At 43.3% G+C, this 56,624-nt stretch carries 61 protein-coding genes and 1 pseudogene (2 of these 62 only partly in view); 47 read left to right on the plus strand and 15 right to left on the minus strand.

The window, feature by feature from the left end:
* A protein-coding gene (locus tag OP489_RS02500; RefSeq protein WP_266162802.1) for a sporulation protein crosses the window boundary here: on the minus strand, window positions 1-497 show its 5' end (the start). 550 nt of this gene lie to the left of the window's left edge; only the first 497 of its 1,047 coding nucleotides appear in the window; its start codon is at window positions 495-497; its stop codon lies off the left edge, out of view.
* 95 nt (window positions 498-592) lie between these two features.
* Here OP489_RS02500 and OP489_RS02505 point away from each other — a divergent pair, with 95 nt between their 5' ends.
* The 20 genes from OP489_RS02505 (at window position 593) to OP489_RS02600 (ending at window position 16,427) form a co-directional block, all read left to right on the plus strand.
* Window positions 593-859, plus strand: a complete 267-nt coding sequence (locus OP489_RS02505) for a YabP/YqfC family sporulation protein (RefSeq protein WP_266162803.1) — start codon at window positions 593-595, stop codon at window positions 857-859.
* A gap of 12 nt (window positions 860-871) precedes the next feature.
* Complete coding sequence (locus OP489_RS02510) at window positions 872-2,047, plus strand: sporulation protein YqfD (RefSeq protein ID WP_266162804.1); 1,176 nt, start codon at window positions 872-874, stop codon at window positions 2,045-2,047.
* A 92-nt stretch (window positions 2,048-2,139) separates the two neighbouring features.
* A complete protein-coding gene (locus OP489_RS02515) occupies window positions 2,140-3,108 on the plus strand; it encodes a PhoH family protein (protein WP_266162805.1) in 969 nt (322 codons plus the stop codon).
* A 2-nt stretch (window positions 3,109-3,110) separates the two neighbouring features.
* On the plus strand, window positions 3,111-3,620 hold the full coding sequence (gene ybeY, locus OP489_RS02520; protein WP_180341288.1) for an rRNA maturation RNase YbeY: 510 nt from the start codon (window positions 3,111-3,113) through the stop codon (window positions 3,618-3,620).
* Between the two features lie 5 nt (window positions 3,621-3,625).
* Window positions 3,626-4,174: a diacylglycerol kinase family protein gene (locus OP489_RS02525; protein ID WP_266162806.1), complete on the plus strand. Its 549-nt coding sequence runs from the start codon at window positions 3,626-3,628 to the stop codon at window positions 4,172-4,174.
* A 12-nt stretch (window positions 4,175-4,186) separates the two neighbouring features.
* Window positions 4,187-5,110 carry a GTPase Era gene (era, locus tag OP489_RS02530; protein ID WP_266162807.1) on the plus strand — a complete coding sequence of 308 codons (924 nt, stop codon included), beginning with the start codon at window positions 4,187-4,189 and terminating at the stop codon, window positions 5,108-5,110.
* A gap of 161 nt (window positions 5,111-5,271) precedes the next feature.
* Window positions 5,272-5,436 carry a hypothetical protein gene (locus OP489_RS02535; RefSeq protein ID WP_266162808.1) on the plus strand — a complete coding sequence of 55 codons (165 nt, stop codon included), beginning with the start codon at window positions 5,272-5,274 and terminating at the stop codon, window positions 5,434-5,436.
* Window positions 5,381-6,175 (plus strand): DNA repair protein RecO, encoded by a 795-nt coding sequence (recO, locus tag OP489_RS02540; RefSeq protein WP_266162809.1) that lies wholly within the window; start codon window positions 5,381-5,383, stop codon window positions 6,173-6,175. Before OP489_RS02535 ends, recO begins: the two co-directional genes overlap by 56 nt.
* Window positions 6,165-8,543, plus strand: a complete 2,379-nt coding sequence (locus OP489_RS02545) for an endonuclease MutS2 (RefSeq protein WP_266162810.1) — start codon at window positions 6,165-6,167, stop codon at window positions 8,541-8,543. Before recO ends, OP489_RS02545 begins: the two co-directional genes overlap by 11 nt.
* A 139-nt stretch (window positions 8,544-8,682) precedes the next feature.
* Complete coding sequence (gene ylxM / locus OP489_RS02550) at window positions 8,683-9,057, plus strand: YlxM family DNA-binding protein (protein WP_266162811.1); 375 nt, start codon at window positions 8,683-8,685, stop codon at window positions 9,055-9,057.
* Window positions 9,058-9,070: 13 nt separating this feature from the next.
* Window positions 9,071-10,432: a signal recognition particle protein gene (gene ffh / locus OP489_RS02555; protein ID WP_266162812.1), complete on the plus strand. Its 1,362-nt coding sequence runs from the start codon at window positions 9,071-9,073 to the stop codon at window positions 10,430-10,432.
* 83 nt (window positions 10,433-10,515) lie between these two features.
* A complete protein-coding gene (rpsP, locus tag OP489_RS02560) occupies window positions 10,516-10,758 on the plus strand; it encodes a 30S ribosomal protein S16 (RefSeq protein ID WP_266162813.1) in 243 nt (80 codons plus the stop codon).
* Window positions 10,759-10,774: 16 nt separating this feature from the next.
* Entirely contained in the window at window positions 10,775-11,008 is a 234-nt protein-coding gene (locus tag OP489_RS02565) for a KH domain-containing protein (RefSeq protein WP_180341280.1), read from the plus strand.
* 109 nt (window positions 11,009-11,117) lie between these two features.
* Entirely contained in the window at window positions 11,118-11,627 is a 510-nt protein-coding gene (gene rimM, locus OP489_RS02570) for a ribosome maturation factor RimM (RefSeq protein ID WP_266162814.1), read from the plus strand.
* Window positions 11,617-12,363, plus strand: coding sequence for a tRNA (guanosine(37)-N1)-methyltransferase TrmD (trmD, locus tag OP489_RS02575; protein WP_266162815.1), 747 nt, complete (start codon window positions 11,617-11,619; stop codon window positions 12,361-12,363). The genes rimM and trmD overlap by 11 nt, the downstream gene beginning before the upstream one ends.
* A 271-nt stretch (window positions 12,364-12,634) precedes the next feature.
* A complete protein-coding gene (locus tag OP489_RS02580) occupies window positions 12,635-12,898 on the plus strand; it encodes an HPr family phosphocarrier protein (protein WP_266162816.1) in 264 nt (87 codons plus the stop codon).
* Between the two features lie 70 nt (window positions 12,899-12,968).
* Complete coding sequence (uvrC, locus tag OP489_RS02585) at window positions 12,969-14,840, plus strand: excinuclease ABC subunit UvrC (protein ID WP_266162817.1); 1,872 nt, start codon at window positions 12,969-12,971, stop codon at window positions 14,838-14,840.
* A 23-nt stretch (window positions 14,841-14,863) separates the two neighbouring features.
* Window positions 14,864-15,445, plus strand: a complete 582-nt coding sequence (rsmD, locus tag OP489_RS02590) for a 16S rRNA (guanine(966)-N(2))-methyltransferase RsmD (protein WP_266163459.1) — start codon at window positions 14,864-14,866, stop codon at window positions 15,443-15,445.
* The gene (gene coaD, locus OP489_RS02595; protein ID WP_266162818.1) at window positions 15,442-15,939 is read left to right on the plus strand and encodes a pantetheine-phosphate adenylyltransferase; all 498 of its coding nucleotides are present in this window, start codon (window positions 15,442-15,444) and stop codon (window positions 15,937-15,939) included. The genes rsmD and coaD overlap by 4 nt, the downstream gene beginning before the upstream one ends.
* On the plus strand, window positions 15,936-16,427 hold the full coding sequence (locus OP489_RS02600; RefSeq protein ID WP_266162819.1) for an ATPase: 492 nt from the start codon (window positions 15,936-15,938) through the stop codon (window positions 16,425-16,427). The genes coaD and OP489_RS02600 overlap by 4 nt, the downstream gene beginning before the upstream one ends.
* Window positions 16,428-16,491: 64 nt before the next feature.
* Here OP489_RS02600 and OP489_RS02605 read toward each other — a convergent pair whose 3' ends face one another.
* Window positions 16,492-17,367, minus strand: a complete 876-nt coding sequence (locus OP489_RS02605; protein WP_266162820.1) for a MerR family transcriptional regulator — start codon at window positions 17,365-17,367, stop codon at window positions 16,492-16,494.
* A 272-nt stretch (window positions 17,368-17,639) separates the two neighbouring features.
* Between OP489_RS02605 and mraZ the strand changes: the two genes are divergently transcribed.
* The 13 genes from mraZ to htpG all read left to right on the plus strand — a co-directional run bounded on the left by mraZ (window position 17,640) and on the right by htpG (window position 33,620).
* Window positions 17,640-18,059 carry a division/cell wall cluster transcriptional repressor MraZ gene (gene mraZ / locus OP489_RS02610; protein ID WP_180341272.1) on the plus strand — a complete coding sequence of 140 codons (420 nt, stop codon included), beginning with the start codon at window positions 17,640-17,642 and terminating at the stop codon, window positions 18,057-18,059.
* A complete protein-coding gene (rsmH, locus tag OP489_RS02615) occupies window positions 18,056-18,991 on the plus strand; it encodes a 16S rRNA (cytosine(1402)-N(4))-methyltransferase RsmH (protein ID WP_266162821.1) in 936 nt (311 codons plus the stop codon). Before mraZ ends, rsmH begins: the two co-directional genes overlap by 4 nt.
* Before the next feature lie 87 nt (window positions 18,992-19,078).
* Window positions 19,079-19,600, plus strand: coding sequence for a hypothetical protein (locus OP489_RS02620; protein ID WP_266162822.1), 522 nt, complete (start codon window positions 19,079-19,081; stop codon window positions 19,598-19,600).
* 129 nt (window positions 19,601-19,729) lie between these two features.
* On the plus strand, window positions 19,730-22,072 hold the full coding sequence (locus OP489_RS02625) for a penicillin-binding transpeptidase domain-containing protein (RefSeq protein WP_266162823.1): 2,343 nt from the start codon (window positions 19,730-19,732) through the stop codon (window positions 22,070-22,072).
* Window positions 22,073-22,164: 92 nt separating this feature from the next.
* Window positions 22,165-23,172: a phospho-N-acetylmuramoyl-pentapeptide-transferase gene (mraY, locus tag OP489_RS02630; protein ID WP_266162824.1), complete on the plus strand. Its 1,008-nt coding sequence runs from the start codon at window positions 22,165-22,167 to the stop codon at window positions 23,170-23,172.
* Between the two features lie 89 nt (window positions 23,173-23,261).
* Window positions 23,262-24,608 carry an FtsW/RodA/SpoVE family cell cycle protein gene (locus tag OP489_RS02635; protein WP_266162825.1) on the plus strand — a complete coding sequence of 449 codons (1,347 nt, stop codon included), beginning with the start codon at window positions 23,262-23,264 and terminating at the stop codon, window positions 24,606-24,608.
* A gap of 61 nt (window positions 24,609-24,669) precedes the next feature.
* Window positions 24,670-25,800 carry an undecaprenyldiphospho-muramoylpentapeptide beta-N-acetylglucosaminyltransferase gene (gene murG, locus OP489_RS02640; RefSeq protein WP_266162826.1) on the plus strand — a complete coding sequence of 377 codons (1,131 nt, stop codon included), beginning with the start codon at window positions 24,670-24,672 and terminating at the stop codon, window positions 25,798-25,800.
* A gap of 60 nt (window positions 25,801-25,860) precedes the next feature.
* Window positions 25,861-27,117 carry a UDP-N-acetylglucosamine 1-carboxyvinyltransferase gene (gene murA, locus OP489_RS02645; RefSeq protein WP_266162827.1) on the plus strand — a complete coding sequence of 419 codons (1,257 nt, stop codon included), beginning with the start codon at window positions 25,861-25,863 and terminating at the stop codon, window positions 27,115-27,117.
* 30 nt (window positions 27,118-27,147) lie between these two features.
* On the plus strand, window positions 27,148-28,314 hold the full coding sequence (locus OP489_RS02650; protein ID WP_266162828.1) for a cell division protein FtsQ/DivIB: 1,167 nt from the start codon (window positions 27,148-27,150) through the stop codon (window positions 28,312-28,314).
* A 188-nt stretch (window positions 28,315-28,502) separates the two neighbouring features.
* On the plus strand, window positions 28,503-29,651 hold the full coding sequence (gene ftsZ, locus OP489_RS02655) for a cell division protein FtsZ (RefSeq protein ID WP_180341264.1): 1,149 nt from the start codon (window positions 28,503-28,505) through the stop codon (window positions 29,649-29,651).
* A gap of 98 nt (window positions 29,652-29,749) precedes the next feature.
* A complete protein-coding gene (locus OP489_RS02660) occupies window positions 29,750-30,283 on the plus strand; it encodes a FumA C-terminus/TtdB family hydratase beta subunit (protein WP_266162829.1) in 534 nt (177 codons plus the stop codon).
* Window positions 30,284-30,315: 32 nt separating this feature from the next.
* Window positions 30,316-31,503 carry a cation diffusion facilitator family transporter gene (locus OP489_RS02665; RefSeq protein WP_266162830.1) on the plus strand — a complete coding sequence of 396 codons (1,188 nt, stop codon included), beginning with the start codon at window positions 30,316-30,318 and terminating at the stop codon, window positions 31,501-31,503.
* Window positions 31,504-31,715: 212 nt separating this feature from the next.
* On the plus strand, window positions 31,716-33,620 hold the full coding sequence (gene htpG, locus OP489_RS02670) for a molecular chaperone HtpG (RefSeq protein ID WP_266162831.1): 1,905 nt from the start codon (window positions 31,716-31,718) through the stop codon (window positions 33,618-33,620).
* Window positions 33,621-33,699: 79 nt separating this feature from the next.
* On the opposite strand, the gene OP489_RS02675 is transcribed toward htpG, so the two are convergent.
* The gene (locus tag OP489_RS02675; protein ID WP_266162832.1) at window positions 33,700-34,332 is read right to left on the minus strand and encodes a GyrI-like domain-containing protein; all 633 of its coding nucleotides are present in this window, start codon (window positions 34,330-34,332) and stop codon (window positions 33,700-33,702) included.
* Between the two features lie 146 nt (window positions 34,333-34,478).
* Here OP489_RS02675 and OP489_RS02680 point away from each other — a divergent pair, with 146 nt between their 5' ends.
* Window positions 34,479-35,204: an NAD-dependent protein deacylase gene (locus OP489_RS02680; RefSeq protein WP_266162833.1), complete on the plus strand. Its 726-nt coding sequence runs from the start codon at window positions 34,479-34,481 to the stop codon at window positions 35,202-35,204.
* Window positions 35,205-35,250: 46 nt separating this feature from the next.
* On the opposite strand, the gene OP489_RS02685 is transcribed toward OP489_RS02680, so the two are convergent.
* A complete protein-coding gene (locus tag OP489_RS02685) occupies window positions 35,251-35,589 on the minus strand; it encodes a DUF1540 domain-containing protein (RefSeq protein ID WP_266162834.1) in 339 nt (112 codons plus the stop codon).
* A 66-nt stretch (window positions 35,590-35,655) separates the two neighbouring features.
* Window positions 35,656-36,855, minus strand: coding sequence for a bifunctional phosphopantothenoylcysteine decarboxylase/phosphopantothenate--cysteine ligase CoaBC (coaBC, locus tag OP489_RS02690; protein WP_266163460.1), 1,200 nt, complete (start codon window positions 36,853-36,855; stop codon window positions 35,656-35,658).
* Window positions 36,856-37,109: 254 nt separating this feature from the next.
* Here coaBC and OP489_RS02695 point away from each other — a divergent pair, with 254 nt between their 5' ends.
* A complete protein-coding gene (locus OP489_RS02695; protein ID WP_266162835.1) occupies window positions 37,110-37,766 on the plus strand; it encodes an ECF transporter S component in 657 nt (218 codons plus the stop codon).
* Window positions 37,767-37,872: 106 nt separating this feature from the next.
* A complete protein-coding gene (locus OP489_RS02700; protein WP_266162836.1) occupies window positions 37,873-38,643 on the plus strand; it encodes a type III pantothenate kinase in 771 nt (256 codons plus the stop codon).
* 55 nt (window positions 38,644-38,698) lie between these two features.
* Here the strand turns inward: OP489_RS02700 and OP489_RS02705 are convergent, their stop codons facing one another.
* A complete protein-coding gene (locus OP489_RS02705) occupies window positions 38,699-39,310 on the minus strand; it encodes an AAA family ATPase (RefSeq protein ID WP_266162837.1) in 612 nt (203 codons plus the stop codon).
* 418 nt (window positions 39,311-39,728) lie between these two features.
* Here OP489_RS02705 and OP489_RS02710 point away from each other — a divergent pair, with 418 nt between their 5' ends.
* The gene (locus OP489_RS02710) at window positions 39,729-40,385 is read left to right on the plus strand and encodes an AAA family ATPase (RefSeq protein ID WP_266162838.1); all 657 of its coding nucleotides are present in this window, start codon (window positions 39,729-39,731) and stop codon (window positions 40,383-40,385) included.
* A 134-nt stretch (window positions 40,386-40,519) separates the two neighbouring features.
* Window positions 40,520-40,939 carry a GNAT family N-acetyltransferase gene (locus tag OP489_RS02715; protein ID WP_266162839.1) on the plus strand — a complete coding sequence of 140 codons (420 nt, stop codon included), beginning with the start codon at window positions 40,520-40,522 and terminating at the stop codon, window positions 40,937-40,939.
* Window positions 40,940-41,267: 328 nt separating this feature from the next.
* On the opposite strand, the gene OP489_RS02720 is transcribed toward OP489_RS02715, so the two are convergent.
* The gene (locus OP489_RS02720) at window positions 41,268-41,840 is read right to left on the minus strand and encodes a manganese catalase family protein (protein WP_416232461.1); all 573 of its coding nucleotides are present in this window, start codon (window positions 41,838-41,840) and stop codon (window positions 41,268-41,270) included.
* The gene (locus OP489_RS02725; protein ID WP_266162841.1) at window positions 41,797-43,239 is read right to left on the minus strand and encodes a recombinase family protein; all 1,443 of its coding nucleotides are present in this window, start codon (window positions 43,237-43,239) and stop codon (window positions 41,797-41,799) included. The genes OP489_RS02720 and OP489_RS02725 overlap by 44 nt, the downstream gene beginning before the upstream one ends.
* A 303-nt stretch (window positions 43,240-43,542) precedes the next feature.
* Between OP489_RS02725 and OP489_RS02730 the strand changes: the two genes are divergently transcribed.
* The 5 genes from OP489_RS02730 (at window position 43,543) to OP489_RS02750 (ending at window position 48,226) form a co-directional block, all read left to right on the plus strand.
* Window positions 43,543-44,613, plus strand: a complete 1,071-nt coding sequence (locus OP489_RS02730) for an FG-GAP repeat domain-containing protein (RefSeq protein ID WP_266162842.1) — start codon at window positions 43,543-43,545, stop codon at window positions 44,611-44,613.
* Between the two features lie 160 nt (window positions 44,614-44,773).
* Window positions 44,774-46,030 (plus strand): clostripain-related cysteine peptidase, encoded by a 1,257-nt coding sequence (locus OP489_RS02735; protein ID WP_266162843.1) that lies wholly within the window; start codon window positions 44,774-44,776, stop codon window positions 46,028-46,030.
* 240 nt (window positions 46,031-46,270) lie between these two features.
* Window positions 46,271-46,552: a hypothetical protein gene (locus OP489_RS02740; protein ID WP_266162844.1), complete on the plus strand. Its 282-nt coding sequence runs from the start codon at window positions 46,271-46,273 to the stop codon at window positions 46,550-46,552.
* A gap of 13 nt (window positions 46,553-46,565) precedes the next feature.
* A complete protein-coding gene (locus OP489_RS02745) occupies window positions 46,566-46,925 on the plus strand; it encodes a hypothetical protein (protein ID WP_266162845.1) in 360 nt (119 codons plus the stop codon).
* Window positions 46,926-47,170: 245 nt separating this feature from the next.
* On the plus strand, window positions 47,171-48,226 hold the full coding sequence (locus OP489_RS02750) for an IS30 family transposase (RefSeq protein ID WP_266161768.1): 1,056 nt from the start codon (window positions 47,171-47,173) through the stop codon (window positions 48,224-48,226).
* A 143-nt stretch (window positions 48,227-48,369) separates the two neighbouring features.
* Here the strand turns inward: OP489_RS02750 and OP489_RS02755 are convergent, their stop codons facing one another.
* A complete protein-coding gene (locus OP489_RS02755; protein WP_266162846.1) occupies window positions 48,370-48,591 on the minus strand; it encodes a hypothetical protein in 222 nt (73 codons plus the stop codon).
* A gap of 565 nt (window positions 48,592-49,156) precedes the next feature.
* On the opposite strand from OP489_RS02755, the gene OP489_RS02760 reads away from it, so the two are divergent.
* A complete protein-coding gene (locus OP489_RS02760; RefSeq protein ID WP_266162847.1) occupies window positions 49,157-50,914 on the plus strand; it encodes a GGDEF domain-containing protein in 1,758 nt (585 codons plus the stop codon).
* Window positions 50,915-50,978: 64 nt separating this feature from the next.
* Window positions 50,979-51,530: an L-2-amino-thiazoline-4-carboxylic acid hydrolase gene (locus tag OP489_RS02765; RefSeq protein WP_266162848.1), complete on the plus strand. Its 552-nt coding sequence runs from the start codon at window positions 50,979-50,981 to the stop codon at window positions 51,528-51,530.
* A gap of 93 nt (window positions 51,531-51,623) precedes the next feature.
* Here OP489_RS02765 and OP489_RS02770 read toward each other — a convergent pair.
* The 4 genes and pseudogenes from OP489_RS02770 to OP489_RS02785 all read right to left on the minus strand — a co-directional run.
* Window positions 51,624-51,719: pseudogene (locus OP489_RS02770) on the minus strand (manganese catalase family protein); the annotation flags it as partial.
* Window positions 51,720-51,980: a spore coat protein CotJB gene (locus OP489_RS02775; protein ID WP_266162849.1), complete on the minus strand. Its 261-nt coding sequence runs from the start codon at window positions 51,978-51,980 to the stop codon at window positions 51,720-51,722.
* Entirely contained in the window at window positions 51,977-52,174 is a 198-nt protein-coding gene (locus OP489_RS02780) for a spore coat associated protein CotJA (RefSeq protein ID WP_266162850.1), read from the minus strand. Before OP489_RS02780 ends, OP489_RS02775 begins: the two co-directional genes overlap by 4 nt.
* Before the next feature lie 309 nt (window positions 52,175-52,483).
* Entirely contained in the window at window positions 52,484-53,272 is a 789-nt protein-coding gene (locus OP489_RS02785) for a putative ABC transporter permease (protein WP_266162851.1), read from the minus strand.
* A 115-nt stretch (window positions 53,273-53,387) separates the two neighbouring features.
* On the opposite strand from OP489_RS02785, the gene OP489_RS02790 reads away from it, so the two are divergent.
* Window positions 53,388-53,957: a hypothetical protein gene (locus tag OP489_RS02790; RefSeq protein WP_266162852.1), complete on the plus strand. Its 570-nt coding sequence runs from the start codon at window positions 53,388-53,390 to the stop codon at window positions 53,955-53,957.
* A 50-nt stretch (window positions 53,958-54,007) separates the two neighbouring features.
* On the opposite strand, the gene OP489_RS02795 is transcribed toward OP489_RS02790, so the two are convergent.
* Window positions 54,008-55,333 (minus strand): oligosaccharide flippase family protein, encoded by a 1,326-nt coding sequence (locus tag OP489_RS02795; RefSeq protein WP_266162853.1) that lies wholly within the window; start codon window positions 55,331-55,333, stop codon window positions 54,008-54,010.
* Between the two features lie 89 nt (window positions 55,334-55,422).
* On the opposite strand from OP489_RS02795, the gene prmA reads away from it, so the two are divergent.
* The gene (prmA, locus tag OP489_RS02800) at window positions 55,423-56,349 is read left to right on the plus strand and encodes a 50S ribosomal protein L11 methyltransferase (protein ID WP_266162854.1); all 927 of its coding nucleotides are present in this window, start codon (window positions 55,423-55,425) and stop codon (window positions 56,347-56,349) included.
* Window positions 56,350-56,409: 60 nt separating this feature from the next.
* On the opposite strand, the gene OP489_RS02805 is transcribed toward prmA, so the two are convergent.
* On the minus strand, window positions 56,410-56,624 hold the 3' portion of the coding sequence (locus OP489_RS02805) for a bifunctional chorismate mutase/prephenate dehydratase (RefSeq protein ID WP_266162855.1). 898 nt of this gene lie beyond the right edge of the window; only the last 215 of its 1,113 coding nucleotides appear in the window; its start codon lies off the right edge, out of view — the gene reads right to left on this strand; it ends in the stop codon at window positions 56,410-56,412.

The raw sequence follows: 56,624 nt of genomic DNA on the forward strand, positions 1-56,624 counted from the left end.
AAGTGAATTGAAAGAAGAACGCCAAGAAGAATTCCGCCTAAAAGATGCGCACATAAAAGCAGCTGGCCGGCAACGGGATTTCTTAAAAAACCGGCACCAACTGCGGTACAAAGAAAGGCCGGCCCTGCGTTTACACAAAATAAAAGGGCGTGAGAGGCTTCCTTTTCGGTGAGCTCATTTTCTTCGTAAAGTGCTTCGATTCCACGGGAACCGGCCGGATAGCCACCGCACATTCCCATCAGAATTGTTCCGGCGGCAGATTGAGGTAAAGCAAAAAGTCTTGCGATGAACTTTCCAAGAGGAGAATTTCCAAAAGAGGCGGTAGCTCCGCTTTTTACGAGAAAGACCGTCAGAACCAGGAATGGATATAGAGACGGAATTAGAACAGAGAGACAGGTATCAAGCCCCAGCTTTGCGCCGGCGGCTCCTTCTTGAGGAAATCGCAGCAGTAAGGCGATTAAAAAGAGACCTCCTCCAAAAGTGAAAATCTTTTTCAAGCGGGAACATTCCTTTCCTATTAGATTCTTCTATGTATATGCGAAACAGCCGGGACATATTTTTTAAAGAAAACAACCGGAAAAGAGGGCGTCAAATGAAAAGAAAAAAAAGGGCGAACAAAGAACCTTTCCGGATAAACGTGGTGGAAATGGCAATGCAACCACGTCTGGAAATTTTCGGAAATCGAGAACTGGTAATCGATGGCTGTGCCGGGGTCCTAGAATATTCTGCAGAAAAAATTCGCGTTCGCTATGGCAGAATGGTTCTGCAAATTGGCGGACGAAATCTTAAAATCAGCAATTTGGGAGCGAAATCGCTTTCGGTAACCGGATTCTTTACGAGCTTTGAGTTTTTATCATAAGGGGGCTAAAATATGCCGAAACTGACCCGTTGGCTTGTTGGGTGGGTACGCTTTACCGTGAAAAGCGGCGGAGAGCGTTTTTTAAATAGTTGTGCGCGCAAAGGAGTTTTGCTTTGGGATATTCGACCGGGTCCTCCGATTTCTTGCTGTATCAGGGATTCCTCTTATCGGGACCTCCGCCCGATTGCAAGACAGGCAAAAGTGAAAATCCGTTTACAGAAAAAAGCAGGACTAAAACGAAGAATATGGGCCTTGAAAAAGCGTCCGGGACTCGTGATTGGTGCCATTCTTTGTCTACTGAATCTTTGGTTTCTCTCTCATTTTTTATGGACAATTAATATACAGATGCAGGGAGCAGAAACGCTGACTCCACAGAAAATTGAGGACACACTAAAACAGCTTGGAATTACATCCGGGACTCCAAAAGCAGAAATCCCGACGGGAAAGGTGCAGGCTCATTTGATGGATGCTTTTCCAGAAATCAGTTGGGTAACGGTTAATGACCGAGGCTGTGATTTGGAAATCCATGTAACGGAAAAAAGCAATGCGCCGGCGGTAGAAGATAAAACAGGCTGGTGCCATCTGCGGGCAAAATGCAGCGGTGTCATCACCAGAACAGAGGTCTTTGCAGGGAAGGCTCTTGTTAAGGCTGGTGACGGTGTTTACGAGGGGCAGCTTTTGGTTTCTTCGGCAGTTGTAGATCATGAGCGGGAGTTTTATCAAATGACACATGCCTCCGGAAAAATCTATGCAGATACACAGCACGTTTTAAAAGAGCAGGTACCGCTTTCTACAGAAATTTCAGAAGAAGACGGAAGCGTCATTGTTCGTCGGGGACTGCGTATCTTCGGAATGCAGATCCCGTTGAGCTTCTCTTTGCCGCCGCAGGGAGAAGCAAGACATGAATTCGAAAGTCAAACGCTTTCTGCGGGGAATACCGCACTTCCAGTCAGTTTGGAAGAGGAAAAAATTTATCCGCTCAAAAAAGTTTCTGTTGAGCGTACGGAAGAACAAGCTATGGCGGAAGCAGACCGGCTTTTGAGCGAGCAGGAGGAGCAGGCGAACATCGATGGAGAGGTCTTAAAAAGAGAAGATCAGTCCAAAATCGAAAATGGGGTGCTCTTTGTGGAACGCACTCTAAATTGTGAGGAAAATATCGCAGAAGAGGTAAAAATTTCTGTCGATTAATTCTAAAATTTTTTTATCATTATAGTGACTTTGCACGGAATTTGTGTTATAATTCTTTTTTGTAATGGAGCTTTTATAAACAAGGAGTAAAAATGTTTGAACAAAGACTAAATATTGACCGAATGGAGCAGGCAATTGCACTTTTTGGCAGCTTTGATGAGAACATTAAGCTGATCCAAGAACAATATCATGTTTCCATTGTTGGGCGCGACAGTGAAATTAAAATTTCCGGAGAACCCGAAGATGTTGCACGGGCGGTTCGGGCGATCGAGAGTTTGCTTTCGATGGTGAATCGCGGAGAAGCCCTGAGTGAGCAGAATGTGCGGTATTGCATTTCGTTAGTAAATGAGGGTTCCGAAGAAAAGCTGCAGACTCTTTCGAGAGACTGTATTTGCATTACTTCGAAAGGAAAACCGGTAAAGCCTAAAACACTGGGACAGAAAAACTATTGTACTGCGATTAAAAACAATACGATTACGCTGGGTGTTGGCCCTGCTGGTACGGGCAAAACGTATCTTGCAGTGGCGATGGCTGTTACAGCGTTTCGTGCGCAGGAAGTCAACCGCATTGTTTTGACCAGGCCTGCCGTAGAAGCCGGCGAAAAGTTGGGATTTTTGCCGGGAGATCTGCAGCAGAAAGTAGATCCGTATCTACGTCCGCTTTATGACGCGTTGTTCGATATGTTGGGCGCAGAGACCTATCAAAAATATGTAGAGCGCGGTAATATTGAAGTTGCGCCGCTTGCGTATATGCGCGGGCGTACATTGGATGATAGTTTTATCATTTTGGATGAAGCGCAGAATACAACCAGAGAACAGATGAAGATGTTCTTGACCCGTTTAGGATTCGGGAGCAAAATGGTGATTACCGGGGATGTGACGCAGATCGATCTGCCGGATGGAAAACACAGTGGTTTAAAACAGGTTGTTCACATTTTAAAGGATGTTCCGGATATTGCACAGGTGTTTTTTACTGGAAGAGACGTTGTCCGCCACAAACTGGTGCAGGATATTATAAAAGCATACGAGAAAAGTGATAAGAATGAGGAGGCCAGACACTGATTATGGAAAAAATTCGTGTCATTATTGAAAACCGTCAAAAAACTGTAAAGATTCCAACTGGATTGAGGATGCTGATTCGCCGCTGCTGCAATGCTGTGCTGCGGATGGAAAAATTTGAAGGCCCTGCAGAGATTAGCGTGACTTTTGTGGATAATGAACAGATCCGCAAATTGAATGCACAGTACCGTAAAAAAGATGTAGAGACCGATGTATTGAGCTTCCCAATGGGCGAAAACGGTGTATATGATATCAATCACGATACCGGCGCAAAAATTCTTGGGGATGTTGTTCTTTCTATGGAAAAAGCGGAAGAACAGGCCAATCAGTTTGGGCATAGCTTGGAGCGTGAGGTCGGCTACCTGACAGCACACAGTGTTTTGCATTTGCTTGGATACGATCATGAGAACGGCGGAATCGAGCGGGTTCGGATGCGTGAAAAAGAGGAGCAGGTTATGACACAGTTGGGACTGCCTAGTACCAGCAGCTATGTGTTGACAGACGAGGACGTGTAAAAATCTTGCGATTTCGAAAAAGCCTAAAATATGCTTTTCGGGGAATTATTTACTGTATCAATACCGAAAAAAATATGCGGTTTCATACAGTGGCAATTCTCTATGTGCTGCTTTTAGCGCCTTATTTTTCCCTGAGCCGTGCAGAGTGGGCAATCCTTTTTTTGACCTTCGCTGTGGTTACGGCAGCAGAGTGCTTTAATACGGTGGCGGAAAGGTTGAGTGACTTTTCGGCTTCCAACTTTAATACAGTGGTGCGGGTCGTCAAAGATATGGCGGCCGGCGCCGTGCTTTTGTGTGCACTTTTTTCGATTGCGGTCGCAGTCTGCCTTTTCTGGAAACCAGAGGACTTTTGGAATCTGTGGCAGACGTTTTTCAAGAATCCGACTTTCCCTGTACTCTTAATTTTGCTGGCCTTTCCATCTTACTTTTATGTTTCGTGGGGACCACTGGAAATTCGGGATCGGATTCATCATCGAAGAATTGTGGGACTTCGGGTTCATCAGAAAAAATATTCCTCTGAAAAATCCGAAAAGAATAAAAATAATTTAGTTTAAGGAGTTACAAAAATGAAGGAACCACCCAAGGAACGCAGTGCATATATTGCGATTGTAGGACGTCCGAATGTAGGGAAAAGTTCTTTGATGAACCGCTTATTAGGACAGAAAGTCGCGATTGTCAGCAGCAAACCTCAGACCACCCGTACCAGAATTATGGGAGTTCTGACCGAAGGCGAAGATCAGCTCGTTTTTTTGGATACTCCTGGACTTTTAAAACCGAGAGACCGTTTGGGAGAATATATGGTTAAAAGCGTCGTCGCTTCTGTTTCGGGTGTAGATGCCGCTCTTCTGGTGGTTGAAGCGGGAACTAAAATTTCTCCTGCGGACCGCGATTTAGTGGAGCAGTTTCAAAAGCTGCATCTGCCGGCAGTTTTATGTATCAATAAAATTGATTTGCTGCCGAATAAAACGGATTTAATGGCACAAATTGCGACTTTGAGTGAGCTTTATAATTTTGATGCCGTTGTGCCGGCTTCCGCTATGGACGGAAACGGACTAGACGATTTAAAAGAAGAATTGAAAAAACTGTGCATGGAGGGTGGTCATCTTTTCCCGGATGATACTTTGACCGATCAGCCGGAACGGGTGCTTGCCGGAGAAATTGTGCGCGAAAAATTGTTGCGCCTTTTGCAAAAGGAAGTCCCTCATGGTTTGGCGGTGGTTGTGGAACAGCTGCACGAACGGGAAGATCATTCTTGTGTGGATATTGGAGCTACCATTTATTGCGAAAAAGAGAACCATAAAGGAATTATTATCGGCAAAGGCGGCTCTATGCTTAAAAAAGTCGGCACTTATGCCAGACAAGATCTGGAGAAGTTCTATGGAACAAAGGTCAATTTACAGCTCTGGGTCAAGGTAAAAGAGGATTGGAGAAACAAGGAAGCAGCGCTTCGTTCCTTTGGATTTAACGGCGATGATCTTTTGGATCATTAATTCCTTTTTTAGAAAATCTTTCAAAAATCCTTTTTCATAGCACAAAAGAAGAGAAAAAAACGTCTGGTTTTGACGAATATTCATTTATTTTCCACTCATACTGGAGCGGATTCCTGTACATAATGATTCTTGTACGGCAACAGGAAAGGAGCGTTTTCAGTATGGACGAAAAATCAGCTTGGTCTTGTTTTCAAGAGACCGGCAGGGTGCAGGATTATCTTGTCTACGCCCAGCTAAAACACAATGCTCAGCAGATAAAGGAGGTGCCTGATGCGGTTGAATACACGGGGACTGATCATCAGGACTTCGGAAGTGGGCGAAAGTGACCGCGCAGTAACGGTACTTACCAAAGACTGTGGAGTTGTACATGCGTTTGCACGCCGCAGTCGTGCCGCAAAAAGCGCGCTTGTTTCGGCAACTCAGCTTTTTTGCTATTCTGAGCTGACCCTTTTTGAAGGGAAAACAGCAAATACAATTGATGATGCCCAGCCGATCGAAGTTTTTTTTGAACTTCGGCAGGATCTTGCACGGTTGTCCCTTGCCCAGTATTTTTGTGAGCTGGTGGGTGTGCTGGCTCCGGAAGATGATGGTGCAGGGGATTTTTTGCGTTTGCTGTTAAATGCTTTTTATTTGATGTGCAAACAAAAACGTTCACTTCCTATTATCAAGGCAGCCGTCGAAATGCGCATGCTTTCTCTGGCTGGATATATGCCGGATCTGATTTGCTGTAAAGACTGCGGTGCTTATGAAGCAGACCTGATGCTCTTTTCTCCCCGGGAGAGAACAATCACTTGTGATTCCTGCTGCAAAGGGGATTATAAAGGGATGGTTCCGCTCCATAGAGGGGCATTGACTGCACTTAGGCATACTATTTATGCAGATTTTTCAAAATTGTTTTCATTTTCCCTATCGAAAGAGGGACTAAAAGAATTAAATCGCGCCAGCGAATCTTACATAATTAATACGTTGGAGCGTTCTTTTCAAACGCTGGATTTCTATCATTCCATCAAAGATGATGAAAATTCGGCTGATTCCAATCAAGAGGATAAAAATCATGAGACTTGAAAATAATCATCATTTAAAAGCACTGGAACTTCCAAAAATTCTTGCACTTTTGGCGGAGCAGGCCGACTGTGAAGACGCGGCGCAGATGGCTCGGGAATTGCAGCCTGTCGGCACTTTGGAGGAAGCTTCTGCACTTTTGGAAGAGACATGGGATGCTTATCGGATGATCGCGCAATTTGGTGCGCCGTCGTTTCGGGGCCTTCATAATGTGACCAATGCGGTTCGCCGGGCAGAAGCAGGCGGGCTGCTCAATTTGACGGAACTTCTCAGAATTGGGGAGACGCTGCGCACCTTGCGGGGCATTTATGACTGGCGGCAGAAAAGCGCCGGGCTAAAAACGGTATTGGAGTGGAGATTTTCCAATCTGATGCCGAATAAATACATGGAAGACCGAATCTTTAATGTGGTCATTTCGGAAGAAGAAGTGAGCGATAATGCTTCTCCGGAGCTTGCTTCTATCCGGAGAAAAATGCGTGCGGCGGGAGCAAGAGTCCGGGAAAAACTTGACCATATGATTCATTCTATAACTTATCAAAAATATCTTCAGGAACCGATTATCACACAAAGGGAAGGCCGTTATGTTGTTCCGGTAAAAGCGGAATGCCGCGGGAATGTGCCCGGCCTTGTTCATGATACTTCGGGCAGTGGCGCTACCGTTTTTGTGGAGCCGATGGCTGTTGTGGAAGCGAATAATGAAATCCGGGTGCTGGAAAGCAAAGAGCGCGCAGAGATTGAACGAATTTTGGGAGAGCTATCTGCAGAAGTTGGCAGCTTTGCCAGTACGATTGTGACGGGATACAATTCCGCAGTGGAAATCAACATGATTTTTGCGAAAGCAAATCTTGGATACCAGATGAAGGCTACAAAACCGGTTCTCAATGATCGGGGAGTGATCAACCTTAAAAAAGCACGTCACCCTCTGATTGCGGCGAATAAAGTAGTCCCTACTGACATTCGTCTGGGGGAAGATTTCGATACACTGGTGATTACAGGCCCTAATACCGGCGGCAAGACGGTTTCTCTCAAGACGGTGGGACTTTTCTGCCTGATGGCGATGTGCGGCTTGCTGATCCCTGCAGCCGAACAGAGCGAAGTATCCGTTTTTAACAGAGTGCTTGCGGATATTGGCGATGAACAGTCCATTGAACAGAGCCTTTCCACGTTTTCGGCCCATATGGTGAATCAGATTGCAATCTTAAAGCAGGCGGACGAACACAGCTTGGTGCTTCTTGATGAGCTTGGTGCAGGAACCGACCCAGTTGAAGGAGCGGCGTTAGCGATGGCCATTCTGGAGCAACTGAGAACGACCGGAGCTAAAATTGCTGCAACAACGCATTATGCGGAGCTAAAAGCATATGCTCTGCAGACCCCGGGGGTGGAAAATGCCTGCTGTGAATTTAATGTTCAGACACTATGCCCTACCTATCGGCTTTTGATTGGAGTGCCAGGGCGCAGCAATGCATTTGCAATTTCACTTCGTTTAGGCCTCTCAGAGGCGGTTGTAGATCGGGCTAAAACATTCGTTTCCAATGAAAATCTTCGCTTTGAAAATGTGGTAAAGCAGCTGGAAGAAAATCGTCAGCAGTTGGAAACGCAGAAAAAAGCGGCCGAAGAGGCAAAGCTGCAGGCACAGGAACTCAAAAAGGAAGCTGCCGGTGAGCGCGAAAAAATTCAGAAGAAAATGCAGCAGGAAATGGATGAGGCACGGGAAAAAGCAGCGCTTTTAGTTTCCCGGACCCGCGGGCAGGCAGATGCGCTTTTAGAAGAGCTGGAAGCGTTAAAAAAGCAGAAAGACCGTGTGATTTCGGCCGAAGAAAAGGCGAGAATTAAAGCGGGACTGCGGGGCTTGGAAGAGCAGGCAGACCCAGTGAGCCGGAAAAAGGATGATCATTATGTACTGCCCCGTCCACTGAAACCTGGAGACCCTGTTTTGATTTTTGATCTGGATAAAGAAGCAGCTGTGTTGGAAGTGGAAAAAGGCGGGAAAACGGTCTTAGTGCAGGCAGGTATCATTAAAACACAGGTGCCGATTGAAAATTTGCGTCTTCTCACAAACCGGCAACAGAAAAAGCGTGGGACTGTAGGAACTCGTCGGGCGGTAACCCGTACTGCAGTAGAAACGCAGGCAAAAGCAGAACTTGACTTGCGTGGGGAGAATGCCGACGAAGCAATTTTTCATGTGGATCAGTTCTTGGATCACGCTCAGCTGGGTGGCCTTTCGCAGGTGACACTGATTCACGGAAAAGGAACCGGCGTTTTGCGAAAAGCGGTGCAAGAGCATTTGAAACATCATCCCAGTGTTAAGAGTTTTCGCTTAGGAACTTATGGTGAGGGCGAAAGCGGCGTTACCATTGCAGAATTAAAATAAACAACGGACAAAAGGACGAATTTTTTCGTCCTTTTATTTTTTAAGGTGGCAAAAATTTATGGTTGACATTTTAAATCGAATACGGTATAATTTTTCTTGCGTGTAAAAGTAAAGCACTTTACAGAAAGAAGGAGACAGCATGGCAAAGAACTTGGAAGTATCTGTTTTGTTGGATTATTATGGCTCTATGCTGACTCAAAAGCAGCGTAAAGTACTGGATTATTACTATAATGATGATCTGTCTCTCGCTGAAATTGCAGAGAATGAAGGGATTACCCGTCAGGGCGTAAGGGATGCCATTAAGCGCGGTGAAACGCAGCTTTTTGAAATGGAAGACCACCTGGGATTTTTAAAGCGATTCCGCGAGATTAAAGAATCTCTTCAGATCGTTGATCAAAGCACGCACAATATTCAGGATTACAATAAGCGGTTCCTTTATAACCGCGATATTACGGGAGAACTCGATAAGATTCTCTCTGCGGTCGAAAATTTGAATAATCTGACTGAAGAATGAAAGGAGTGCATCTATGGCATTTGAAGGCTTATCGGATAAACTTTCGGCAGCTTTTAAAAAGCTAAAATCGAAAGGAAAACTTTCTGAAGCGGACGTTAAAACAGCGATGCGTGAAGTTCGCATGGCACTTCTGGAAGCAGATGTCAATTATAAGGTTGCAAAAGATTTTACCAACCGAGTAACAGAGCGTGCAATCGGCAGCGAAGTTATGGAAAGCCTGACCCCGAGCCAAATGGTGGTCAAAATTGTCAATGAAGAGTTGACAACGCTGATGGGCACCGACGACGCGGATATGCGCCTGAAGATGCCATCTTCAGGTCCCTGTATTGTATTGCTCTGTGGATTGCAGGGCGCCGGTAAAACGACGCATGCCGCAAAGCTTGGAAAACTGCTTAAAAGGCAGGGTCATCGTCCATTGCTGGTCGCCTGCGACGTTTATCGCCCAGCTGCAATTAAGCAGTTGCAGGTAGTCGGAGAACAGGCCGGTGTCCCTGTTTTTGAGATGGGCAAAGATGATCCGGTCAGAATCAGCGTAAAAGCGATTAAACATGCCAAAGATTATGGCAATGATATTGTTTTGATTGATACAGCCGGCCGACTGCAGATCGATGATGTTCTGATGGATGAACTGGAGAATATCAAAGCGGCAGTTAAGCCCAGTGAGATTTTGCTGGTAGTCGATAGTATGACCGGTCAGGAAGCGGTCAATGTTGCAAAAGCATTTGATGATAAGCTTGGAATTACAGGCGTCATTTTGACAAAGCTCGACGGTGATACCCGCGGCGGCGCCGCACTTTCGGTTAAAGCTGTTACCGGAAAGCCGATCAAATATGCTGGAGTCGGTGAGAAGCTTGATGATCTGGAAGTCTTTCACGGCGACCGTATGGCAAGCCGAATTCTTGGCATGGGCGACGTTTTAACTTTGATCGAAAATGCTGAACAGACGATGGACGAAAAAGAAGCCCGTAAGACTGCTCAGAAGATGATGCACAACAAGCTGGATTACAATGACCTTTTGTCTCAGTTCCAGCAGATGCAGAAAATGGGACCGATGCGTTCCGTTCTGGAAAAATTCGGCGTCGATACCCGTAAAATTGATGATAAAGCGGTAGATGACCGCATGGTTGATAAACAGATTGCAATTATTCGCAGTATGACAAAAGAAGAGCGCGAAAAGCCTGCTGTAATGAATCCAAACCGGAAGCGGCGTATTGCCGCCGGAAGCGGAACCAAAGTGGAAGATGTGAACAAACTGATCCGCAGTATGGAACAGATTCAAAAAGTCACGAAGATGATGAAAAAGAGCGGCAAAAAAGGAAAGTTTCGGCTTCCGCCTGGTATGCTCAATGGGATGGGCCCCGGAATGGGGTTTTGATTTAGCTGGATACTTTTATTAACTTGTTATCTATTAAAAAATTATTAGATAAATAATTATAATTCAATATGGAGGTGAAAATTATGGCAGTAAAAATTCGTTTGCGCAGAATGGGTGCAAAAAAGAACCCTTTCTATCGCATTGTTGTAGCAGATTCCCGTTACCCTCGTGACGGCCGTTTCATTGAAGAAATCGGTTATTATAATCCGCTTACTGAGCCTTCCGAAGTAAAGGTTGACTCTGAAAAGGTAAAAGAGTGGATCAAAAATGGCGCTCAGCCGACCGATACAGTGAAAGCACTGTTTAAGAAAAATGGCGTACTGTGAGAAGGAGTGAATAAAAATGCAGGAACTCTTACTTGCGATTGCCAAGGGTTTAGTCGAAAAACCTGACCAAGTTTCCGTTACAGAAGATGCTCCGATTGAGGATGGTACGATTGTTTATCATCTGCATGTTGCAGAAGAGGATATGGGTCGTGTGATCGGAAAACAGGGCCGAATTGCAAAAGCAATCCGTGTGGTTATGCGTGCAGCAGCCACCCGAAAGGAAACTAAAATTTCTGTGGAAATCGACTGATAAAATGAGAAGCAGTGGACTGCCTTTTTGCAGAACAGCAGACAGCGTTTTTGTTTGCTTTTTGCAGAAAATGTCTGCCGCTTTTTCTTTACTCTAAGGAGGGGCGTTTATGCAGTCTGAATATTTAGAGGCCGGGCAGGTCGTTGGAACACATGGTATCCAGGGAGAACTGCGCCTTTTACCATGGTGTGATTCGGCAGATTTTCTGTGCCGCTTTAAAATGTTTTATCGGAAAGATGGCACTGGCCTAAAAGTCCTTTCTGCAAGGACCCATAAGACGCTTTTGTTGGTTCGGTTGGAAGGAATTGAGACAGTCGAGATGGCCGATGCTATGCGCGGACAAGTCCTTTATTTTGCAAGAAAAGACGCGAACCTTCCGAAAGGTGCTTATTTTCGTCAGGACTTAATTGGTTTGTCGGCTGTAGATGCAGAGACTGGAAAATCTTATGGCATTTTAACGGATATTCTGGAGACAGGTGCAAATGATGTTTATGAGGTCACAGATGAAAAGGGAGAAAAACATTTGATGCCGGCCGTTAAAGAAATGGTGGAATCCGTTCATATTGAAGAGGGCATTTTAAAGATTCGTCCGATTGGGGGAATCTTCGATGAGGATTGATCTCATTACGCTTTTTCCAGAAATGTGCGAACGGGTGCTTTCCGAAAGTATCATCGGAAGAGGCAGAAAAAAAGGTGCATTGCAGGTGTGCTGTCACCAGTTGCGCGATTATGCGCACGATAAGCATCAGCGGGTAGATGATACGGTTTTTGGCGGCGGAAAGGGAATGCTGTTGATTGCAGAACCAATCGCTGCATGCTTTGATGACCTTACAGAGACACTTGGGAAAAAGCCGCATATTGTATATATGTCACCGCAGGGGCGCCCGATGAATCAAACCGTAATTCGTGAACTTTCCCAATACGAAAATCTTTGCATCCTTTGTGGCCATTATGAGGGCGTAGACGAGCGCGTTCTGGAAGCGTACGTAGATGAAGAAGTGTCGCTTGGAGATTTTGTGATGACCGGAGGCGAAATCCCGGCGCTGTGTTTGACCGATGCTGTAGGACGGATGCAGCCGGGGGTTTTGGCGGCGCAAGAGTGCTTTGAGGAGGAGAGCCATTATGATGGTCTCCTCGAGTATCCACAGTATAGCCGCCCGCAGGTTTGGCGCGGTCACAGTGTACCGGATATTCTGATGACCGGTCACCATGCCAATATCAAAAAATGGAGACATCAGCAAAGTGTTTTGAGGACTGCCCAAAAAAGACCGGATTTATTGCAAAAACGATCATTATCAAAAGAAGACTGGGAATTTTTGGAACAACAGAATCTTGTGGAGCAGAGTCAAAATTAAGACTTTATTTGACATAAATTTGTCATTCGTATGGCAGACAGCCCAAAAGTTTTCAACAAATATGGCAATTTGCACGATAAAAAACCTTGCAAAGCCTGCCTAATTAGGGCAACGATCCAAAGTTTTTTCTCGAATGTTGACGACGAAAGGAATTGTGCTATAATATTTTCGATGCTAAGGGAACTTAGATTTTTTTGTCTTGTTATGTTGGATTTCGTTTGATGAGCGTAAAATTCATCAAATCATTTGAGCGGAGTTAGGAGCGTTTTATATGTGTATGAAGGAAGTTTTGGTACAGAATCAAGTTGGGTTGCACGCGCGGCCGGCTACATTTTTTATTCAAAAAGCAAATGAGTTTAAATCTTCTATTTGGGTGGAGAAAGAAGAACGCCGTGTAAATGCCAAGAGCCTTTTGGGAGTGCTTTCTCTGGGAATTGTCGGCGGTACTACAATTCGTATTATTGCAGACGGCGCCGATGAGGAAGAGGCTGTTGACAGCTTGGTAAAACTTGTAAAATCCGGCTTTGCCGAGTAATTGTTTTAAAAATTAAGCACCGCCTTAAGAAGCGGTGCCTTTTTTATTTTTGGACGAAAGGAGAAAGTTTATGGAACAGACGCCGGACCAAAAGAAAAAAGAATTACGGAAAAAAGCCATGAAATTACCGCTTTCTCCGGGAGTCTATTTGATGCATGACCGCTCCGGAAAGATTATCTATATTGGAAAAGCAAAGGCACTCAAGAACCGGGTCAGCCAGTATTTTGGCAGTGAAAAAAATCATGATGACAAAGTGCGTCAGATGGTGGCGCATGTCGATTGGTTTGAATATATTTTGACCGACAGCGAATTTGAAGCATTAGTTTTGGAATGCAGTCTGATAAAACAGCACACACCGAAGTATAATATCCTTTTGAAGGACGATAAAGGTTATCATTATATTAAAGTTACAAATGAGGAATGGCCCAGAATTTCTCAGAGCAAACAAGCGCCTGATGATGGGAATACCTATATCGGTCCTTATGTAAGTTCCTGGGCAACGAAGGAAAGTGTTGATGAAGCACTCAAGATCTTTTGTTTACCAAGCTGCAACAGACATTTTCCAAGGGATATTGGAAAGGGAAGGCCATGCCTTAATTTCTTTATTAAGCAGTGCTGTGCACCCTGCCGCGGAAAAATCAGCAAAGAAGAATATTTGGAATCTGTAAATGAAGCCATTGATTTTCTCAAAGGCGGCAGTTCCGAAAGCGTTCGAAAGCTGACGGAGAAAATGAATCGAGCAGCAGAAAACTTAGAATTTGAGTATGCTGCCAGAATCCGTGATCGCCTTTCTGCAATTCGAAGGATGGGAGATCGACAAAAGGTTGTAGCAATCAGTGTGCCTGAGCAGGACGTGGTTGCGTTGGCACAGGGACCAACCGCTTGTTGCTTTCAGGTATTTCGCTTTCAGGATGGGAGACTTTGTGACCGCGAGAGCTTTCCAATGGGCAGATGCGGGGAACCAGAATCCGCTAGAAGAGAATTTTTAGAGCGCTATTATACGATCCGCGACCGTATCCCACCCCGCGTTACGCTCGATGGTCCGGCAGAAAGCATGGACCTTTTAGAGCGATGGTTAACAGAGAAACGCGGTTCTCGTGTCCTTTTGAGTGTGCCTCAGAAGGGAGAACAGGCAAAACTTGCTGAGATGGTAAGGCAAAATGCGGCGGAAGCAGTTGCGCAAACAACCGGACGCACCGTAAAGGAAACTTCTGCTCTGGATGAACTGGGGAGGAAGTTGGGCCTTTCTGAGCCGCCGAAATATATTGAGTCCTATGATATCAGCAATCTGCAGGGCGGTGAAAATGTTGCCGGGATGATCGTCTTTGAAAACGGGCGGCCATTAAAATCAGCTTACCGGAAGTTTAAAATTAAAACAGTAGAAGGACAGGACGATTATGCTTCTATGCGGGAAACACTGGAACGCCGCTTTGAGGAATATGAGCTGCATAAAGAAGAAGGCGAAGGCTTCGGCCGGCTGCCCGATTTGATCTTGTTGGATGGCGGAAAGGGGCAAGTCGGGGCGGTCAAACCTGTTCTGGAAGAACACCATCTTGAGATTCCACTCTTTGGTATGGTCAAGGATTCCTCTCACCGAACAAGGGCAATTACAGGCGACGGCGGCGAAATTTCGATTAGCTCTAATCGTGCTGCTTTCACGCTGGTTTCTTCCATTCAGGACGAAGTGCATCGCTGGGCGATCGGATATCATCGGCAGCTGCGGAAAAAGCATTCAATCTCATCTGCATTGACTACCGTGGAAGGAATCGGTGAAAAACGAGCAAAAGCGCTTTTACGGTATTTCAGAACGATGACGGCAATTCGGGAAGCAGAGCTTTCCCAATTGGAGCAGGCTCCGGGGATGACAAAACCGGCGGCGCAAAAGCTTTATCAGGCGATTCACGGAGCAGAAAATCTTGACGAAAAATCGCAAAAAAGTTGACAGAATGACGAGAGAATGCGATAATAAAAAAATCAGGAAAAAAGGAGTCAGAACCTATGCGCGTAATTACAGGCTCTGCCCGGGGAAGAAAATTAGTGACCCGGGAAGGGGAAGAAACCCGTCCGACTCCGGAGCGGGTCAAAGAGGCACTGTTCAGTATTATTCAGTTTCAAGTGGAAGGGCGGCGGGTGCTTGACGCATTTGCCGGTTCTGGTCAGTTGGGAATTGAAGCGCTGAGCCGCGGTGCAGCCCATGCGGATTTTTTGGATCAGAGCCGTGAAAGTATTGCGGTGATTCAAAAAAATCTAGCAGAAACAGGCCTTTCAGAACAGGCCGAAGTTTATCACACAGATGCATTGGTTTTCCTGATGCGGAAAAATGCACCTTATGATCTGTGCTTTCTAGATCCGCCCTATCGTACCGGCCTTCTGCAGAAAGCACTGCCGCTCTGTGCGGAATGTATGAATCCCGGAGGGATGATCATTTGTGAGCATCCTACGGATGAAAAACTGCCGGAGCAGGCGGGAAAATTCCAAAAAGAACGAGAATATCGTTACGGAAAAATTCTGCTGACGACCTATACGTGTAAGGAAGTAAATATATGAAAATAGCAATCTGCCCGGGTAGCTTTGATCCGGTTACTTTAGGACATCTCGATATTATCAGTCGTTCCTGTAAACTCTTTGATAAAGTAATTGTCGCTGTCCTGGTCAATCCGGAAAAAAAGACGTTGTTTACAGTGGAAGAACGTATGGAGCTGCTCAGACGCTGCACCAAGGATTTGCCGGGAGTAGAAGTGGGCAGCTTTTATGGTCTTTTGGCCGACTATGCGAAAGAGAAACATGCAACTGCGGTGGTTCGTGGGCTGCGGGCTCTTTCGGATTTTGAATATGAATTTCAGATGGCGCTGACCAACCGGCAGCTGAATCCGAATCTTGAAACTATTTTTTTGGCAACACAAGCACAGAACATGTTTATCAGTTCCAGTATCGTCAAACAGATTGCTAATTTTGACGGAGATGTGAGTGGTTGTGTTCCTAATTGTATTATTAAAGATATTCAAAAACGTGTTGAAGAAAGCAGGAGGGAATCCCTATGAATGCTGAAGATTTAATCAATGAATTATACGATTTGCTGGATAAGGCATGGAGCCTTCCGTTGAGTCATGGCCGTGCGGTCTTAGACAGCGCGGAGGTTAAACAGATTTTGGATGAACTGAAAGAAAGTCTTCCAAAAGAGATTCGGCAGGCAAAAGGAATCGTAGCAGATCGCAGTCAGATCCTGACAGATGCCAAGCGCGAGGCCGAAACAGTAATCCGTGTTGCGGAAGACCGTGCCAAAGCAATGGTCAATCAGGAAGAGATCGTTAAGCAGGCACAGCAAAAGGCAAACGAAGTGCTGCTGCAGACAAAGCAGAAGGCGCGGGAACTGCGTAAGGCCAGTAACGATTATGTAGATGACCTGATGCGCCGTGCTGACGAAGGTTTGACGGGGAATCTTGCGGAACTGCGCAAAACACGGCAGAATATCAAAGTGAGCCAGCGTGCGGCAGCACAGCCGCAGGAGCATGCTCCTCATCAAAGATAAAAATTGAATGATTAATAAAAAGCAGAACCAAACGACGGTTTTTACGTCATTCGGTTCTGCTTCTTTAATTTTCTTTTTTAAGTGCTTTTGCCTGTGGATATTTTTGAAGAAACTTTTCTTCGGCATTTTCCATTTGTTTGCAGTATTCACAATAGGACGGACTTAAGATTCGCAGAGCCGGAAGAAAAACTGTGTAATATCCATAATTTTGACTAAATTTGAGAAAAAGCTGCTGTATCTTAAAAGCAGGGGAATTATAATATTCCTTTGACTGTCGAAAAGTAAGATAATGATTCATCATATCTTCATTTTCTTCCAGAAAAGAATCAATATTTTGAATGGAAGATTGTGCCTGTATTTGAATTTCATTCAGTTTCTCTTTTCCAAGAAGAGCTGCACCCTTTTTAAATTCGGCTGAAAGTTCGTCCGGAACTTCAAACGATGGAATTTCATCGAGAAAAACGACGACCGTTTCATATGCTTGCTTTTGTTCCTGCGTTTCAATGGAAAAATTCAGGAAAGGTGCAAAGTGAAAGCAGAATAGTTCCCCATAAATTCCTGGGAAAGCATCTAATAGCTTTTGAAAAATTGTTTCCTTTTGAGAAAAACTGTCCAATGCTTTGGAAGCAGTTTGATAGTCAAAGTTTTCGCTCAACTTTTCCAAAATTTTTGACTTTTCTTGATCTAACTTTATCTGTACGTCTTTTTTCGATGCATATTTCTGTAAAACAGAATCATCAGAGAGTATATTTTGAATTTCCGTGCCGGATAGTCCAAGCTTACGAAGTACTTTGACCTTCTTTAACAAATCGACCTCTTGCTCATTAAAATTACGATACCCATTTTCCATCGTTTTTGGAGTGATTACTCCCTGCAAAATCGCATATTCAATTGCTTTTCTGGTTAGCCCGGTTTCTTTTTGTACCTGCCCTATTTGCATTTCGTTCACCTCCCTTTTATTATGAATCATCCCCTAGGGGTCAGGTCAAGAGATTTTTGAAAATAATGTTTGTAAATACCAGATTTTGTACAAGCTAAAATAGAATATGCAACATCTTTTGAAATATAGAAATTCTTAAAATTCGGTTGACATAAATTTTAAAAAGCACTTGCAATTCCAATTGGAATCCTTTATAATGAATTCACAAGTGGTGAAAAGTGGAGAGAAGTGGAACCAGAAGCCACAAAAATGCAGATTAGGAGAGTTTCGTTATGCTGATCGGTGAGTATCAACATAATATTGATTCAAAAGGCCGCGTGATTGTGCCTTCTAAATTCCGCGAGGATTTAGGAGAGCACTTTTATATTGCGAAAGGTCTTGATCGTTGCCTGTTTGTATTCTCTCAGGAAGAATGGAGCAGACTGCAGGAAAAAGTACGTGCCATGCCAATTTCTAAGGCACGCGGACTGCAGCGCTTTTTCTTTGCAGGAGCTTGTGAGGCCGTTCCTGATAAGCAGGGCAGAATCCTGATTCCACAACTGCTGCGCGAACATGCCGGGCTGAAAAAGGATATCACTTTTATCGGTGCGTCCAGTCGAGCAGAAATTTGGGACACCGCTTCTTGGAATGCATTTAATGCAGAATTGACACAGGAAAGCATCGCTGACGCGATGGATGATCTGGAACTATGAATTATCAACATCGTCCTGTTTTATTTGAAGAAGCAATTGAAAGCTTACAGATACGCCCCGATGGGCATTATATTGATGGTACAGCCGGAGGCGGCGGCCATTCGCAGGCAATCCTTGATCGTCTGACATCCGGCAAGCTGCTTTCGATTGACCAGGATCCAGACGCAATCGCAACGGTTACAAAGCGCTTTTCCGGCAATCCATGCAGCATTATTCGGCAGGCAAACTTTTCTCAGATGCAGCAGATTGCTGATGAGGAAGGAATCCTTCCGGTGGATGGTGTTTTGCTGGATATTGGCGTTTCCTCTTACCAGCTGGATACACCGGAACGCGGCTTTTCCTATCATTATGATGCACCCCTTGATATGCGCATGAGCAAATCCGGGCCTAGTGCAAAAGACTTAGTGAATACGCTTTCAGTAGCAGAATTAGCGAAGATTATTTCTCAATATGGGGAAGACCGAAATTCAGCTAGGATTGCGCGTGGCATTGTAGCCGCACGAGAAAAAATGCCGATTGAAACAACTCTTCAGTTGGCCGAAATCGTGAAGGAAAGTGTTCCCGCTGCAGTTCGACGTCAACCTGGACATCCGGCTCGCCAAACTTTTCAGGCACTGCGGATTGCGGTGAATGGAGAATTGGATCGTCTTCACGAGGGTTTAAATGCAGCGTTTGCCAGTCTGACGCCTGGAGGTAGGCTCAGTGTGATTACATTCCATTCGTTGGAAGACAGGATTGTGAAACACCAAATGGCTCAGTGGTGTCAAGGCTGTACTTGCCCGCCGGATTTTCCAATTTGTGTTTGCGGCAAAAAGCCGCGGGCTGAGTTGGTTTTTAAAAAGGGATTGGTTCCAAATGAAAAAGAATTGGAAGAAAATCCCCGCTCCCGCAGCGCAAGACTTCGCTGCTGTACTAAATTAGAACAAAGGTAACAGAAAAGTTACATTATTAACAAAATGTTCATAAACGTGACAGCAAAAGTATGGTAAAATAAATCCATAACAAAGGAAGTGGAATCATTGGCAACTTTACATAATAGTAGTGCAGCGTATGATTTTTCGTTGTTTGAGGAATATGCTCCTGAAGTACAAAAAACTTCTCAGAAAGCTTCAATAGATCATCCAATTAACAATGTGGTAGAAATGCCGCAGCAGAAGAAAAAAATTGGTTTGCGTGTGCGCAAACGTGCTTTAAAAGTAGTAGGAATGGGAATCGGGCTTGCAACTATGGTCAGCATGGTTGGGGTTCTGATTTTTGGACAAGTTCAACTGACAGAATTAACAGATCAGATCGGAAAGCAAAAAACGGCTTTAAGTGAGCAGCAAAGCCTTCAAACTCAGCTTCAGGTGAAGGCAGATTCTCAGCTCTCTTTGTCTTCGCTGGAAGAGCGTGCAAAGGAAATGGGAATGCAGAAGGTAAATACGACACAGGCAACTACCATTAATTTATCGCAGGGAGATAAGAGCCAGGTCGTTACCAGCACGAAAACTCCTTCTTTTTTAGAGCGTGTATGGGATCAGATTGTTTCTTTGCTGTCATAAGTTTTTTATGATTGAAATATGAATCATACCGAAGGCTATTATATTTGTAGCAGGAGGTATTTTAAAAGAGAGTTGAGATGAGTGAATCTTGACTCTCATTTTTGTAACGGAAGGAATTGGAGGTAAAGTATGGCAAAAGGTACCACCTCGAAAATGTGGAAACGGACGACGACCCTTTTGATTACTCTGATCGTTTTGGGATTTGGCACGGTGATCTTTACGTTGTTTCATCTTCAGATCATCGATGGAGAAAATTTAAAATCAAAGGCAGTCGCTCAGCAGTTAAAGGATAATATCCTTTCTGCAAAACGCGGTACAATCTATGACTGCAATATGAAGGAACTGGCTACCAGCGCTGATGTTTGGAAAATTGTGTTGGTGCCGGCGCAGATGGATGAGACAAAATATCCGGGCCAAAAAGAAGCAATTATTTCCGGACTAAGTCAAATTCTGGGAGTTGACCGCTCTAAAATTGAAGATGCCTGCAATAACCGAGATTCTTATTGGCAGGTGGTCGGCTCTAAGGTGGAAACAGATGTTAAAAACCAACTGGCAGATTGGATCGAAGCAGATGCTCAGAAAAAAGATGGCTATCTTGCTTTGGGAAATTGCATAGAATATGAAAATGATTATAAACGCTACTATCCGTTTGGTGATTTTGCTTCTGTTGTTTTAGGCTTTACCAATGCGGATGGAGACGGTGTAGAAGGCCTTGAGTCTGAATATAATTCCTATTTAAAAGGTACAAACGGACGCCTTGTTACGGCGAAGAATGCGCAGCAGGGAGATATGCCTTTCCAATATTCGCAGAGAGTAGAGGCCCAGGATGGTTCTTCTCTGGTTCTGACGATCGATGAAGTTGCGCAGCACTATCTGGAAAAAGCACTGGAGGAAGGTGCCATTGCGCATAACGCTGGAAACCGTGCATTGGGAATCTTGATGGATGTTAATACCGGCGAGATTAAGGCAATGGCAGTGAAAGGCAATTTCAACAGCAATGATGTAGTGAATGTGAATAAGAATATGCTGGCTGATTCCGGCGCATTTGACCCCAATAACCCGCGGGTATTAACAGATACGGAAAAAGCGCGCATTGCCAAATTACCGGAAGATCAGCAGAGTACAGCAACCCTCAATACACTTCAGCAGAAATGGAGAAACAAAGCGGTCAGTGATACATATTATCCTGGTTCTGTCTTTAAGATGTGTACGGGCTCCATGGCGATGGAAGAGGGCGTTGTGAATGAAAATACAACGTATACTTGTACCGGCAGCTACCAAATTCCGGGCGCAAGCAAACCAATTAATTGTTGGAAGACTGGTGGACATGGAACAGAAAATTTTGTGCAGGGACTGTGCAATTCCTGTAACACCTTCTTTATTCATATTGGCGTAGACCTTCTCGGAAAAGAGCGTTTCTTTAAATACTTCCAAGGATTTGGATTTACAGAAAAAACAGGAATCGATTTACCTGGTGAAGCGAATTCTCTCTATTATAGTGAAGAAGCACTGGATCCAATCAACTTGGCCGTTGAATCTTTCGGCCAGAACTTTAGTATTACGCCGCTGCAAATGGTTACTGCCTGCGCAGCAGTCGCAAATGGCGGAAATTTGGTAACTCCGCATGTGGTAAAGCAAATTGTCGGGGCAGACGGAAATATTCAGAAAAGTGTCGGAACGGAGGTTCGTCGGCAGGTAATTTCAGAGGATACCAGCAAGCGGATGACTGCAATTATGCAGCAGAATGCTACTAGCGGCACAGCCAAAAATGGTTATCTGATGGGATACCGGGTCGCAGGAAAGACGGGCACTAGTGAAAAAGTGGATAAAGATAACCAAAAGAAGGCTATTGACGGAGTAGAGGGCGAATATTATATCGCTTCTTATTGCGGATTTGCTCCGGCGGATAATCCACAGTATGCATTGTTGATTTTTGTCGATGAACCGGATGCAAGTGTAGGCAGTTACTATGGCGGTGCAGTTGCCGGTCCGATCTTTAGTCAGGTGATGGGAGAAGTCCTTCCATATTTGGGTGTTGATGCAAAATATGATGAAGCAGATGCAGCAAAGCTGGATATTAAAGCACAGGATGTTACTGGAAAATCAGTAGCAGACGCAAAAGCGGCACTGCAGGGTCAGGGCCTTTCAGTTGAGGTACAGGGATCTGGAGATTCTGTGTTGATACAAATTCCTCAGGGTGGTCAATCCATGCCAAAAGATGGAACCGTTGTGCTCTTTACAGATCAGGCAAGCAGAAGCACGACAGTAGACGTTCCGGATTTTTCAGGAATGACGGTTTCAGAGGCTGAGGCGACAGCAGCTTCGCATCATTTGAATATCGAACTGGCAGGTGCCGGCGAAACCGGGAGCAGCGGCATTACCGCTTCCGGCCAGAGTGCAACAGCTGGCAGTAAGGTAACACCGGGTACAATTGTGACGGTTACCTTTATTGAAAAAGACACTGTTATGTAAATTTGATCAGACTGAAAATTTCCTATTTGCATGTATTTGTGGTATAATCAACATAACTGTGTTGAATACCAGATATTGAGGGTGGAAAATATATGAATATTATTTGGATCGTCTCTGCGGCGGCTATTTCATTTGGTGTAACTGCGTTGCTTGGAAAATGGATGGTGCCCTATTTGCACCATATCAATTTTGGGCAGACGATTCGCGAAGTTGGTCCAAAATGGCACCAGAAAAAAAACGGAACCCCCACGATGGGTGGATTTATGTTTATGGCAGGAATCGCTTTGGCACTTCTTGCGACGATTCCCTTCTGTGGAGAAAATTTTGCGGAAAATCTAATGGGAACCCGTGTAGTCGGCGGTCTTTTGATGGCACTTGGTTTTGGAATGGTCGGCTTTGTGGACGATTATATTAAGGTCGTGAAAAAGCGAAACCTTGGGCTTACCGTTTTGCAGAAGCTTTTGCTGCAGATCATTGTGGCGGCAGCATACCTTTTGGCACTGAAAATGGCCGGAACCGGTTCGATTACGATCGTTCCAGGAGTTGGAGCAGTAGATCTCGGAACCGGGTACTGGATCCTTTCGCTGATTGGAATTGTGGGCATGGTAAATGCGGTCAACTTTACAGATGGAATTGACGGGCTGAATACCTCTGTGACTTTTGTCGTGGCAATCTTCTTTATGGCGATTGCAGGTGTGATGAAGCTGACGGGAATGAGCATTTTGTCGGCGGCATGCGCAGGAGGATGCTTGGGATTCCTGATGTGGAATTTTTATCCCGCAAAGGTTTTTATGGGGGATACCGGTTCCTTGTTTTTAGGTGGTTTGGTCTGTGCACTTGGATTCGGAATGAATGTTCCGGTATTAATTCCTCTTATGGGGATTATCTATGTATGTGAGATCCTTTCTGTTGTGTTGCAGGTGACCTACTTTAAAGCAACCCACGGAAAAAGAATTTTTAAGATGACACCGATCCACCATCATTTTGAGATGTGCGGGTGGAGTGAAGTGAAAATTTGCTGTGTATTCAGCCTCGTGACGATTGTAGCCTGCATTGTGGCATTACTGCTTGTGATGCGAACTTACTGGATGCCAATCTGAATTTTGTCCATTTAATAGGACGAAAAATTTTGAATGAACGATTCCAAATTAGGAATGATTGATTTTAACGTTTGGAAAGGAGATCGTCTATGGCGGTTCGGAACAATGGGAATTTTTCGCAAAACCGGTCAAAGACAAGTGTTTCCGGATACAAAAGAGATATGAAAGCGACGCAACAGCGCCAGCCTAATCAAAGGACAGAACGCTTTCCAAAGCAGAACTTTGAGCAGATACGACAGACACCTCAGGAAAAGTCAAAGAAGCACCGTCCTCGCCGTGCAAAGAAGTTTCGGCTGTTTTCTACCCGATCAGGAATGGATCTAACGCTGCTGTTTCTCGTCTTGGCGCTTGTCAGCGTTGGTCTGGTTATGCTGTTTTCATCCAGCTATGCGTATGCCTATTACAATATGAATGGTGACAGCTATTTCTTTGTTCGTAAACAGGCATTTTTTGCAGTCCTCGGAATTGCTGTGATGATTGCAATTTCCTATTTCGACTATCATCATCTTCATAGGTTTGCCATACCGCTTTTGATTGGTATCTGTTTGGTACTGATGCTGATGGTTCCTTTAAAAGGAACTTCATTGGTGCCAAACCGCAATGGTGCTTTCCGCTGGATTGAGCTTCCTGTTTTAGGTTCTATTCAACCGTCAGAAGTTGCAAAATTTGCAGTTATTTTGATTTTTGCCCATTTGATTTCCATTAACTATAAACAGATGAATAATTTTCGGTATGGTGTTTTACCATATCTTGTGATTCTTGGGGCGGTCTGCGGATTGGTTATTTTGGAAAAGCATTTGTCGGCAACTTTGATTATTTTGTTTTTGGGATTAATTATGCTCTTTATCGGCGGTGTTCCGCTTAAATGGTTTGGAATTGGAATCGGCGGTGTTGCAGGCGTTGGCGGATTGAGCTTTTTGCTTTTGCGCAATTCGCTTCTTTCCTATACCATGCCGCGAATTCAAGGCTGGCTTAATCCTTTAAACCCGCCTGATGGCGTTGATACATGGCAGACTCGTCAGTCCCTTTATGCAATTGGCTCCGGTGGACTTTTAGGATTGGGACTCGGGAAGAGCCGCCAAAAATATCTTTATCTTCCGGAACCGCAGAACGATTTTATTTTTGCCATTGTCTGTGAAGAACTTGGATTTATTGGTGCTACACTGATTGTGCTTCTTTTTGCGGCACTGGTTTGGCGTGGAATTATGATTTCTCTGCGTGCGCAGGATAAATTTGGAATGCTCCTTGGAATTGGATTGACCATGCAGGTAGGACTTCAGGTGGTTTTAAATATCGCCGTGGTTACGAATTTGGTGCCAAATACCGGCATTAGCCTTCCATTCTTCAGCTATGGCGGATCTTCTCTGATGATCCTTTTGGCAGAGATGGGAATCTTGCTTTCTATTTCGCGAACTTCTAATATTGAAAAAACTTAAACCCGGAAGATTTCGAAATTAGACATTTTACAAAGAATCTCAGCAGAAAGGAATGGACTCGATGAGAATTTTGTTTGCCGGCGGCGGAACGGCCGGCCATATCAATCCAGCGTTGGCGATTGCGGGATATTTAAAGGAACGTCAGCCGGATGCACAAATCCTTTATGTGGGAGCAAAGGGCGGCATGGAAGAACGTCTGGTTCCTCAGGCGGGATATGCTTTTAAAAGTGTAACAATTTCGGGATTTCAGCGTAAAATCAGCTGGACCAATTTCAAAAAGAACTGCAAAACGATCGTTCATGTATTTACAGCAACAGAAGAATCCAAAAAAATTATTCGTGAATTTAAGCCGGATGTTTGTGTTGGAACCGGCGGGTATGTATCCGGGCCTGTTATTCGTGAAGCAATGAAGCTGGGAGTTCCGGCACTGATTCATGAGCAGAACGCTTATCCTGGGGTGACAAATAAAGCGCTTTCTCGTAATGCAGCGCGCACGATGCTCGCAATGGCAGATGCGGAAAAATACATGGAAAAGGGTGCGCACTGTGTGCTTACCGGAAATCCGGTGCGGCTGTCTGTTCTGCGGGCGGATCGAGCCAGTGCCCGTCAGAGGCTCGGCCTTGATAATCGTCCGGTCATTCTTTCTTTCGGCGGAAGTCTTGGAGCAAGAAAGATCAACGAACCAATGGCTGATCTTTTGGCGCATACCGCTAAGACAGACCGTTTTCAGCACATCCATGCTTATGGGCAGTGGGGAAAATGGTTCCCTGATTTGCTTAGACAGAAGGGAGTGGATTTGGCAGCTCATCCCAATATGGATATCCGAGAATATATTAATGATATGCCGGACTGCCTTGCTGCGGCGGATCTTGTAATCTGTCGTGCAGGCGCCATTACACTTTCGGAGCTGCAGGCCGTCGGACGTGCATCGCTCATTATTCCAAGCCCAAATGTTGCAGAAAATCATCAGTATCATAATGCGATGTCTATGGTAAAACGCAACGCTGCATGGATTTTGGAAGAAAAAGATCTAACCGGCCAAATGCTGATTAAAAAGGTAGAACAGCTTTTCCAAAAGCCGGAAACGATTGAACATTTAGCAGAAAATGCGAAAAAAATGGCGATTGTAGATGCCAATGAGCGAATCTATAAATTGATTTTGGAAGTGCTCAAGGAGAATCATAAAGCGTAGATAATGACATTCGCAAAATCCCCTGCATAGTATGGGAAAGATTATGTGGGGGTGTTGTCTATGCCAAGATTAAAAATTGCCGGTCCCTGTCGATTACAGGGCGAAGTTTCCGTTCAGGGGGCGAAGAACAGCGCCCTGCCTCTTTTGGCAGCTTCTATTTTATGCCGAGAAGAATGCATTTTACACAACTGCCCACAGCTTTCAGATGTTCGTATTTCTACAGAAATTCTCCGAAAGCTGGGCTGCCGGGTTCTTTCGGAACGAGATACCATCTGCATAGATGCGCGCGAGATTTCTTCTTTTCAGATTCCGGATGATCTGATGAGAGAAATGCGTTCGTCAATTATCTTTTTAGGGGCGATTCTGGGCCGTACCGGCTGCGCGGTTTTAGGTTTTCCGGGTGGGTGTGAATTAGGGCCACGGCCGATTGATTTGCATTTGGAAGCTCTGCGGAAAATGGGAGCTTCGATTGTGGAAGATCATGGGCGGCTGCTCTGTGAAACGCCTACAGGACTTCATGGTGCTCATATTGCATTGAGCTTCCCCAGTGTAGGTGCAACGGAAAATGTGCTTTTAGCAGCATCATGTGCGAAGGGAACTACTCTTCTTGAAAATGCAGCACATGAACCGGAAATTTGTGACCTTGCCGATTTTCTTAACAGCTGCGGCGCAAATATCCGCGGAGCAGGCGGCAGCACGATTGAAATCGAAGGGGTAGAGCAGCTTGGCGGATGCGAGCATTGGGTGATCCCGGATAGGATTGCGGCTGCAACCTTTTTAGCAGCCGGTGCAGCAACATACAGCACCATTACTTTGCGCGATATTAATCCGCAGCATCTGGCCCCAATATGGCCCGTGTTTGAAGAGGCAGGTTGTGATCTTACTTTGTTTCGTGATGCGGCAGTTTTAGTTCCACCCAAAAAGCTTCATCGGATCAAGCATATTAGAACAATGCCGTATCCAGGATTTCCCACAGACGCACAGGCACCCTTGATGGCAATGACAACGCAGTGTCAAGGTACGAGTATGTTTGTGGAAAATATTTTTGAGAGTCGGTATAAACATGTGGGAGAGCTGCTCCGTCTTGGCGCACATATTCGTGTAGATGGACGGGTGGCTGTTGTCGAGGGTCCCAGTAAGCTTTCTGGAACAACTGTTGAAGCTGCAGATTTACGTGGCGGTGCGGCTTTAGTGGTCGCCGGATTGGCGGCGTTTGGAGAGACGATTGTAGAAGAGATTCACCATATTGACCGAGGATATGAGGCAATTGAACGGACTTTGGGTGATTTAGGAGCACAGATTCGGCGGTTGCCGTAATGGATGATCGAAATCTGGAGGATCGGAAATTTGAGCAGGAATGAGAAAAATCGGCGAGGAAACGTTTCGCCGGAAAATCAGAATAAACGTGTGGTTTCATCAGAGACCCGCAGAGCCTATTCGGATCGAAAGGTTCCGGAATATCCGAAGGAGAGGCAAAGAACTGTGCCGAAGGATCCTTATGACCGGGTACGAAGACATAGGCGAAAGAAAAGAATCTTTTATATTGTTTCTTTTTTAATTGTGGTAGTGGCAGCTATTACATTATCGCTGACGGTCCTGTTCCGGGTTGACCAGATCGCAATTGAAGGGGACACACGGTACAGCTCGGATCAGATCATAGAATCGAGCGGCCTTTATTACGGAGAAAATCTTTTTCGTGCAAATGTGAGTCTTGCAGAAAAAACAATCGAAAACAAATTACCATATATCGGGCAAGCCAAAATTTCAAAGTCGCTTCCTGGAAAATTATTGATCAGCGTACAAGAAGATGATGTTGCTGGCGCAGTGGAATATAATGGGCAGTATGTGATCTTATCTTGCAAAGGAAAGGTTTTGCAGCTTTCAGATACAGTACCGGAAGGGGTTGCAACGATCAAGGGGATAAACTTTACGAAAGCGGTTCCGGGAGAAACTGCCTCTTATGAGACTGAGGACGAAAGTTCTTTATTTGGGCAACTTGGAGAAGCAGTTGAGCAGTCGGGTCTCAGCAATGTGAGTGCGATGGATCTTTCGGACCGATATCAACTGACAGTAACGATTGAGAGCAAGTTCTTACTCAAATTAGGAACACCTACTTACCTGCAAAGAAAATTGACTTTTGCACAGGAAATTTTGAAAAATCATTTACAGGACTCTCCATCCGGTGTGATTGATCTTTCCAGCATTCAGGAAAACAATCAAGCCTATGTACCATATGATCCACAGCAGATTGATGACCCGACTTCTTCGACAAGTTCGAGCACATCCGCTAGCTCTTCTTCAGAGACTTCTACTGCGTCGACAGTGAATCCTTCTGGAAGTTCTCCCCAAAGTACCGCTTCATCCCAAAATACGGCTTCATCTTCTAAAGAAGATAGTTATCATATTGCGGTAGATGCTAACGGAAATACCGTTTATGATTCTGACGGAGATCCTATTTATACGAAAAAGGATGTTTACACTCCGGATCCTGCTGCGGGAGAAACTACCAAATAATTCGATGCAATTTTTAAAATGAGAAGGATCATTTGAAGAACTTCTTTGAATTACGGAATTTTCTAATTGAAATAGTTGAAATTTATCGTGAAACGTGATAAAGTAAAATATAATTGAGAAAAGAAATGGTCATTTTACGGGTTCCCCGTAAAATGTAGGATTGTACATCATTAAGGGGGATTTAAAAAATGCCTTTTGAAATTGATAACGATTTCGATAATATTGTTCAAATTAAGGTCGTCGGTGTCGGCGGCGGCGGCGGAAATGCAGTTGATCGAATGGTCAACTCCGGCGTACAGGGCGTTGAATTTATCACAGTGAATACGGATAAGCAGGCGCTCTATCGTTCAAAGGCCACTCAGAAGATTCAAATCGGCGAAAAGGTTACGCACGGAAAAGGTGCAGGCAGCAAGCCGGAAATCGGCAGCAAAGCTGCGGATGAAAGTCGCGAGGCAATTTCTGCTGCAATTCGCGGCAGTGATATGGTCTTTATTACTGCTGGTATGGGCGGCGGTACCGGTACCGGTGCTGCACCGATCGTAGCTGAAATTGCAAGAGACATGGGGATTCTTACGATTGGAATCGTCACAAAACCTTTTGCTTTTGAAGGAAAGGTTCGGATGGCTCAGGCCGATGAAGGAATTGCCAATCTGAAAGAGCACGTCGATTCTTTGGTCGTGATCCCAAATGAGCGCTTGAAATTGGTTTCTGAACAGCGTATTACATTGCTTAACGCATTTGCAGTTGCAGATGATGTTTTGCGTCAGGGCGTTCAGAGTATTTCTGATTTGATTAAGTTGCCGGGTCTTGTCAACCTTGATTTTGCTGATGTTACTTCTGTTATGAAAGATGCCGGCTATGCACATATGGGCGTTGGCCATGCTTCTGGTAAAGATAAGGCTGAGACTGCTGCCAGTATGGCAATTTCCAGTCCGCTGTTGGAAACCTCTATTGCTGGGGCAAAGGGCGTTATTATTAATATTACTTCCTCTCCGGATATTGGTTTGGATGAGATTGAGACTGCATCTTCCATGATCTCTGAGCAGGCACATAAGGATGCCAATATTATTTGGGGCGCTGCTTTTGATGAGAATATGGATGATGAGATGACTGTAACAGTCGTTGCAACCGGCTTTGCAACCCATGATGGTTCTGATCCGGATGCTGATTTGGACATTGATATTCCACCTATGGCAGCCTCTTCTGCAAGACGTCAGCAGCAGGCAGCAGCATCTGCTGCTCCTCGCAGCACTGGAAGAGCGGTTGATAAAGCACCGAGTTCTTCTGAAGAAGACGATGATTATGTGGATATCATGTCAATCTTCAATCGTAAATAAAAGCTTTTGAGAATCTTTCGGAGACGGGCGCTTTCGCGTCCGTCTCCTTTCTCTATCCTATATTTTAATTTGAATTTTCGAAGAGGAGAGATTATAAAATGGAAAAAATCAGGATTAATGCACAACAAATGGTCAAACTAGCTCCGACTCTTCATGCAGGAGATAATGTGCTTTTAAGCGGTATTATTTATACGGCTCGCGATGCAGCCCATAAGCGGATGATCGATTTGATCAATCAGGGGAAAAAGCTTCCGTTTGAACTTCTGGGGGCGACTATTTATTATGCGGGTGCAACGCCTGCTCCGGAAGGCTTAGCGACTGGTTCCTGTGGACCAACTACCAGCACCAGGATGGATGTCTTTTCTCCACGTCTGCTCGATTTGGGGCTTAAATGTATGATTGGAAAGGGCGGCCGCAGTCCGGAAGTATGCGAAGCAATCTGCCGGAATCAGGCAGTCTATCTTTGTGCAATCGGCGGAGCAGGAGCACTTGCTTGCCGCTGTATCAAAAAGCAAGATGTGATTGCTTTTGATGATTTGGGCTGTGAGAGTATTAAACGTCTAGAAGTAGAAGATTTTCCGCTGATTACAGCAATTGATTGTCATGGCGGGAATCTATTTAAAAGGCCCTAAATGATTTTTGAATTCGTTGTGAGGCGATTGATTTGATCCAGTTTTTAATTCGGCATTTTATTAAAAATTATCAAAATACCTCAGATATGAAGGTTAGAGCAAGCTACGGAAAATTTGCCGGATTAGTGGGCATTTTAACGAATCTGCTGCTCTCTGCTTTAAAGTTTATCGCAGGAACACTTTTTCACAGTATCGCCGTGGTGGCTGATGCTGTCAATAACCTTTCAGATTCCGCATCATCAATCGTAACCTTGGTTGGGTTTAAATTGGCAGAAAAGCCGGCTGATGAGGAGCATCCATTTGGGCATGAGAGAATAGAATACATCAGTGGAATGATTGTTTCTTTTGTTATTTTAGCGTTGGGATTTCAACTGGGACAGGAGTCTGTTTTGAAGATTATTTCTCCGGAACCAGCAGAGATTAGCTTTTTGACGGTTGCTGTTTTGGTTATTTCTATTTTGATAAAGCTGTGGCAGTGTTTATTTTATCGTTCGATGGGGGAGGCAATTTCTTCAGAAGCACTTTTAGCAAATTCTGTAGACAGTCGTAACGATGTAATTTCTACGTCGGCGATTCTTCTTGGAATGGCTCTTACGGCGCTGACTGGATTTAATTTAGATGGCTATATGGGCCTTGTAGTTGCGATTATGGTCTTTTTGACAGGAATTCATCTGATTCGAGATACGAGCAATCCGCTTTTAGGGGTTGCTCCCAGCAAAGAAATGGTCGATGAAATTTATCATCGGATTATGGCATACCCAGGTGTTTTGGGAATGCATGATTTAACAGTGCATAATTATGGCGCCGGAAATATTTTTGCGAGTGTACACTGTGAAGTGGATGCTCGAGCGGATATTATGAAAAGTCATGATATGATCGACAATATTGAAAAAGATCTTCATTCGGAAATGGGGATTCAGCTAGTGATCCATATGGACCCTATCGTGACGAACGATGAGAGGACCAACCAGCTGAAAGAGCGCGTAAAAGACGCTCTGCACTTACTTTCACCAGAGATTACAATGCATGATTTCCGTGTAGTTTGGGGGACAACTCACAGCAATGTACTTTTCGATATTTGTGTCCCATTTGGATTTTCTACAAAAGATGATGTTTTACATGATCAAGTTGTTAAAATGGTTGAGGGACTCGATCCAAAGTATCGAGCCGTGATTACAGTAGATCATAATTATATTCCATCAGATGCACCGGAAGAATAAAAAGCCAAAAAGCAGGCAGCATTTTTTGCTGCCTGCTTTTTTATTTAGGGACCCTCCTTTTTTGCTTTTGGCGTTTATTTAAAGAGGATTGTTACAAAATGGAAAATTCATAATTTATTCATTGAAAAATAAGGAAATTTGCGCTACAATAATTTAGCACTTAAAGGCAAAGAGTGCTAAAATTAAAATAAGCAAGAAGAGGTTGATCGATCATGAAGCAATTCAAGGCAGAATCAAAACGGCTTTTGGATCTGATGATTCATTCTATTTATACGCACAAAGAGATTTTTTTACGAGAGTTAATCAGTAATGCGAGTGATGCCATTGACAAGCTTTATTATAAGACGCTGCAGGATGGCGATACGGGTCTTTCCAGAGACGATTTTGAGATTCGAATTACAGCAGACAAAGAAAATCGTACGCTGACGATTGAAGATAATGGCTGCGGTATGACGAAGGAAGAGCTGGAAAACAATCTGGGCACGATTGCAAAATCCGGTTCGCTTGATTTTAAGAAAAACAATGAAAAATCCGATAATATTGATATTATCGGACAATTTGGTGTTGGATTCTATGCGGCGTTTATGGTTAGCTCTAAAGTAGTGGTAGAGAGCAAGGCTTATGGCAGCGACGAGGCATGGAAATGGGAGAGCAGCGGCGTAGAGGGATATACAGTTGACTCCTGTGAAAAAGAAGGGCGCGGCACAAAAATTACCTTGTATTTGCTGCCCGAGAATTCAGAAGAAGAATCCTATGACCAGTATCTTGACGGATTTACGATTAAACGTCTTGTGAAAAAATACAGCGATTATATTCGCTATCCGATTAAGATGGAGCTCCAGAAGAGCCGTATGAAAGAGAAGCCGGCAGATGCGCCTAAGGATGCCGAACCGGAATACGAGACCTATACGGAGCTCGAGACACTTAATTCCATGGTGCCGATTTGGCGCAAAAATAAAAATGAAGTGACAAACGAAGAGTATGAGCAGTTTTATCGGGATAAATTTTTCGATTATGAAAAGCCGCTCAAGATTATTCGCAGCAGTACCGAAGGAACTGCTACTTATGATGCTCTGCTCTTTATCCCGAGTCACGCGAGCTATGATTATTACAGCAAGAGCTATGAAAAGGGACTGCAGCTTTATTCTAACGGCGTTTTGATTATGGATAAGTGCGCGGATCTGCTGCCGGACTGCTTTAGTTTTGTGCAGGGCCTTGTAGACAGTCAGGATCTGTCACTTAATATTTCGCGTGAGATGCTGCAGCATGACCGTCAGCTAAAATTAATTGAAGGACGCCTTGAGAAAAAGATCAAAGAAGAGTTGCAGAATATGCTCAAGAATGACCGTGAAAATTATGAGAAATTCTTTAAAGCTTTTGGACTGCAGCTAAAATATGGGGTCTATGCGAACTTTGGTCAGCAGAAAGAACTTTTGCAGGATCTGTTGATGTTCTGGTCCAGTAAAGAGAAAAAGATGGTTACACTCGAGGAATATGTTTCCAGAATGAAAGAAGATCAGAAGTATATTTATTATGCTTCCGGAGACAGCGTTGCAAAGGTGGATCTGTTGCCGCAGACAGAAGCGTTAAAAGACAGAGATTATGAGATTTTGTATCTGACTGAGGGCGTCGATGAGTTTGCACTCAAGATTCTTGCAAAATATAATGATAAAGAATTTAAATCCGTTTCCGACAATGATCTCGGCTTGGAGACAGAGGAAGAAAAAGAGACAGCCAAAAAGCTGGTCGAAGAAAACAAAGATCTGCTCAATACGATGAAAGATGATCTTGGAGATGAAGTGAAGCAGGTCATTGTTTCGCAAAAATTAAAGAGTCATCCGGTTTGCCTTTCTACAGATGGCGCTCTGTCAATTGAAATGGAAAAAGTGCTGAATTCTATGCCCGGAGAGGAAAAAGGCAATGTAAAGGCACAGCGTGTACTGGAGCTCAACGCAAATCATCCGGTCTTCACAAAGCTGCAGGAACTTTATAAAGAGGATCCGGAAAAGCTTAAGCAATATTCTAAACTGCTTTATAATCAGGCGCTTTTGATCGAGGGTGTCCCGATTTCTGATCCGGTGGCATTTAGTAATGCCATTTGTGATCTGATGGTTTAAAAATAACAGAATCGCAGAATAAGAAAAGAAGCTGGAAAAAGGGCGGCGGAAAATTTTCCGCCGCCCTTTTTCTGGCCTCCTAAGGCTTTTTAATCGGATGCCGAATCACAGTCCGAAGTTTTTGTGGATCGCATCTTCTTGCATCGCTCAAATAAATTTCATGATGATAACGGGAAGGCGTGATATCAATCACATATCCCAGGTCTTTCGCAAATTGTTCCATCAAAGCAATCGTTTTCGGTTCGTCATCAAAAGGACCAATATGCATACACTGTACGCAAAGGCCTTCATGGTAGGTTAAAAATTCTGCTTTGGAAAAATCAGCCTTCTTTTTTCGCGAAGCTTCTGCGACTGCCCAGTCAAAATCTGATTTTTTTACAAAATCAGGCAGGCGAATGAGAGAGATCCATTGATAGGTTTCCTTATGAAGATAATCGATTCCACTGATGTTGTCCTGCCACCAAAAGCCTTCTAAGGGTGGTACCACATAGTCAAAATAGCCATCCAAGACGTGACCGCTTTTTTTGCTCATTTTGATCGTGAAAGCGATTCCATAGAGCAGGCTCATGGCAGCTTTATATTCTCCGTCAGCTTCGTTTGGGTTCCCTTTTCCACGAACCGCAATAAAATTCATTGTTGGAATGTCGATGATTTCCGGTTTGCTTTTTGGCAGATAAAATTCTTTATATTCTTTTTTATAATCGAATGCCATTTGAACGGCACCTCCGAACTGTATTTTTCTATTTCTGATGCTACCATACCATAAAATAAGGCACAAGACAAACAGAAAAGGATTTTTGTACAGAACTTTCAAAATTGTGCTATACTGAAATTATTCGAAAAAGGAGGCAGTTTTCGATGAAAAAAGAACTGGAAGAATTGCAGAATATGATTGACCAGAGTAAACGGATCGTCTTTTTTGGCGGAGCAGGTGTTTCGACCGAGAGCGGAATTCCGGATTTTCGCAGTGTAGACGGTCTTTATCATCAGAAATATAAATATCCTCCGGAGGTAATGCTGAGTCACAGTTTTTATAGACAGCATCCGGAAGAATTTTTTGATTTTTATCGGGATAAACTTCTTTATCCTGATGCAAAACCAAATGCGGCACATCGTAAACTGGCCGAAATGGAGAAGGCAGGAAAACTTTCAGCAGTTGTTACGCAGAATATTGATGGATTGCATCAAGCGGCCGGCAGCCAAAAGGTCTATGAATTGCACGGCAGTGTTTTGCGCAATTATTGTGAGCGATGCCATAAATCTTATGAGATGGATTTTATTCGAAAGAGTAAAGGAGTTCCACACTGCAGCTGCGGCGGCACCATTAAACCTGATGTAGTGCTTTATGAAGAAGGGCTTGACAGCGATACGCTCGACGGAGCACTTACAGTCATTTCTGCTGCGGATATGTTGATTATCGCAGGAACTTCTTTGGTTGTGTATCCCGCGGCATCCCTAATTGACTATTACCGTGGACATCGGCTCGTTTTAATCAATAAATCCGAGACTTCGGCAGATCGACGGGCAGATCTGGTTATTCATGCGCCGGTGGGAGAAGTATTGGAACAAATTCATGTAGAATAAAGCGAAAGGGCTTTGAAAGAGTTTTCTTTCAAAGCCCTTTGTAAATTTAACGGGATTGCTGCATCTTAAAGGTGAAGCAGGCAGTTTCAGATTTACAATCGGTGCAGCCATGCGTTGAGCAGCTGGTCATTTGTACATTGGAGGCATCACAATATCCTCTGTTATTATAAGAACAATTTTCAGCCTCACAGTGGACATCCAGGTTCTCGTTAGGATCGGAAGTACCAGCGGTAGAATTAGAAGCACCCTGGCGCTTCTGGAAATCGTTGCAGCTGGTTTGTTCGCAGCCACAGGCACATTTGCCGACCACTTTAATATCCGGGCGGCAGCAGAAATTCTGGCTATTATTTGCACAATCGGTTACACTGCAATGCAGATTCGACATATTAAGCACCTCTTTTTTATTTGGGATACGTTTAGTTTGTTCTGCATGCAGATAATTATGCGTTGGTTATTTTTTTTGCAAAGAAAGCAATGTATCCCAAATCTTTCCAGCTGTTTCGTACTTGGAAAGCTGCGGTAGCTCTATTTCTTCGGAATCCGAAATCAGGGTGATCACATTTGTATCGGTGCCAAAACCTGCGCCTGGTGTGCGAAGATTGTTGGCGGCAATTAAATCAGCATGCTTTTTTTGCAGCTTTTTTCTCGAATTTTCAATTAAATGTTCTGTTTCCATCGAAAACCCACAGATCATTTGTCCCTCTTTCTTTTGGTTCCCAATCGTTTTTAAAATATCCGGAGTGGAAGAAAGAGGAATATCCGAAAAATTACCATTTTCTTTTTTTAATTTTTGATCGGCAACAACTGCTGGACGATAATCGGCAACAGCGGCAGCAAAAGCGAAAAGATCCTGCTCGGGTGCTGCTGAGAGAACTGCATCGAACATCTCTTGAGCGGAACCGACAGACACCGTTTTTACGAAAGCTGGAGAAGAAAGTGCGGTCTTTCCAGAGATCAACGTGACCTCGGCGCCGCGACGCATGGCATTTCGTGCCAGTTCATATCCCATCTTTCCGGTGGAATGATTTGTGAGGTATCGTACTGGATCCAAAGGTTCCTGAGTGGGACCGGCAGTCACCAGCACCTTTAGCCCTGCCATATCCTTTTTTTCGCCAATTTCTTTTAGCACATATTCCAGAATATCCGCGGGTTCAGGAAATTTTCCAGCTCCAATGTCTCCACAGGCGAGCATTCCGCAGGCAGGCTCGATGATGGTCCACCCGTAATGACGCAGTTTTTCGAGATTGTCTTGTGTTACCGGATTTTCATACATTCCAGTATTCATCGCCGGCGCGATCATTTTTTTGCATCGGCAGGCAAGGACCGTTGTTGTCAGCATATCATCCGCAATTCCGTTTGCTAGTTTTGCAATCACATTTGCGGTTGCCGGTGCAACTAAAACAAGATCAGCTTGTTTTGCGAGAGAAACATGTTCTACATGATATTGATAGTTTCGATCAAATGTATCTGAAACCGCTTTTTGTCCTGTTACGCCCTCAAAGGTCATTGGTGAAATCAGTTTGCAGGCGTTTTGAGTCATCAATGTGTGAACTTTTGCACCCTCATGATGGAGGCGGCTTGCGAGATCGGCAGCTTTATAAGCGGCAATACTGCCGGAAATCCCCAATAAAATGGTTTTATCTTGCAGCAACATGGAGAACATCCTTTCAAAATCCGGTTTATTTCTGCTTTTACCGGATAACATACCTTTAATTATAAGAATTCTTTCATAAAATTACAAGGAAAATCCCATTTTGAGAAATTTTTTTGTCAATTCCCTTGCATCTCTGAAAAATCCTGTTATAATAAACTGGAAATATGCGCTGGATCTTTTTGATTCAGGCTTTTCTTTTTGCCCTTTGACAAAGAAAGCCAATCAGGGACCGGCAGCTGGAGGAATTTAATATGTCAAGCAAATCAACAACGATGTCCGCAACAAACTCTAAGTACCGCGATTTTGTGCTTTTAGCACTTTTTGCGGCCATTGTACTGCTCTTGGGATTTACACCATTAGGCATGATCCCCCTGCCCTTCATTAAAATGACCATTATTCACATTCCGGTTATTTTGGGGGCATTACTGCTAGGACCAAAATATGGAGCCGTTTTAGGTTCCTTATTCGGCTTGGTCAGTCTGATCAGCAATACAATCACTCCTGCACTGACTTCTTTTACATTTAGTCCTTTGATTCCGTTGCCGGGTACAGCAAATGGAACCCCGTTCGCTTTGGTTGTTTGTTTTCTTCCCAGAATTTTAGTAGGCGTAATTCCCTATTATGTTTACCGTGCAATTCAGAAAGTAACACATGCAAAAAAAGAAGGCTCAATCGTATCTCTTGCAGTTGCAGGTGTGTCTGGTGCCCTGACAAATACGATTTTTGTAATGGGATTGATTTTTGTTCTTTTTCGTGATGCTTATGCAGCAGCAAAAGGAGTACCAGCCGATGCAGTTCTTGGAATTGTACTCGGGATTGTCGGCGCAAACGGAATTCCAGAAGCGATTGGTGCTGGAATTTTAGTCGCGGCCATTGGAAAGGTTTTATTTAAGATTGCAAAATATTGATTGATTGAAAAATTCATAGTAAAAGCGGGAGGCAGAGGTCCTATCTGCCTTCCGCTTTGTGTGTCTTGGGAAAACCGAACACGGAAAAATTAAAGCAGGTGAAAAAATGATCGTCGCTATTGACGTAGGAAATACGAATATTGTACTGGGCTGTATGGATGCTGAAAAAATTTATTTTACAGCACGTTTATCAACAGATGCCAGCAAAACAGCAGATGAATATGCCCTCATGATTCGCACTTTATTTGAAATGCACGGGGTAGAGCGCCATGAACCGGAAGGAGGAATTATTTCCTCTGTGGTTCCAGCACTTTCTGCGGCACTGCAGGAAGCGGTCCGTAAAGTTTGTGGGAAAGTTCCGCTGCTAGTTGGTTCTGGATTGAAGACGGGGTTAAATATTCTGATGGACAATCCTGCCCAGTTAGGGGCAGATTTGGTGACTGAAGCGGTGGCAGCTAGCGCGGAATATCCGAAGCCAATCATCATTTTTGATGTGGGAACTGCAACAACTATGTGTGTTGTAGATGCAAACGGAAGTTATATTGGCGGGATGATTATTCCGGGGCCTGTTGTCAGCTTGGAGAGCCTTGCAGCACATGCCAGCCAACTTTCTCATGTTAGCTTGGAGGTCCCTCAGCGCCTGATTGGCAAGAACACAAAGGAATGTATGCAGTCCGGAATCGTTTTCAGCAATGCCGCGATGATCGATGGGATTATTGATCGGATAGAGACGGAGTTAAAAGAGCAGGCAACGGTTGTTGCGACCGGTGGAGTCGCAGGTGTGATTATCCCGTTCTGCAATCGCCGTGTTATTCTCGATGATAATCTGATGCTGAAAGGTTTGTGGCTTTTATATCAGAAAAACCACAAAGCTTAACAAAGAAAAGATAACAGCGGTACTTAGTTTTTAAACTAAGTACCGCTGTCGTTTTTTAAGGCTGAATAATGTTGTACGCTTTTAGAATCATTTCTATGGAGTTATCAATTCCCAAAGCACCAGTATTGAGACACAGGTGATAATTTTGAGGATCATTCCAACGAGTATCACTATAAAAATTATAGTAGTTCGAGCGCTGTTTATCTTTTTTTATCAGAATTTCGTGAATCTTTTTTTCATCTTCTCCATATTTTTGAATGGCACGTTTTGCCCGGAATGCTTCATCTGCATAGAGAAAAACATGTAGTACATCATGGCGTTCACGCAGAATATAATCTGCACAACGACCAACAATTACACAAGGACCTTTTTCTGCGGCATTTTTAATCAGTTCTGTTTGGAGAATAAAAAGCTGATCGTTAAGTGGAAGATGATTTGTAGCTGTTGGAATTCCATAGGAATAGCCATTCATCCACAGAGAATAGAGAAAGCTGGAAGCAGCTCGTTCATCTACGCTTTTAAAGACCTCTTCGCTCATGCCGCTTTTTTTAGCAGCCATAATAATGAGTTCTTTATCGAAAAAAGGGACCTGCAGTTTATTTGCCAGCTTTTTCCCGATTTCCCGACCACCACTGCCATATTGTCTGGAGATTGTGATAATATTCATAAATATACCTCCTTGCTAGTCCTAAAATATAGACATAATCTATAACTATAAAATACCTGAAATTTTTAAAAAAGTCAAGTGCGTAATATGAATACAGGGAGTATGGTTTATGGCTTGTTTTTTTCATGTGATTTGTTTATAATAAAATTACTTATGAAACGGAGGAATTATCATGCAGGGAAAACGGCGTACGATATTTTTGCGAGTAGTAGCGATTGTATGTGCAATATTGATCGGCGGGTCGGCAATCATTAGTTCCTTCTTTGCGTGACTGAAGTCTTTGACTGTATGCTTAATTTGCATACAGCCTTTTTTAAAGCAATATAAAGATAAAGTACACATAAATACAATAAAATCGATTGAATTTTTATTCTAAATGTGATATTCTCGAGTTATAAAAGATAAAGGGGGCTTTGTTATGCATCATACGATTTTAACGATCGGCAGGGAATATGGAAGCGGTGGGCACAAGGTGGCTCAAATCCTTTCTGGATTGCTCGATATTCCATACTATGACAAGGAACTCATTGAAAAAGCAGCAAAGAACAGTGCTCTAGACCCAAAGGACTTGGAGTGTGTAGATGAGCATCCGGTAAGTCCATTTTTGTATATGGATGCCAAGGAAGCAGCTCATATTGCACGTTATGGACAGACAATAGGGGATACTCTTTATCAGCTGCAGTCAAGAATTATTCGTCAGATGGCAGAAAAAGAATCCTGTATTATTGTTGGTCGGTGCGGAAATTATGTCCTTCGCAATCAGCCGTATTGTCTGCATGTATTCCTTTATGCACCTTTGCCGGTTCGGATTCAGCGCGTTATGGAACGGAGTAAAATTTCTGAGGATGAAGCTAGAATTCTTGTGCGCAAAACTGACCGTATGCGCCGTTCTTATTATAACTATTATACTGATTTACGGTGGGGCGGAAGAGATCAGTTTGACCTTCTAATGGATAGTTCTGTTTTGGGGATAGAAGGAACAGCAGAGATGTTAAAGGCGGCCTACCAGCAGTTGGCGAAAATTCCGGAATCTGAAATGATGAATCGTCTCTCCAAAGAACCATCCGAAAAATAATTAATGATATTTTGTTGAAAAAGTACGGGGAAGAAATTCTCCGTACTTTTTAGGTCGATTTGAATTTTTGCAGCTTTTCAAGTCAATTAAAAAGTGATAAAATTTTTAAAAAGAATTGAGAAAGAGGAAATTTTATGAAGAGCATTATAAATAAAGAATTGACGCCGCAGGGAAAAGAAATTCGTCAAAAAGTTTTTGTGGAAGAACAGGGCTTTCAAAAGGAATATGATGAGATCGATTTAACGGCAGAACATTTAGTTTTATATGATGGAGATATCCCGAAAGCAGTGGGCAGAATGTTTCGTGAAAATCCTCAAAAGCCAGTTTATACAATTGGCAGAATTGCGGTTTTAAAGGAATTTCGGGGAGAAGGTCTTGGAAAGGTAGTCGTAGAAGAATTAGAGCAGAAAGCTAAAAAAGAAGGCGGTACCGCGATTAAACTTTCTGCGCAATGTAGAGTGCAGAAGTTTTATGAAAAGCTTAATTACCGCGCAGTCGGAGATGTTTTTTATGATGAATTTTGTCCGCATATTTGTATGACAAAAGAATTGTAAAATAAATTTTGATAAACAAAAGCCTGACTTTGCGAAAGCAAAGTCAGGCTTTTGTAAAAAGGAGAAATAATGAAAAAGAGGTTAATATATAGAAAACCAATTTCTTGGTCTTATTGTTTGTCTGTGCATCTGCCTGGTTGGTATTCCAGAAAGCCCGGCGGTTAGCACAGTGTTTTATAATTTCTTTTAAAAATCTTTTTCTTTGAAACTGTTTATAGTATAGGAAAAGGATATGTCCTGAATTTTAACAGGATTCGAACTTCTGGTAAATCTTAAGTGATGGTTATGTGAAAAAAAGCCCCATCGGTTTTTCGATGGAGCCTTTTTTTTAACGGTCAAATTCGGGATTAAAAGCATAAAAGTTTTTGGAATCCAAACGGTCGGTAGCGATGCGCAGCCCTTCTCCGAAACGCTGAAAATGAACGATTTCACGGGCACGCAGGAATTTGATTGGATCCCGGACATCCGGGTCGTCTGCAAAACGCAGAATGTTTTCATAAGTCGTACGAGCTTTTTGCTCTGCAGCAAGGTTTTCGTGCAGATCCGTTACCATATCGCCTGCGACAGAGAAAGTCGCCGCACTAAATGGGTTTCCACTGGCATCTATTGGATAAATTCCCGTGGTATGGTCTACAAAATAAGCGTCATAACCGGCCTTCTTAATTTCTTCTGGAGTTAGGTTACGCGTAAGCTGATACACAATGGTACTGACCATCTCGAGATGAGCTAATTCTTCGGTACCAATATCTGTAAGAATCGCCTTGAGCTCTGGATAGGGCATGGTGTATCTTTGGGAGAGGTAACGCAGTGATGCGCCAAGTTCTCCATGAGGTCCACCATACTTCAAAATGTGATCATTAAAGGGAATAAAAGATTTGGACAGATTCAGACGCTCGATCAAAGACAATATGATCGATAAAAGTACGCAAAATCCGATTTCCTTCATTGGGTGGTAAAGATTCACATTGTTGAAGATTTTTAAGTGCTTTCTTACAAAAAGCTTTGTGCTGGGATTCGGAAATCTTAATAATGGGAGCGATAGAAAGTTTTGCTTTTAATTTTTTAATTTCAGACGTGATTTTCTGTTTGTTTTCTTGATATTCTTTCAGAGTGTCAATGCCGGCAGCATAGGACGCCTTAACACGATTAAGCTTGCGCTGTTCCTGCTCGATTTTGCTTTGAATCATAGAATTGTCAAATCCATCAGGCTTTATATTTTTATGCTGAAGAGAAAAAGCTTCGTGAGTTAGCTCATATTTGATTTCAGAAAAGATGATTTTGTGTATTTTATCATTACTGATATAGTGTGACTGTACACAGCGGCTGTGCGTGTAATTGGTGCACTGCAGTCCGCCTTTTTTTCCGCCGCTGACTGGAGACATAGTAGCACCACATGCACTGCATTTAATCAGTCCGCAAAATAGATTGCCGGCAGGCTTACTGCTGTGGGCATAATGACCATACAGATTGCTGATCGTTTTTACCCGATTTTGGGCGGCTTGCCATTGCTTTTCCGACATAATGGGTTCTTGGCCTCCATCTACAATTTTTGATTTTGTTTTATAGTAATCTATTTCTTTTCCGGTAGGATTCCATCGGATTTTTCCGATGTAAACCGGATTTTGTATCACATAGCGAATGGTGCGGCTTTCCCACAAGTTGCCCCGGCGCGTTTTAATACCTTGCGCATTGAGGTTAAGAGCAATCTGCTTGTATCCATCGCCGGCTAAGAAACGCTCGAAAATGTATTGAACAACTGGAGCAGCTTGGGGGTCAATCATGAGTTTTCCTGTGCCTTTTGGCATTACATATCCGAAAGGCGCGGCTGATACTGGTTTACCGCGCTGAAAGCGTTCGGTCATTCCGCGCATTACTTCTCCGGAAAGCCGAGTAGAATAATAGCCGTCCATCCATTCGATAATGCGCTCAATTAACCCGCCGAAGTCACTATCTAAAATTGGCTCCGAAACGCTGACAACGGAAATATTACGTTCCTTTTTTAAAAGGGACTTATAGACGATCGATTCTTCTTGATTTCGTGCAAACCTGGAAAATTTCCAAACAAGAATCGTAGAAATATTGGAATCTTTTTTTCGAGCGGTCGCAATCATGCGCTGAAATTCCGGACGTTTAGCAGCCGAGCGGCCCGAGATCCCTTCTTTTTCACGAAAAACGTATTCTGTCGGAACGATCATGTCGTTATGTTTTGCATAGTCTAGTATTTTTTCTAGCTGAGAGTCGGGGGAAAATTCCAGCTGGTCATCAGTTGATACACGGATGTAAGCTGCGGCAATTTTCATAGAATCACCTTCTAATCATTTTCTGATGTTTTAATAATGATTTTTATTGCTTATTTAAAAGTATGTTATTGAAGTTGGAGAATTTCTTCCTTTAAAAATACGATTTCATTCTAGAATCAATGCAGAGGACTGCTAGATTTTAAAAGGATGCGGTCGTCGCTTTGGAAACATTGAAGGAAAAAAACATATTATCATAATAGCGGATGACGGATAGATTACCATGACATCTAGTCCAGCCCTTTGAGGCTGGTTTTTGTCTAATATAAGTATGGAGGTAAATAAAATCATTAGGGGGCATTTTGAATGAGCATATTTTTTCAGCCTGCCGTGTTTTATCCTGCCGGGTCTTCTCCTTATGGGATTACGGCTGCTGATTTTAATGGCGACGGGTATCTTGATTTAGCAATCACAGATATTGGTAATGAAGAGGTTGCAGTGTTGCTCGGAAACGGTGACGGCACTTTTCAGGCAGCCTCATTTTTTGGTGTAGGCATTAATCCGACTTCGGTTACTGCTGCTGACTTTAACAATAATGGCAAAATGGACTTGGCGGTCGCGGATTCAAATGGTGGTGATATCGCAATCCTGATTGGCAACGGTAATGGAACCTTTCTGCCGGCTACGGCGGTAGCAGCAGGGTCAAATCCTATATCAATCGTCTCTGCGGATTTTAACGGTGACCATAAAATAGATTTGGCAGTAACTGATGTGGGGCTTGGAAACGTTAACGTGTTGTTTGGCAACGGTGACGGTACCTTTCAGCCGGCTGTGCCTTATCCCGTGGGCAATTCCCCTTATGGGCTTGCAGCTGCTGATCTTACCGGTGACGGAAGGGCTGATCTAGTTGCGGCAGTTGGTGGGGATAATAACGTTGCAGTTCTGATTAATAACGGTGACGGTACTTTTCAAGCGGCTACGCATTACTCTGTAGGGACTGGTCCTATGGAGATCGCAGTAGCCGATTTTAACGGCGATGGAAAACGTGATTTGGCAGTATCAAATTTTGACTCTATGAATGTGGCAATCTTGCTTGGCAATGGCGATGGCACTTTTCAAGCGGCATCCTTTATTTTAATCGGTTCCTATCTTGAGGGGATCATTGCAGCAGATTTTGACAAAAATGGAACGTTCGATTTGGCAGTTGCAGATAACGGTTCCAATAATGTTGCGATATTGAGCGGAAATGGTGACGGTACTTTTGGACCAAAACAATTTTATGCGGTTGGTTCTTACGCTGCGGGATTAGTAACCGGTAATTTTAATAACGATGGCAGAACAGATCTTGCAGTTACAAATACCTATTCAAACAATGTTGCAATCTTGCTTAACAATACAAACTCACCATTGCGCGGTGTGTCTTTCTTGGATAGATAAGACGATAGAGGAAAAGTGCCTTGCTAATTTACGATTCATAAATAGATGATGAATAGCGTAATGTTTTATTGAACCTCCCGGCTGGTATATACGGAAGTACCAACTAGGAGGTTTAATTATACAATATGATTGAAAATAAAGGAGATGGAGGGGGAATCCTATGAATGCAATTCCCGGTTGGACGATATTGGCTTATCTAGACGGCAATGGGGAACTGGAGCCGGAAATAGCAGCTGAGTATTGTGAATTGAAAGCAGCAGCAATAAACGGAAAGCCGAAAGTCCTTCTCCAAATTGGACGGCTAAAGCAAAGTACCGTGCAGCTCATAAGACCTGACGCTAAACCGGATCAGGAGATATGGGATGGAGTTCGGCGCTATCAATTTAATACGGACGAAGAAATTCCACCGGAGGATTTAGGTGATGTCAATCTGGCGGATCCGAATTGTTTATATGATTTTCTCCTCTGGGGGCTTAAGAACACCAATACGAAGCATGTAATGCTGATTCTGGGTGGGCACGCTTGTGAATATATAGGTCTGATGAACGATTACAGTGGAAAATATCCCGCGATTATGGGGATTCCAGAGCTTGTAACCGCGATCGAAATGGCGGCAAACGCTGGGGAGCATGCCATTGATCTACTGCTGATGGATGCGTGTTACTGCAATAATATTGAGACTCTCTATGAATTTGGATACCGAGAGGACGCTGCGGTGAAATTGCTTATTACGTACAGACAAAATGCCAATGCAGCAGGAATATCCTTTCGGGAACTTCTAAAAGCGGTGGGAGAAAGCAATGTAGGAAACCGCCCCAAAGAACTTGCAAATAAAATTTGCTCTGAACTTTCAGCAGATCTTGTTGCTAGAGTCGTTCAGTCAAAAAGTCTGAGGCAGCTGAAGAGGCTATTTGATAGTCTTGCACGAAGAGCACTCTCTTCGAATGTGTGTATTGAAAAAGATCTGTCGACCCTTTTTTCGGTAAAAGCAGGAGAGAACAAATTTGAGTGGAATGAAGCAGAAAGAATTTCACATATTGTTTCTGATCTGACAATCAGTCCAAAAACTAAAGTGCAGAATACGGGTAAAGATATTGGAATTCTAGATCAATACATTCCTAATCAGGGGCTGGCTTCTTTTTATTATCGGCTTGCTTTTGCAAGAGACAACGCATGGGCACAGCTTTTGTGTTCGCAAATAAAAGAAAAAAATTATACGCTTTTGGTTACCATCGGATTTTCACCGCTTTTGATTCCAGAAGCAAAGGTACGAGGGCTTATCAAATCATGTAACCCTTATACGGCCTCATTCCTTATAAATGTTATATGCAGTAAACTGATTGACGAAAGGAAATGGGATAAACACCTTTTTCCAAATATTTATCTCCCAAATGCCGCAGACCGTTTAAAAAAATAAAAGAACCCTTTATTTCATACAGCTAAAATTACCGTTTATGATTTGCTGTCTGTTAACTAAATAAGATGAAAAGAAGAAGCATAGATTTGTTGATCTGTGCTTCTTCTGTATTTTTTTGTATTTACTTTGGAAAATCCCTTTTACTTTTAGTTTGATTGTCTCATTCATGATACTACTGGAATGAAATTAGTTAGAAAGTCGGACAATCGGCTAAACATATTATGAAATGAGGTGAGAGAAATGGCGCGCAAACTGGAAATTTGGACAGTGCAAAACAATTTAATAGAGGACGGCAAAACGTGCCAGGTCAGTGAGCATAAAATGAAGCTCTATAAAGAAAATGGAAAATGGAAAACAGAAATTATTTCTAAAAAAAATAGTATGCCAAAGGAAAAACAGAAATTGATCTTTAAAAGGATGGCGGAAAATATTGGGGATGAAATCAACGAGCGTGTTTCCAGAGGAGATATAGATTTGCAAGACGGTAATTATACCATTGGAGAAATCTTAGACAAAATGTGAAAGGAGCCAGAATATGGCAATCAATATGATTAATTCGAATGAAGAAAGAATAGAGGAACTATTGGAGGGAATAGCAAGTTCCATGAAAGAAATTTGTCAGCTTGGAAAATATGATCATCTCTATATTACATATCCAGCGGAGGGAAAGGCTACGGTGGTTGCGCACGGGGAAGCTGGACTCGATCAGTATGACGATGTTTGCCCGAAAATCAACAGCTTGACTGTTGAAAATTTAGCGCAGGAATTTAATGACCTGGCAATCAGTATTGAAACGGCACGTGCAGAAGCCGTTGCCCTAAATGAACAACTGGAAGCTGTAAAGTTAAAAGAAAAAAAGAAAGTGCACGTCGAATTGCGAAAGTCTAGCAGATAAGCAAGGTACATAGCAAATATCAAAGATTATTTGCAGGCGGGTAATAAAATCGATCAAAAAACAATTTGACCGGTACCCGTTTGTAATAGATCTGTACAAGCTGATTTTTATAATATCAAAGAAAAAATATAGTTGGTCGGTTGTAAAATGAAGTTGGACACTTGAACAGAAAAATCCACAGTGATTTTCCTACATGGTAGAATGGAGTTATCACACACTCAAACTGCCAGAGGAGGACAATCACTATGGACTGCCCAGATTATATCACAGTGGAGCCAGAACGCAAGCCGGGACAGCATTTACAGCGAGAAGATAGAGGCGCAATTGAGCGGCTGCGCCGCCTTGGCTACTCAAATCGTGCAATCGCCAGAGAGCTTAACTGCTCACCAAGCACTGTAGGAAACGAGCTGCGTCGGGGCACACCGCCCCGCAAGAGCAACAAAGGCCGAGTGCCGGGCTATTCCGCAAAGCGAGGACAGGCGGTGTACAGGTCAAACAGGAGCCGGTGCCATAAGCCCCATAAGGTGGATAGCTGCACTGCTTTCATCGACTGGGTCGTGCAGCGGGTCAGAGAGCATCGCTGGTCTTTGGATGCCTGCGTGGGTTATGCAAGGCTTCACATGTTATTCAAGGAAAATGAGATGATGAGCACTAAGACTCTCTACAACGAACTGTGGGCTGGAGGCTTGTCATTATCTCTGTTTGAGGTGCCGGATGCCCTGAAACGCCGTAACACCAGAGGAAAGAGCCGAATCAACAAGCGTCCCAAGGGTCGTAGTATTGAGGAACGTCCCGATGAGGTCACTGCCCGTACTGTGCCGGGTCACTGGGAAGCCGATACTGTCGTTGGCCTACGAAACGGCAAAGAAGCGGTTGTATTTACTCTCGTTGAAAGAGTGACTGACAACTACATTGCCATGCAGATTGCCGGAAAGACCAGCGAGGATGTACAAGCCGCTATGCAGGCGCTTCACGCCGAGTTTGGCGACCATTTCAGCAGTGTTTTCAAAACCATCACTGCCGATAACGGCTCAGAGTTTGAGAACTTCGCTCAGACTGAACAGTGGGGCACAATGGTTTACTTTACACATCCGTATTCGTCATGGGAGCGCCCTGTAAACGAGCGCCACAATGGCCTGCTGCGGGACTTCATTCCCAAGGGAACCTCCATTGAAAAGTTCTCCCCGGCGCAGGTCCTGACCTTTGCTGACGAGCTAAATGGGCGCCCACGCAGGCGGCTTGGATACCAGACACCGGAGGAGCTTTTTGATGCTTTCTTGGACGGCGTCTACGCTGCATGAACCCTCGCTACCATTCTACCGGGGGTGTCCAACTTGCACTTGCAATTTACGAAAAAATATAGTTTTATCTTTATCGATATCAATTTTATAAAAAATAAAAAAGGCTCCGCCGAAGCAGAGCCGTTAGAATTAAAAAATTTACATCATGCGCTTTCCTGCGTACACAAGTCGAAAACAAATTCGTCAATACTCTCTAAGTCCTCATAGATTCCTTCGCTATGTATTGCGGCTAGATGCAGAAATGCCGGTGAATAATCACCATGATCGTCTTGGGATGGAACAAAGGCAAGTTCAACAAGATCTCCATCCTTTACTTGTGCTAATTTTTCTTCTAACAATTTTTTTTCTACAATGATTTTTACCACTTTATACTTCCTTTCTTTATTTGAGGTTAACTTTCCCCTGAGAACAGTTCTTATTATCAGGCATTAGAGCGAAAAAAAACGTCGAAAAAAATTGCATCTATGGAAATCAGCGAATAAAACAAAATAAGTTGTTAATTTAGGGAAAATTTAATGCAAAAGGCTTAATAAATGTCCCAAAGACCAACTTGAAAAGCAGTAATTAAGTCAATACAAGAAACAAACAGACTGAAAAATAGTTGGCTGCTGAGCGATAGTGTAAACATGGTTTTATCTAGCTGTTGAGAAATTCCTTTTTTCTAAGCATGGATATAAAGTTTTGCTGTTAATATTTCTAATATATAATTAAAATTATGTTGAATCTCGACGAATTTTTCCACAAGATATTTTATTTTATAAAATTTAAGGGTATGATTAATATGGTAAAAAGATTTATGTTAAATAAAAAATAAATGCCCCGAATAAATAATTTGAATAAGAACTGAACGCCTGATTTGAGTTGTAAAATCCAAAAAAGCTCAGAACCATTCGGTTCAGAAATGCTGTATATTTGGAGATATGATTACAAATGAAAAGCTTAACATATTTATTTAAAGACATTCCCAAGCTCAGAACTTTTTTGGAGTCCCATACTCTGCTCTTTTCTCAGACAGCAAAATCTGTTTTAGTTCAGGTTTTTTCCTCTTTGCCTGACAGGAAAGTTCTTGGACGTATTACGGATGAAATAAGAGAGCACATTCCGAAAGCAGTGATTGTCGGTTCTACTACGGTCGGTGAGATCATTGATGGTCAGCCCAAAGTCAGAACCGTTGTATTATCGTTTTCTTTTTTTGATGAAACCGTTTTAAAAACTTTTGTAGTTGCAGATCCTACGGGTACTGAATTCGAGGCCGGCAAAAATTTGATTAGGGAAATAAACAGCATGGAGGGAATAGCCGGCGTACTTTTATTTGCAACCCCGCAAAGCATTAGTGTTTCAAAACTGTTCAGAGGAATGTCAGAAGAAAAATTTGATTTTCCTGCTTTTGGCGGCGGCGCTGGTGTTTACGATCCGAATGCGGCCTCAATGATATTTTTAGGCCGGCAAGCGGTAAGCAGAGGAGCAATTTGCGTTGCCTTTTTAAGCAAAAGGCTCCATATTTATACCAGAACATTTTTAGGTTGGAGACCGCTCAGCAAAGAAATGACGATTACTCAGGCGGATGGGAATTTGCTGAACCAAATTGATGAGCAAAGTGCTTTTGACATTTACAACCGATATCTCAATATTCCGAATGACGAACATTTTTTTGCGAATGCGTTTGAATTTCCGATCCTTATACAGAAGGACGGCGAAATGATTGCGAGGGTTCCATTTTTTGTGACTGAAGACGGCAGCATTGGTTTTTTGGCCGATATTGATCCTGGGGATAAGTTTCATATTGGTTATGGTGAGCCCAACTTGATTTTGAATCATTCGGAATCGATAAGAAAAGAATTGTACGATTTTGAACCGGACGCGATTTTTTTGTATGCTTGCATTAGTAGAAGATTCCTATTGCAGGACGATGCGAATCTTGAAATTCAAACATTCAACCATATTGCACCTACTGCCGGATTTTATACATATGGCGAATTTATCAAACGGAATAATAAAATGAATCTGTTAAACTCAACAATCGTGATTGTGGGTGTTCGTGAAGGAGAACAAAATTCGCGTCGTAAGCTGGGACTTTATAAAGAAGTCTCAAATCTGCCGATCAGCAACGATCCGTTTTCGACAACACACAGCCGTATTATAACGAGACTTGTCCATTTTATCAGTGTTGTGACGTCGGAGTTGGAAGATGCAAACAAAGAACTGAAAAGGGTTTCCTGTATCGATAAACTTACTCAGATTAATAACAGACTTAAATTGGACGAGGTTTTGGAGTATGAATTTTCCATCAGTACACGTTATAATACTGGGCTTTCTATTTTAATTCTCGATATTGACCATTTTAAAGAAGTAAATGACACTTTTGGCCATCTGGTTGGCGACTTGGTTCTTACACAGCTGGCGGGCATTCTAAAATCATGTGTTCGTGAGAGCGATACGGTTGGCAGATGGGGTGGAGAAGAATTTTTGATAATCCTGCCTCATACTCATCTGAAAGATGCCAAAAAAGTTGCTGAAAAAATCAGGGCCGCAGTTGAAAAAACAGATTTCCAACAGGCTGGGCATATTACCTGCAGTATGGGGGCAGCTTCATTTTGTGAAGGCGACAACAGCGAAAAGCTTTTGTCCCGTGCTGACAAGGCTTTGTACCATGCGAAAAGCGGCGGCCGAAACCGAGTGGGATATTAACTTTTTAGTAGGGCATGCATCCTGCTAAAAAAGATTGCAATGGGGTGTTTTTACGAAAGAATATTTGTGTGAGAAATTTGGAAAAGAAAAAGGGGAGGACTTCTTTTCCAAACAGCAAAATGAATTGCAGAAACTGATTTCAGAAATCAGAGGAAAAACCAAACAGCAAAGGAAAACCCTTACTAAAACCATTTTGCCAAGGATTGCACTGTATCGGGTACTGCAAGCGTTTATGACAAAAGAAGAGGCTTACGATGTGGTTAACGACTATCTTCAAACTCGTGTTTGCGTCAAAATGGTTAAACAGTACCGAATGTTAGAAAAGCTGCCGAATTTCTTCTCAATTTATCGTGCAGTATTTTCTCATATCGTTTTGAATCATGATAATTGGAAAGCCGAATGCTTATTTTCCAACTCGAATGAATTTCAAATTAATATTCATCGATGCCTTTGGTATGATGCCTGCCTTCAAAATGGCTGCCCGGAATTGACTTCAGCTTTTTGTGCCTGCGATGATACATTGTATAGCTGTTTACATAAAATGCAATTTTATCGTAGTGGTTCGATCGGACGCGGTAATAAGTTGTGCGACTTTCACTTTATACGCAACAAGTAAAGAATGGCTTTCAATTCGATTTTGATATGCAAAGGCGATTTGTTTATTTAATTCTTATAAATAATAAGCCAGCGATTATCACAATTTACAATAAGGACCACCATACTGAGTAGCTATTAGCTTAGCGAGGGCTGGATTTGGATTCTTGATTTTTACTGGATACTGAAGCCTTTTTTCATAAGTCCACATTTAGTCCTCGTCTCCTTCCTTAATTTCCCATGGCCATGGCCCTTGGATCCATGACCAGCGTGAAGTACAATTGCTTTTTTCACCCATGGCACCATAAGTGTCTTCATATTGTGCAGTTAGCTTTTTAGCAAGTGCAAGATTTTCCTCTAGCTTTTTGTAAGCTGCCGCGTCGTTAGGATGTGTATCCAAGAAGATGTGCAGTTCCCAAATTGAAAATTGTACAGCGTAGATTCGCCGCATCAGCTTCTGCTGTTCACTCATTTTGGCGCACCTCGCCTTCCATAAAAAGGTTTATCAAGATCTGGAAAAAGAGTTCCCGCATTTAACGCTTTTTCCGGAGGAAAAGTAGTGCCAAATTGCTGAAAAGGAACATATGCCATTGCAACAACCGGATTTTCTGGCAGAGGAGATGTCGGTTTAATTGAACAGAATTGCCCTTCTATTGTTTCTGCCATTATAAAACCTCCCTTCATAGAATGGGATATTCCCTTAGATATTCTATGAAGAGAGGTCCTTTTGGGTGTTTTTGCCAAAATCACAAGAAAATTAATGCTTTTTTCCGCTGGCGCGAAAACAGCAGCCCCACAATAAACCAAGATAAAAACAGATGACCCCCGTCATAATATAACCCACCATTTTTCTCGCCCTCCCCTGACTATTTCCAAATTCTTCTATTCTAGTATATCCTTAAAATTTGAAAACTTGCAGGAATGGAAAAGCCTCTGCAAAGCTTTTTTGCAGAGGCTAAAAAAGAAAAGTATATTTTAGGGGCGACGCAGAGTCTTACGTAATTGATCCAGTGCTTCCCGTGCATTTGGAAGCTGCATTTGTATTTTTGGGAAAGCTTTGAGAATTCGATTTGAAAGAGTAGAGAGATCTTTTTCAGCATTGCTCTTTCGTGCGATTAGATCCGCTACACGTTGACGGTTGTCGTTATCCAAAGCTTCCAGCTTTTCCTGCAGATTATCAATCATATCGTCTTTGGCAAGATGTACCTGAACACGAATTTCATCGAGAATCCCTTGCAGAACTTCAATTTTTCCACGTATGCGTAGAGCATTTCGCGCAGAGAAGAAAGTATCTATGGAAAAATAAACCACAAGTAAAGCTGAAATCCAAGAAATTATTCCGGGGGGAATCATGTGCATGAGAAAAAGGACTCTTGGATGAAGGATTTCCATTAAAAAAAGAGACATCAGACCAAAAATGAGACAATTTTCGAGGCAGATACGTCCATGCAGGTGAAAACGGTGATTGCTGTAATCCCACCATTTTGCATGAAATAATGTCTCTAAAAGCCAACCGGTAAAATATTCGACGGCAGAAGTGATTAAAGTACCCAAAAGAAATACGAGCAGCCAGTTTTCAGAAACAGGTGTCAAAAAATAGATGCTGAGGAGAGCTCCAACTGCATAGACCGGACAAAATGGGCCATGCAAAAATCCACGGTTAATCCAGTGTCTTGCGCAGATGGAGCAGAAAATACTTTCACAGAGCCAGCCCATCCATGCATAACAGGTAAACAAAAGGATTTGTTCTGAAAAGACGGCCAAAAAATCACTTCCTTCTTCTAAAATAGACATGAATACTTTTTAAGTTTACTGATTCCGACGGAAATTGTCAATCTTATTTTCCTGTGCTATAATTCAAAGAAAAGGAGGGTCGTTTATGAACGGAATAGAGGGATTACGGCAGCTTCCGCAAAAATACGGAATGGTTTTTCTGGTTTTAAGTATCCTATTGAGTTTACTGAATTGCTTTTTCGGGTATAAACTTCTGCGCCTTTGGACAACCCTCTTAGGCTTTTTGATCGGAGGAGTCGGTGCTTATTTGGCAGCCTCTGCCTTTGACTTTGAGATGACGTGGGCCGTATTGATTGGTTTTGTCGGCGGAACGGTAGTCGGGGCGTTATCCTTTTCTATTTATCGTTTCGGCGTTTTCCTATTTACGTTTATTATGGGACTTGGAATGGGACTGCAGCTGTTTCAGCAAAATGAGATCGCAGCATGGATTTCCGGAGTCCTTCTGGGAATCGGATTCGCTATTCTATCGGTCAGTTATATTAGACAGATTGTGATTGTATCATCCAGTCTGAGTGGTGGAATCAATGCAGGAGCCGATTTGATTACTTTATTTCATATCAGCGATCTTTGGGTGTCCTACCTCATAGAGGCAGTTCTTGTGATTCTTGGGATCTTGGTTCAGCTACGTACAACACAAAAGAAAAGATACCGATAAAAAAAGCCTTTCCGAAATTTTGGAAAGGCTTTTTTATTGGTTTTGTAAGTTCATAGGGAAAGAAAAAAATAAAGTAAAACGGCTCCAGAAGCTGGAGTAAGGATCCAAAGCGGAGAAATTTCAATATCGGCTGTGTTGAGCAGCTTACTGATACTTAGAGAGCTATTGAGCAGTTCGCTGCAGAAGAGGAGCAAAAGGTATCCTTTTAGGCCTAATATTGGGATCAGGAAAAAGCACCAGCAAACTCGAAAAACGGCATCTACAAGATTGCAGCACAGAGAATATTTTTGCTGATTAAGTCCTTTCAGCATACCGTCGACTACGCTGTCAAGATATAGAAGCGGAATCAAAGGGACCATAATACGGACAAGAACAGCCGCATCCTGACTTTTATAGAACAGCTGGCAGAGCTGCGAAGAAAAAGCAGCCATCAGTGCAGCGCAGACAAATGAAAAACAACTGGTCAGACAAAAAGCTTTTGTCGTGATTCGGCGAATCCTTTTTGGCTGTCCATGCGAATTGGAACGGGCGAGCTCCGGAATGAGCAGAAGAGTTGCAGAGGATAAAATAGTACACGGAAAGACCAAAATTGGCATCATCATCCCTTGTACTAGCCCATATTGAGAAAGTGCTTCTTCTCTGGAGCAAAAAGAGGAAAGTCCTCTCGGAATCAGCAGATTTTCCACTGAAAACAGAAAACTGCGAAGTCCCGCTCCCCCTAAAACAGGCAATCCAATTGCGGCTATTTGACAGAAGGAGGGGATAGGAGCGGGGCACGTTTTATGATGAGGCATTTTTTTGAGATAGCAGAAAATTATAAAAATACAGCCGACTGCTTCTGCTGTGGTGGAGGCAGTCATAACGGCGGTAATAGAAGAGGAAAAATCGTCCAAAAAAAGAATGCCAAGTCCGATAGTCGCACCCTGTTCCACTACTTCTGCAACCGCTGGGACACCAGATTTTCCCTCTGCCAGAAAACAGCCTTTTAGGCAGGCACAGACTGAGATAAAAGGTAAGCCGATCGCAAGAATCCGCAGAGGAAGACTACCGGAAAGCAAAGGACCAAAAAGCGGTGCAAGAAGCTCAAATAAGAGACAGGCGCTGCAGCTGATCAAAAGACTGAAGCAGAGGCACTTTCGAATAATTCGACGGTCGTTTCCATGTTCCGCTACCATACGAGTCGTACAAAAAGAGGCCCCGGCGGCAGAAAGGCTGACTCCTAAAACAAAGACAGAAAGATTCAGTTGATATAGCCCCATTGCGGCTGTGCCGAGATGGGTACAGAGGTATCCGCGATACCAGATATCAGTCAGACGTAAAAGTCCGTTTGTAATCGTAAGGATAGCGGCGCTTTGGAAGAATTTGCGTTCATTCATGTACATCCCTCCGCTTTATTATATTGAAAGACGGGGGTAAACATGTTAAACTTAATAAAAGGATTTGAATGCATTAAAGGAGTTTTAGAATGGATTGGACAGACCTGACCGTTACGGTTTTACAGAAAGACAGTGAAACAGCCGAAGCAATCGCACAAATGGTAGTTCCCTATGGAATTTATATTGAAGATTATTCCGATTTGGAAGAAGGCACATGGGAAATTACGCATGTCGATGTGATTGGTGAAGAACTTTTAAAAAAAGATCGGTCAAAAACGATTATCCATATTTATTTGGAACCGGATCAGAATCCGGCAGAAGCCACTGCTTTTTTGCAGGAAAGGCTGAAAGCATCTGGAATTAAAAGCGAGATCGGTTCTTCAAACTGCAGGATGGAAGACTGGATTAATAACTGGAGAAAATATTTTCATCCCATCCCAGTAGGAAAAAAACTTTTGATTCGTCCGGATTGGGAAGAAGTGAAGGACCCAGGAGGACGTACGGTGCTGCACTTAGAGCCAGGGCTTGCTTTTGGAACCGGTACGCATGAGACGACCAGACTGTGCCTGGAGCTTTTAGAGACCTATTTGAAGCCGGGGGACGAGGTCCTTGATGTTGGATGCGGAAGTGGGATCTTGGGAGTGGCAGCGCTCCTTTTGGGCGCAAAAAAAGCGGTCGGGGTTGATATTGACCCGTTGGCGGTTGAGACGGCCGTGAGCAATGCAAAACGCAACGGAGTAGCGGATTCCTTTGTGGGAATTTCCGGCGATTTAACGGAGAAAGTAACCGGAACCTATCAGATCGTAGTTGCAAACATTGTGGCGGATGTGATTTTGCGGCTTACAAAAGATGTGGAGCGGTTTTTCTGTGAGGATACGGTTTATCTGATGAGTGGGATCATTGATGAGCGTGAACAGGATGTTTTGGACGGTCTTAAAGACCGGTTTGAAATTTTGGAGCGTCGGGAAGAACGTGGCTGGGTCGCTTTGGCAGCCAGAAGAAAAAAGAATCTTTAAAAACAAAAACAGCCTTCTGATATCTTTAAAAGATACCGGAAGGCTGTTTTTATGGTTCGGTTAATTTTCCGGATAATTCCCCAAAAATGAGAAGCGCGGCAGTTCATCCCAAAGAGAACACAAAAGTTCCAACACAACAGGATCGTGGATATTTCCGGAAAAATCCAAATAAAAATCATACTCGAATTCTTTTCCAATAATCGGGCGGGATTCAATCTTTGTCAGATTCATTTCTGCTGCAGCAAAACGGGAGAGAACACCGTTTAAGCTGCCGG

Source organism: Caproicibacterium sp. BJN0003, assembly GCF_026314295.1.
Lineage (GTDB): Bacteria > Bacillota > Clostridia > Oscillospirales > Acutalibacteraceae > Caproicibacterium.

What these genes read in the sequence shown, in the direction of transcription:
- OP489_RS02505 (WP_266162803.1), top strand. Translation starts at nt 593, where the DNA reads ATGAAAAGAAAAAAAAGGGCGAACAAAGAACCTTTCCGGATAAACGTG.
- OP489_RS02510 (WP_266162804.1), top strand. Translation starts at nt 872, where the DNA reads ATGCCGAAACTGACCCGTTGGCTTGTTGGGTGGGTACGCTTTACCGTG.
- OP489_RS02515 (WP_266162805.1), top strand. Translation starts at nt 2,140, where the DNA reads ATGTTTGAACAAAGACTAAATATTGACCGAATGGAGCAGGCAATTGCA.
- ybeY (WP_180341288.1), top strand. Translation starts at nt 3,111, where the DNA reads ATGGAAAAAATTCGTGTCATTATTGAAAACCGTCAAAAAACTGTAAAG.
- era (WP_266162807.1), top strand. Translation starts at nt 4,187, where the DNA reads ATGAAGGAACCACCCAAGGAACGCAGTGCATATATTGCGATTGTAGGA.
- OP489_RS02535 (WP_266162808.1), top strand. Translation starts at nt 5,272, where the DNA reads ATGGACGAAAAATCAGCTTGGTCTTGTTTTCAAGAGACCGGCAGGGTG.
- recO (WP_266162809.1), top strand. Translation starts at nt 5,381, where the DNA reads ATGCGGTTGAATACACGGGGACTGATCATCAGGACTTCGGAAGTGGGC.
- OP489_RS02545 (WP_266162810.1), top strand. Translation starts at nt 6,165, where the DNA reads ATGAGACTTGAAAATAATCATCATTTAAAAGCACTGGAACTTCCAAAA.
- ylxM (WP_266162811.1), top strand. Translation starts at nt 8,683, where the DNA reads ATGGCAAAGAACTTGGAAGTATCTGTTTTGTTGGATTATTATGGCTCT.
- ffh (WP_266162812.1), top strand. Translation starts at nt 9,071, where the DNA reads ATGGCATTTGAAGGCTTATCGGATAAACTTTCGGCAGCTTTTAAAAAG.
- rpsP (WP_266162813.1), top strand. Translation starts at nt 10,516, where the DNA reads ATGGCAGTAAAAATTCGTTTGCGCAGAATGGGTGCAAAAAAGAACCCT.
- OP489_RS02565 (WP_180341280.1), top strand. Translation starts at nt 10,775, where the DNA reads ATGCAGGAACTCTTACTTGCGATTGCCAAGGGTTTAGTCGAAAAACCT.
- rimM (WP_266162814.1), top strand. Translation starts at nt 11,118, where the DNA reads ATGCAGTCTGAATATTTAGAGGCCGGGCAGGTCGTTGGAACACATGGT.
- trmD (WP_266162815.1), top strand. Translation starts at nt 11,617, where the DNA reads ATGAGGATTGATCTCATTACGCTTTTTCCAGAAATGTGCGAACGGGTG.
- OP489_RS02580 (WP_266162816.1), top strand. Translation starts at nt 12,635, where the DNA reads ATGTGTATGAAGGAAGTTTTGGTACAGAATCAAGTTGGGTTGCACGCG.
- uvrC (WP_266162817.1), top strand. Translation starts at nt 12,969, where the DNA reads ATGGAACAGACGCCGGACCAAAAGAAAAAAGAATTACGGAAAAAAGCC.
- coaD (WP_266162818.1), top strand. Translation starts at nt 15,442, where the DNA reads ATGAAAATAGCAATCTGCCCGGGTAGCTTTGATCCGGTTACTTTAGGA.
- OP489_RS02600 (WP_266162819.1), top strand. Translation starts at nt 15,936, where the DNA reads ATGAATGCTGAAGATTTAATCAATGAATTATACGATTTGCTGGATAAG.
- OP489_RS02605 (WP_266162820.1), bottom strand. Translation starts at nt 17,367, where the DNA reads ATGCAAATAGGGCAGGTACAAAAAGAAACCGGGCTAACCAGAAAAGCA.
- mraZ (WP_180341272.1), top strand. Translation starts at nt 17,640, where the DNA reads ATGCTGATCGGTGAGTATCAACATAATATTGATTCAAAAGGCCGCGTG.
- rsmH (WP_266162821.1), top strand. Translation starts at nt 18,056, where the DNA reads ATGAATTATCAACATCGTCCTGTTTTATTTGAAGAAGCAATTGAAAGC.
- OP489_RS02625 (WP_266162823.1), top strand. Translation starts at nt 19,730, where the DNA reads ATGGCAAAAGGTACCACCTCGAAAATGTGGAAACGGACGACGACCCTT.
- mraY (WP_266162824.1), top strand. Translation starts at nt 22,165, where the DNA reads ATGAATATTATTTGGATCGTCTCTGCGGCGGCTATTTCATTTGGTGTA.
- OP489_RS02635 (WP_266162825.1), top strand. Translation starts at nt 23,262, where the DNA reads ATGGCGGTTCGGAACAATGGGAATTTTTCGCAAAACCGGTCAAAGACA.
- murG (WP_266162826.1), top strand. Translation starts at nt 24,670, where the DNA reads ATGAGAATTTTGTTTGCCGGCGGCGGAACGGCCGGCCATATCAATCCA.
- murA (WP_266162827.1), top strand. Translation starts at nt 25,861, where the DNA reads ATGCCAAGATTAAAAATTGCCGGTCCCTGTCGATTACAGGGCGAAGTT.
- ftsZ (WP_180341264.1), top strand. Translation starts at nt 28,503, where the DNA reads ATGCCTTTTGAAATTGATAACGATTTCGATAATATTGTTCAAATTAAG.
- OP489_RS02660 (WP_266162829.1), top strand. Translation starts at nt 29,750, where the DNA reads ATGGAAAAAATCAGGATTAATGCACAACAAATGGTCAAACTAGCTCCG.
- htpG (WP_266162831.1), top strand. Translation starts at nt 31,716, where the DNA reads ATGAAGCAATTCAAGGCAGAATCAAAACGGCTTTTGGATCTGATGATT.
- OP489_RS02675 (WP_266162832.1), bottom strand. Translation starts at nt 34,332, where the DNA reads ATGGCATTCGATTATAAAAAAGAATATAAAGAATTTTATCTGCCAAAA.
- OP489_RS02680 (WP_266162833.1), top strand. Translation starts at nt 34,479, where the DNA reads ATGAAAAAAGAACTGGAAGAATTGCAGAATATGATTGACCAGAGTAAA.
- OP489_RS02685 (WP_266162834.1), bottom strand. Translation starts at nt 35,589, where the DNA reads ATGTCGAATCTGCATTGCAGTGTAACCGATTGTGCAAATAATAGCCAG.
- OP489_RS02695 (WP_266162835.1), top strand. Translation starts at nt 37,110, where the DNA reads ATGTCAAGCAAATCAACAACGATGTCCGCAACAAACTCTAAGTACCGC.
- OP489_RS02700 (WP_266162836.1), top strand. Translation starts at nt 37,873, where the DNA reads ATGATCGTCGCTATTGACGTAGGAAATACGAATATTGTACTGGGCTGT.
- OP489_RS02705 (WP_266162837.1), bottom strand. Translation starts at nt 39,310, where the DNA reads ATGAATATTATCACAATCTCCAGACAATATGGCAGTGGTGGTCGGGAA.
- OP489_RS02710 (WP_266162838.1), top strand. Translation starts at nt 39,729, where the DNA reads ATGCATCATACGATTTTAACGATCGGCAGGGAATATGGAAGCGGTGGG.
- OP489_RS02715 (WP_266162839.1), top strand. Translation starts at nt 40,520, where the DNA reads ATGAAGAGCATTATAAATAAAGAATTGACGCCGCAGGGAAAAGAAATT.
- OP489_RS02725 (WP_266162841.1), bottom strand. Translation starts at nt 43,239, where the DNA reads ATGAAAATTGCCGCAGCTTACATCCGTGTATCAACTGATGACCAGCTG.
- OP489_RS02730 (WP_266162842.1), top strand. Translation starts at nt 43,543, where the DNA reads ATGAGCATATTTTTTCAGCCTGCCGTGTTTTATCCTGCCGGGTCTTCT.
- OP489_RS02735 (WP_266162843.1), top strand. Translation starts at nt 44,774, where the DNA reads ATGAATGCAATTCCCGGTTGGACGATATTGGCTTATCTAGACGGCAAT.
- OP489_RS02740 (WP_266162844.1), top strand. Translation starts at nt 46,271, where the DNA reads ATGGCGCGCAAACTGGAAATTTGGACAGTGCAAAACAATTTAATAGAG.
- OP489_RS02745 (WP_266162845.1), top strand. Translation starts at nt 46,566, where the DNA reads ATGGCAATCAATATGATTAATTCGAATGAAGAAAGAATAGAGGAACTA.
- OP489_RS02750 (WP_266161768.1), top strand. Translation starts at nt 47,171, where the DNA reads ATGGACTGCCCAGATTATATCACAGTGGAGCCAGAACGCAAGCCGGGA.
- OP489_RS02760 (WP_266162847.1), top strand. Translation starts at nt 49,157, where the DNA reads ATGAAAAGCTTAACATATTTATTTAAAGACATTCCCAAGCTCAGAACT.
- OP489_RS02775 (WP_266162849.1), bottom strand. Translation starts at nt 51,980, where the DNA reads ATGAGTGAACAGCAGAAGCTGATGCGGCGAATCTACGCTGTACAATTT.
- OP489_RS02780 (WP_266162850.1), bottom strand. Translation starts at nt 52,174, where the DNA reads ATGGCAGAAACAATAGAAGGGCAATTCTGTTCAATTAAACCGACATCT.
- OP489_RS02790 (WP_266162852.1), top strand. Translation starts at nt 53,388, where the DNA reads ATGAACGGAATAGAGGGATTACGGCAGCTTCCGCAAAAATACGGAATG.
- OP489_RS02795 (WP_266162853.1), bottom strand. Translation starts at nt 55,333, where the DNA reads ATGAATGAACGCAAATTCTTCCAAAGCGCCGCTATCCTTACGATTACA.
- prmA (WP_266162854.1), top strand. Translation starts at nt 55,423, where the DNA reads ATGGATTGGACAGACCTGACCGTTACGGTTTTACAGAAAGACAGTGAA.